Consider the following 57,671-nt stretch of genomic DNA (forward strand, 5'->3'; position numbering starts at 1 on the left):
TACCCGGGGATCCCACAATTCAGTCGGAATGATAGACGGCGGGGTGACCTTTTGTAGTCTCCATGTAGCTATACAACCAAAATAATCTATCTCTGATAAGATCCTCAGCGATATGTTTGCATCCCTACTGAGCGGCTGTTTCACCGTAGATAGTATTTGACCAATAGAATTTCCACAGAGGTATGTTTCCTAATTGGTGGTTTGTAGAAATCCAAACGCCGAATCTGTGCAACGAGGGGTAGCACAAAATATACAGTCGAATACGGTTTATAGAACGAGAAGCAGAGGGTACGGAGGTCATATCCCTTGTTATCGGACGAATTGAGTATTTCCCAATCCACTTTTGATTAGGCCAATAATCAATAGTGGAAACAAGAGGGTCGTCGCTGTCTCCGAAGCGCAACCGCTATACCTCAGAAAAATCGGCTGTACTCAGCTCTCATCAGAAGTTAGTATGAGGTCCATTTAATCTGAAGCGAGCTATAAAGATGGGAAGGTAAGCGTCGCTTAGGTAGTCTGGGAACTACTCTGCCGCTGTAGTTTCTGTGTCGACCCAGAACTCCCAACGTCCAATGCTATCTACAACGCCGTTGGCGATGTTAGCACTGATGTAGTCCCGTATCTCCGTCGTCGGCTTCCCTTTCACATTTGGATAATGTGAAGACGCATACGCCTTTACAATCTTCAAGAGACGATCTTTGTTGTCCGGAAGAACAACATAGTCGCCCTTGATATTGTATGCAGGGACGGAACTACTTTTTTCACCTTCGATCTGGCCACTTTTTGCCATTCGTTTGGCAACATGTCTCACGTGGCCGTTCGAGTAGCCGATCCCGGTCGCTATTTCGTGTACCGTTGATTTTCCATTCTGGTCCAGGAACCCCAGAATTTGCGGTTCAGCGGTTGGGTCTGTTGATTTTGAGCTCATTGATTATCACCTCCTTTAGTCGAGCTCAAGCCAAAGAGTTGATTTACACCTACTGTGTTGACCCAGTTGGAGACGATCCATCCGGGTGCGTCAACCCGTGGCTTGATGCGATTCAGCCTCGTTGCCCGCATTCCCTAGTAAAGTCCTGCGGGCGTACAGCGCTCGATTCTGGCACCCGGTTCGACGATTCTTGAGACCCCTGTATAAGAAGCCTCTCTCGCCACGCGTGCTCTATCAACTCATAAGGGATAATTGATTATATATGTTATGGCATAGATGGCATAGATAGCATACATACCATCACAATAATCGAGACATCGTAAACCATACGCGGAACTGGTTCCATTGACTGATAACGATGAATCTACAAGTTCCAGAGAGGATCCATATTGCTCCATTAGGGTATGACGATTTGCGAATATACCAATCAGCGCAGAAATTGAAGGCAGATCACGTTGTGTTAGTTCACCATGATGACCCAACTGATACCGGTCGAGAACACTATGAAAATACGAAAAAAGGTCTGGAAAAGATAGAGATTGATCCAGATATAAGAACCGGAAATATATTCGACATGTATGAAATGATGGGTATTTTTGGTAACATTGTCAACGAATTTGAAGAAGATGATGTTTTTATAAATTTATCCACAGGGAGTAAGATCACCTCTATTGCGGGGATGCTCACTACAATGGCAAATACAGGAATAACTCCTTTTTATACAAATGCGATATACGATGATGATGGGAAAGTAATTAATGTGACAGGTGTCACAGAACTCCCTGTTTACCCTATAGATCCGCCAGAACCCCAACATGTAAAGATACTTAAGTACCTCACAGAGAATGGAAAGTCAAAGAAACAAGAGCTTATTCGCTATGCAGAGGAAGAGGGGTTACCGTTTATAGGAGAATACAATATCAAAGAAGACCGGGCTAAGTATAGGCTTTTAGACACACATATTATGTCCTATTTACTTGATAACAGGTACGTTCATGTGAGGAGCGTTGGGAGAGAAAAGCAAGTCGAGATCACTAACCATGGTAAAGACACTGTTCGAGCATTTGAGTATCTCATAGAGTAGTAAGCAATTTCTACCTCCTGCCAAGCAGCAATCCTCCCAGACCGTCGCTACACGATCCTACACGATCATTATTCAGCACGCCGCCTTCGAGTAATCTGTGTTCAACAGAGTATACTCAGTTCAGAAACGTTTCCAGCATCCGAATCCACATCGTGGAATAATTATATGTATCTTGTATCTGTATACTGGATACAGATATGGTAAACGCTATACAACGGGCGACGACGTACGTCCCAAAAGGTGGCGTGGGGAAAACGACATCAACGGCGCACATCGCAGTATCGGCACACAACGACCACGGCCTCGATACACTCCTCATTGATCTCGCGGGGACCCAGAATGACCTCGCAACTCAGTTCGGGCTAGCCGACGATGTACGCGATCCTGACGCGCCTATTTCTGCAGTATTCAGCGAAAATTGGTCGTTCATCCGTGAGAACATCGACAACGTATTCGAGCGCATGGTTTTTGAAACGGATGAAGGACCAGACCTCATCCCCGCTGACAACGGTCTCGGAGCTGAGGATAACAACCTCGCAAACGTTCCACGGGAGAACCGCTATGACCGCCTCGAGAGGTTCATCACTGATGAAGTAGCACCACGGTATGATCTAGTATTACTCGACTTGCCCGGCAAGGAGGACAACATCACGATCAACGGTCTGTTTGCCGCTGAAAACGTAATCGCACCGCTAAAACCAGGCGAGTTCGAGCGGAAGCAGCTCGAAAATCTCCAGCGCGAGCTGGCGGCGATTCGAGACGACGGCGACCATGACGCACAACCGATGTTGCAGCTCGTCTTCGCGACGATGGTCGATTCAACGACGAACCTTGCAGACGAGTTTACGAACGTACTCGCCGAGGAATATCCTAAGATTTCTGGCCCGCCTATCTCAGAGTCAGCGAATATTGGAAACGAACAGGCGAACGGACGAACGCTGTTTGCCTTGTCCGACGACGAACTCTATGACACGGGACGGCGCGCACGCGAGGCGTACCGACAGCTCACGACCAGTCTACTTGAGCGATTGGAGGCCAGATAATATGAGCAACGACAAGGACAAAGCTGAAAAACTACTCCAAGAATCGAAAGGCCAGTCCCGACACAAGACCGAACCCGAGAGTGCAGGGACGCCAACGCTTGAGGACGCGGTGGCCGACGCCTACCGACGACTTGAAAACAACGAGTTGCCATCAAACATCACTCTTCGAGACGATAATCTCGCAGCACTGTTCGTCGGACTCGAGAAGTCTGACGAACTCTCTCCACTTGGGGAAGCGACTGCTGATGCACTCGGACGTGAGGCCACGATCGACACGCGGGCCGATGTCCTCCGGTTGTTACTCCGATATGCTATCTCGGAGATAGACGGCTCGATACTCGAACGTGGAAAAGCTGGGAGAACACAGTATCTGACAGAAGATGACGATTTTTAGATTCGAATATTGTATCCAGATACTAGATACAGATATCAGATACAAGAATCCAAGTAGTAGACTGACACCGCATTCGAGCCTGAAGTAGATCGGAAGAGAGTGAATTGGAGAGAAAAAGAGTCAAAATGACTTATTTCCTTGTGCAACATTTTATGGAATATCCGCCTGATGTTGCACAAGGTCAAATGGCCCCGATCCCATCGACGCTCCTACAGTACATCGTCGACGGGCTCCCAAAGCAGGACGACGAGATGGATCATCAATAAGTTAGAGCAACTCGTCGTCCTTCCGGAGCACGTTGCCGAGTGAGAGCTATTCGCCGGTGAACTCAATCATTCTGCTCAGACTCAGTATCGTTTGACATCGAGACCGTCGACATTCGCGAAATGGCTATCACGAGTGACAATCGTCCCGCTCGCCTCGCGAACGGTTCCAGCGATCAGGACGTCCCCGAGGTTGATTTTCTGACCAGACGTTTCGAGCTCACCGTCGACAAGCACGGCCTCGCGAGCAGCGGGCGGAGTGAGTGGAAGATGATCGGCCCAATCCAGTTGCTCAATCAGATCGGCGACGCCAGCCGCGCCACGGAGACGAGCGCCACCCCGGAGGACCTCAAACAAAGCGACCGAGGGGATTCGGTACGCTCGATCTGGATTCGATTCGAGGAGCGCTTTCGCGTCCTCTGATGCCTCGCGCTCTGTGTCGACATAGTCGATAAGGAAATTCGTATCAGGACAGTACACGCTCGTCCTCTCGCAGATCCTCGTCTAGCTGCTTGCGTGTCTCTTCGACAGCTGCCCCAAGGTCGGTTCCCGTCCATGACCCGTAGCCTTTCAGCAAGTCGCGGTCGAACTCGGTCGGTGGGAGCCACCACACTCGAGATCTGCCGCCGACCTTCTTCGAGACGACGTCGCCTCTCTCGGCAAGCTCGCGAAGCCTGTTGAGTGCGGTCGTTCGCGAACAGCCGAGCCGGTCGGCGATCTCGGGAGCGGTGAGCGGTTCGTTAGGATCATCCCGCGAGCGGAACTCCTCAAGGACGTCCTCGGGCGTTACCGTCGGTGATGGACCTGGCTTTGCCATATATATCTATGATATAAGGAACGCTATAACCCTTTCTACGTGAATTGAGATATAGCAGATATTGCTCTATTATGGGATATACGCCGTTATTATCTGTATCTACCTAAGTATGGATAGGGACAGCCAGTTTTCGGAGTGTATCAGAAACGCCCGCCTGGAACGATATGAGCTGGTCTGTCCTAGCACATAGACCATGTTGACGAAAACCACAAGCGGATAACAGCGTCGCCGTAACGCTCCAGAACTACACTGAAGCTGACCCCAATCGAACGCTCTCCGTCAGACAGGTATTGGTAAGTTGTCACTGGGCTTTAAGACGACCGCCTGTGAGATGATACGCAAAGCTACGGAAAACAACCGAAAGGGCGGCACCGCGCCGACCCCGACAAGGAACGGATTAGGACACCTGTTCTTTGTCGGGGTTGGTGCTTATAGTTTGCCCCTTGGTGAGCCGTGGCTTTGCTCAGCCAACCATGACCGCAACAGCCGACGCTACGGGCAGTAGCACCGTTGAAGCACTCGCTCAGACCGTTGAAGAGCTTCAAGAAACTGTGAACGAACAAGCCGAGCGCATTGAGCAGCAGGCAGAGAAGATCGAGAGATTAGAAACGGAAATTGAAGTCCAATCATCGAACGTCGGTGGGTGTCACTTGCGCGTCTCGGATTTGACCGAGCGGGTTGACGATCTCGAAGACAGCCACACGCAACCCGATCCAACGGGCACGACAGCGGGTGACGGTAGAGAAACCAGTGCCCAGAGTGATCAAACACCGCTGGAGCGAATTTGTGGACTCCCCGAACACATTGTCGATCGCGAACTCACAGCCAACCAGAAGCGCGCGCGATTCATCGCGAAGGACGTTCGTGACTACGCCGAGAAGGTTCCCGCTGGTCTCTTCATGGATAGTCAAACGATTACGAAAGTGATCGCCGCCGCAGAAAGCAAGAAGCCACACACGCAAACCGTTGCACGTGTCATGGACTTTCTTGATGAACTCGGGAAAGACGACATCAAGGTGAAGAAACGCCAAGGGAAGAAGTTCGTTGTCGTCGATCCGGAAGCGGCCAATAGATATCACAGCCGTTGTGATCGGGGGGACGGTGAAACCCCTGGCGAGAGAGTGATCGGAACAGTCTGACCGCTCACCGACGAGAATAGTCCGCGAGAGCGAACCACGTAAGCAAGGCCGTTCTAGTAACAACTACGAACAAACCTAGTTTAGTACAGTAGTAGTGTAGATAGTAGAAACGGTTTTGGCTGTTCTGGCATCGCGAGGATATCACACCACGGTGTGATTAGAGACAGACGGTTCGTCTATTGCTCTCCTTCTTGTTCTTCATCAATGCAGTCGTCTGTTAACCCACCTTCTCAATCTCGAAGAGAATCTATTAGACGCTACATGATGAACTCTCGATAATTCAGACATAGTCTAATGAAAGACTATATGCTCTGGTTGAAAGCATCTCAAACAGTACTAATGGTTCGCAAGCAAGTCGGACGGAATACCGGACACTCCGGTCGCGTCAATCTTTCCGGATCCGAACTTACCGACCTTGATCTCGACATTGGTGACACAATCGAGATCGATGTCGCTGATACCAAAGAGATCGCCCACGCACTGATCAACAGCAAAGAGTCCGATCAGTTCCTCATCGTCACTCCAGTTTGACCACCATGGAAACAGCACTCAGTTACCGAACGAATCGAGGCCTCTTCTCTAATTACTATCTCGACGAGCATCTCCCCGAAACCGAAGAATGGGACGAGATTAGCGAGGCCGAACTCCGCGAGGCATACGAGGAGATCAGCGAGCTCTGGAATCGCGAAAAAGAGCTGGCACCAGATCGCAATGAATCGCAGCTTGAACAGAAATTCATCCGGCCGATGTTCCAGAGGCTGGGTATTCCATTCGAAGTTGAAGAAACCGTTGAGCAGGGGCAACGCAGACCGGACTACGGCTTTTTTGAATCTGATAAGGCAGCAGAAAATGCGTTTAAACGCCGCAATGAAGGCGGTGATTTTTACGAGTATGCTATTGCAGTTGCGGATGCTAAACGCTGGGGACGGAAGCTTGACACCCGTGGGAAAAAGAAACGCGATTATGAGAACCCTAGTCACCAAATTGACCAATATCTGCGAAAGACATCTACTCGCTGGGGAGTTTTAACAAACGGGCAAAAGTGGAGACTCTATTACCGTCCAACGAGTCATAAACTCGATTCATATTACGAGATCGACCTTCCAACCATTCTAGAAAAGGGCGATCTTGAGGACTTCAAATACTTCTACCTGTTTTTCCACCACGAAGCGTTTCTTGAGGACGCGAGCGGCGATAGCTTCCTTGACGACGTCTTCCACGAATCCAACGTCTTTGCACAAGAATTGGGCGAGGATCTCCAAGACAACATCTACGACGCGATCAAGGTCCTCTCCGAAGGATTCCTGCAGTATCCAGAGAATGACCTCAACGAGGATGATCTCGACCTGATTCATGATAGTTCACTCATCTATCTCTATCGACTCATCTTCGTCCTCTACGCAGAGAGCGAGGGGCGTGATCTGCTCAATACAGATAACGAGTTCTACGAGCAGTTCTATAGTCTGAACTCACTCAAACAGGAAATCGCTGAGGAATTCGACAGCGGGAATTCGAAGTATCGAAACTGGCAAGACAACCTCTGGTCCCAATTGAAGGAGTTATTCGAACTCATTGATCAAGGAAGTAAGTCACATGATATTCCACCAGCGGACCTCTATATTCCGGCATATAACGGCGGTCTATTTCGAACACATCCAGATACAGGCGATAGCCGCGAAGCACGCTTTCTTGCCACATATAAAGTTGGTGATGCATACCTCGCTCGCGTGATCGAACTCCTCACTCGAAGTCAGGATAGCAATGGCGGGGGGAAGATTTTCGTTGACTACTCATCGCTTGATGTGCGCCACCTCGGAAGTATCTATGAAGGTCTGCTAGAGTATCAACTCAACGTAGCCGACGAGCCATTAGCACTCAGCGACGGTGAGTATGTGATTCCTGACGAAGGTGGTAATATCGTCGTGGAAGAGGGTGAGATCTACCTAACCACGGACTCCGGTGAGCGGAAGGCTACTGGCTCCTACTATACTCCGGAGTATGTCGTTGAGTACATCGTTGAGAACACTCTTGGTCCCCTTATTGACGACATCTATGAAGATCTCTTGGCCCGCGATCCCTTCGATAAGGAAGGAGGTGGTCAATTTGCTCAAGACTTCGCAGAACGTGTGTTTAATCTAAAAATATTAGATCCTGCAATGGGTAGTGGACATTTCCTCACAAACTCTGTGAACTATCTTGCTCGTCAGATCATTGAGGCCCAGCAACGTCAAGATGAGCAAATGGACGAGAAGACAACCGACGAACACCGGGACATCAATTGGGCACGCCGGAAGGTCGCCCAACGTTGCATCTACGGTGTGGACCTGAATCCGCTTGCAACGGAACTCGCAAAAGTATCATTGTGGCTGCGGACGCTCGCAGCCGAGCAACCGCTTGCGTTCCTCGACCATCACTTGAAGACCGGGAACTCGTTGGTCGGTAGCGACATTGAGAACGTACTCGCCAACAGCAACGACGAACCTATTGACGGGCAGTTAACGCTAGAGCAGTCATTTGCGCATACGCGACAGCAGGCCTTGGAGCATGTGATGGACCGGTTTCAGGATTTACTCTCGATTGACAATGAGACGCTTGAAGACGCCAAGAAGATGGAAGACGTCTACGACGAGGTCCGCGATGATCCCTTATACCAGCACCTCTTGGCGATGGTAAACGTTCACACGGCCAAGCAGTATGGGCTTGACGTTCCTTCTGATGCTGATAAACGGATGGCTGAGGCGCTGCGGAGCGACTCGTGGGACAACATCGAAGGCCAAGATTGGTTTAAAAGCGCGCAATCGATGGCGGCTGAGGAATCGTTCTTCCATTGGGAGCTAGAATTCCCTGTCGCGTTCTACAAGACAGATGGGACACGGATTGAAGGTAGTGGATTCGATGCGATAATCGGAAATCCTCCTTATGGAGATATACTTGATGAGACGGCAAAGAGATACTGCCGCAAACAAGGAATTGGATTTGAAAGCGAGCGTGCTGACGTATTCACTGCATTCGTTGCTCTGCCTGAACACATTCTCAGTATCGGAGGCGCATGGAGTTACATCATTCCAAATACTCCGCTAAAAGGGAAACAATATCAAGAGTTTCGGAGGTCAAATTCCCAAAGGTACACCATTCAGGAGATCGTGGACTTCGGGGATAGTTACGTCTTTGATGAGGAAGTGTTCACCATGATCGTATCAGCCCTCAATGAGGAACCGATGGACACGTATGCAGGATCTCTCGTAGAGGGAGACTCATCCAGTATATACGACCAACCACTATCCTTGTCAATAGAGCCTGCTACCGCTAACCCATGGCGTGTGATAGATAAAATTGAAGCAAAGATTACAGGATCAGAGACGACACTCGAACTTGAACCTGCGATATGTACCTGTCACGATGCGGGTATAGATTACAAAGTGAGTGGACAGGGTTGGCAGAACCGGGGTAAAGGAACCAGTATTTCGGATCTCATCATGTATGAAGGCGAAAAAGAATCCGAAATGGATCATAGATATGTTGGCGGTGGTGAAATAGAGCGATATCAGATATCGCCCGAGAATAAATGGCTACGTCATGATTACGAATCATTCGTAGAAGGTGATATCGTAATCCAAGTGTATCCTAATTATACGGAAGTTGATGAGAAGATACTCACTCGACAAACTGCAGACACACTTGTTGGAGCAATTGATACGAATGAACTCTATACGGCAAAATCTGTTCACACAACGCTTCTGAACCACGACAAATACAACCTCTGGTTTGTTCTGTCGTTAATGAACAGTAGTGTTCTCCGCTACGTCTACCGCTCACGATCAGGTGAAGAGGGACGCACCTTTGCACAGGTTCGGATTCATGAACTTCGCGACCTGCCAATTAGACGAATCGATTTCGAATTAGCTCCAGACGATCGACAGAACCAACTCTCTGAACTATATGAAAAATTCGATTCAAATATTTCTAAGGAAAATACTCTCCAGATACGAACTCAACGGATCAATCAAGTTGTACTACATGACTTCTTGAGTCTTCTCGCACGAAAGCGATCGACATATACAGACCGTCGCTACGGATACAATCTCAATCTTCTCGACTACCTCGGTAACTATGCCGACGGCCCAGCGCTTCCCGACATCGGCCTCTTCCAACCCACCGGCGAGAACGTCCTCGACGCCACTACCGAGGATTATGAGAAGTTCCAAATGTTCCAGATCGACGAGAAGCTCCAGGTCGAACGCGCCCGCGTGAAACGCGACGGGTCGACCGTCACCATCGAGGCGACAGCGCGCTACAAGCCCGTGGATGAAGACACGTTCGAGACAGGATCCTATGGCTACACAGAGACAGACTTCCTTGAGGCATTCACGCTTACAGACCTGAGTGATAAGGAGGCGGCGCTCATTGAGGCGTTCGTTCCTATTGCTGTCGACGAGGAGATTGGAGGGTTCCGGGACAACGCGACGAAGAACAATTCCCTCGTGGACCGGTTGAAGGCGATGATCCTACCGGATCCGGACGCAGTCGCAGACGACCTTGACCGCTACGTAGAGACAAAAAAACGCGCCGACGAACTCGACGCAAAGATCGAGAAGACCGACAGGCTCATCGACGAGATCGTCTACGACCTCTACGACCTGACCGACGAGGAGATTGAAATTGTCGAGTCCGCAGTCGCTGATGACTGATTACGCAGTCGGCGACCACGTCAAGTTCGCCGGCGGACAGGGCGAAATCACGAAAATCGAGGACCGCCCGAATGGAGGTCAACTCCTCCATGTCTATACCACAGAGGGACAGCTCCGAAAACTCCCGGGTGGCTTACCCCATATCGAACGAATCGACTCCATCGTTGACCGACTCGCAGCCAAGCAGGTTGACGACCCGCTCCACCACGATCTCCGAGAGCATGCGACTCGTCTCGACCTTGCCTATCGATACGACCGCTTCCTCTCCCTGACAAACAACCGTATCGAGATCGAGCCCTATCAGGTCCAAGCCGCCTACGAGATCCTGAACTCCTACGACCACCGCTATCTCGTCGGCGACGAGGTCGGCCTCGGAAAGACTATCGAGGCCGGGATCGTTATCGAGGAGCTCATCGCCCGAGGACGTGCTGAACGGGTACTTATCGTTGCCCCCGCACCGCTGGCCGTCCAGTGGCAAGAGGAACTCCGCGAGAAGTTCGACCGGAATTTCGTCCTTTATGATCGTAACACCGTTCAGGCGTATCGTCAGTCACATCCGAACCAGAACGTCTGGCAACAGGAAGACCGTATCATCACGTCGATCGACTTCGCCAAACAGGACGACGTACTTGAGGCTCTACGAAATCTCGAAGAGGAGTGGGACATCGCTGTGTTCGATGAGGCGCACCATCTGACGGCTCGCCGGTCGAGCGACGACTCAACTGAGCGCACACAACGCTATATGGTCGGCGAGGCCGTCGCGAACAATTCCGATGCACTCCTGTTGCTTACCGGGACGCCACACAAAGGAAAATCCGACCAGTTCTATCACCTTGTTAGCCTCCTCGATCCGTATCGGTTCAGCCACGAATCCCAGATCACCCCCGAAGGCTTGGAGGACCTGATGATTCGCCGACTCAAAGACGATATGTACGAGACCGATGGGACTCGGATGTTCCCTGAGAAGAACATCGAAGCACTTCCTGTCGAAATGACTCCCGAGGAGCGTGAGCTCTACAACAACGTTACAGAGTACATCCGCGAGTACTACAACCTCGCACAAAACGAGGAGAACCAGGCCGCCGGCTTCACGATGGTCATCTATCAGAAACGGCTCGTCTCGAGCATTCACGCTATCCGGAAATCACTCGAAAATCGGATGCGTGCGATTCAAAACGACGCTGTCGCCGAGGATCTGCCGGACGACGTACAGGAACTCATCCCGCGCTACAGTACGGAGCCCGAGACGCTCACCGACGCCGAACGTGCTCGCGTTGAGGAGGCCCTTGAACACGTTACGATCACGCTCAATCGATCACAGATAGATGCGGAACTCGGACGCGTCAAGCAGCTCTGGCGGCAGGCAAAGGCGATCGAGACCGATTCCAAGGCGGAACTTCTCCGGGAATTTGTCGAGCGTATCCTCGCCGAGGACCCCGACGAGAAGATCCTGATCTTCACTGAGTACACGGATACGCTCAAATATCTGCGTGATACCGTCTTCCCAGAGCACGATATCGCGCAGGTGTACGGCGATCTCGAACAAGAGCGTCGGCGTCGAGAGATGGAGAAGTTCGAGAACGAAGCGAACCTAATGTTAGCAACCGACGCCGCACAGGAGGGTCTCAACCTCCAGTTCGCCCACATCATGGTGAACTACGACCTACCATGGAATCCGATTCGGATCGATCAGCGAATGGGTCGACTCCATCGCTATGGGCAGGATCGGACCGTTGAGATACGCAACCTCTTCTTCGATAACACGCGAGAAAGCGATATTCTCGAACTCCTCCTCGAGAAGACCGATCAGATTGAGGCCGATCTCGGGATGCGATCGGACGTGCTTGGCCGGATTCTCGAGAATGTCGACCTCGACGAGACGATCATGGCCGCTATCGCCGAAGGCCGACCGACTGAAGAGGTAGTTGCCGACATCGAAGCAACGATCGAAGAGCGAAAGGAAGCGCTCGAAACGGTCGAAAACGACTTTCTCATCCGCGATCGGTTCGATCTCTCTGATGAAGATCGAGAAATCTTAGAAATCATCGAGCGAAGTCGCCACGGCGAGGTAGGTGAAGCTGATATTGAAGCGCTCGTCCGGGAATTCTTCGACGAGTTCGGTGGGACGATCAAAGGAGTACGTCCAGGACCTGCTCGATCGAGTGGTGATATCTTCCGACTTGAGGTCCCAAACGTCCTCACCGGAGACCAAATCAAGAGCCACTACGACACGGCAACGTTCACGAAAGACGTCGCGATGGAAGAAGACGAGGTCGACTTCATCGCACTCGATCATCCGCTAGTCCAGTCACTCATCGACTACTGTCTCGATTCGAACCGTGTCCAGGGCCAAATCGCCGTGAAAGTAGCGTCGAACCCCGAGGTGACATCGGGGATTCTGTTCAACTATCGGCTTGGATACGTTTCGGGTACAGGTGATGCGATCACTGAAAAGTTCGTTAGGCTGTATGCGACGCGTGAAGGGACGATCACAGCAGAGATACCAGAATTCGTAGAAACGCTGTCGCCGAACGATAGCGTCGTTAATTCGTGCACAACCCTTGATCAACTTGCATCGAAAGCATCTCAACTCCACGATGTAGCCGAAGCGAGAGCGTGGGACGAGGTCGAATCGTTTGCGGATGAAGCTCGAACCGAGCGGGAACGAGAGATCGGTATCAAACGCGAGCACGCCGAGCGTTACTTTACTGATCAGATTGAGGAGTGGGAAGAGCGCCTTGAGACATATCAGCAGCGTGCTGAGCAGGGAACCGATATGAGTGCGCCGATCGGGAACGCCCAGCGTGAACTCGAACAGCTCCGACGACAACGAGACAAGGAATTGAGCCAGCTCGAAGAGGAGCAGCACGTCACACCAGAAGAGCCAGAGTTAGTCACCGCTGCGTTTGTAATTTCTCCAGAAATGAGATGGTAAGGAGGAGACGACCCTAGGCCAGACGTAGGCCCGAATCAAAATATCGCGACAAGAAGCCTATTAGTCAGTCACTCCGCTTTGCCTCGTTGTTACACTCCCGACAGTCCGAGTTAGTTAACGCCATTAAAGAGGAGTGTTTGTTCATTGTGTTTCTCTTCCTCTTTCCCTTCTAAATGGGGAGAAATATTAAGTATAACGAGCGTATGTGTCCACGTGGAACGATGACACCGACGATCAACCTGGATGAGGAATTGCACAGAGAGCTCGCTAGTTATGGGAATAGAGATGAATCGTACAACACTATCCTAGCACGCATTCTCAATCATGTTGACGAAGAAGAAGCGCAAAGAGACAGAATGAATCGAAATACTACGTTTGAAACCGACGAGGAAGAGGAGAGTTCGAGTAACCCTGCTGTTGAACAATTAGACGACGGGACGGAAGTCCGATTCAAGATTGAGCGCGGAGAGTACGCAGGAGAAGAAAGAACGGGGATCGTAAGAGGAGGGCGGATTGAATATAATGGGAGTACGTGGAGCCCTACAGGCATGGCCCGCGAAGCGGATCACGATATTCGCGGTTCTGACGCTCGTAATAGTGGGTCGTATAGCGGCCCACGAGAGGTTAAGTATCAGGACGCGAACGGACAATGGGTGCCCATCCAAACAGCGTTGGAGTAACTTCAACGTCAGCGCTTGACGATTCGGCGAATCGTCGAGTAGAGAACGCTGGTCTGGTTCTCGATCGTCCGATACGAGTGGCCCGCGTCGCGTAGGTCGATCCCCTCTAAAACTGTTGAGAACTCCTCGCCGGGGACTCAGTATTGACCAGTGCTGTATCGCTCCTTTATAATCAAGAACGAGTATAGAGTTAGGACTCAACCTCTACTGGATACCAAAGTTGGGTAGCATTGTCCACGTAGCCGAGTTCTTTGAGGTCCCACATCTTTGATCGAATGTCGACCCGCTCGTCGTTCCACCCATCAGGTTGCTGAAAATTATCGTACGGGGTTTCATTGTCTTCCGCTAGCGTCTCATGATAGACTCGAAGAGCGTGACGAGGATTCGCTTTTACCGCCTCGTACACCATTCTGTGTTCCTCTGAGGGCATTGGGGGACGCCCCTCGTCTCCGTGATCTTCCTCACGTTGTTCCTCATGGTCTAGCTCGGATATGGTTCGCATGAACGCTTCACGGTCTGATTCTACCTCCAGATCGTACGTTACTGTTACTTCCATTATCGTCTATTACCTACTGTAGTCTATTGTAGAGTCTATAGACATTAATACTTTCCTAGTATCTACTGTAGCTTCCTATGTGATCTAGAAGCTGCTTCTGTAGACGCTGTGGTGGGAAATAATAGTTGTAGCTTGGCAATTGTCGGCTGTATCTGCTTCTCATCGATAAAATATCCCCCGACGCTTTGCTGCGTTGCTCAAGAACGATACTCGCTACTCTATCGAAGGATGATCTTCATCGGAGCGCGCACCCCTCGGCGTGGAACTCCGAGCGCTCTACGTCTCCACGGCGGAGCGACTCCCGGCCACAGTCCTCGCACCTGTAGTACGTTGCGCCACCCTGTTCCGGCGGCTCGAGGTGCGGGCCGGTGATTCGAGCCTCCTCACCAGCGTCGTCTTGTGTGGCGCTCTCGATCGCAACACCGCCGTCGGTCACGACCACGGCATCGTCGGCCGGTCGGTGCTCAACCGTCGAATCACCCAGCCCACGATACTGCTCGCGAGCGGCGATCATCAGCTCGACGTCCGTCTCCTCGTCGAGCTCGGGCACGTCGCGCTGGCCGAGTGCCATTTCGACGCGGCGCTGGTGCTTGCACGCGCCGTCCTGATACGTGTCGCTGGGACAGTCGCACGTCTCGGTGATTAGGCACACGCGGTACACTGAGCCGCTCTCGCTGTAGACGTCATACTCGCCGGGCTCGCCGGCGTGGCGGTCGATGCTCATGCTCTCGGTGGCGGCGCGGATCGTTCGCTTGTCGATACCTTCTTTCGTTGGCGTCGTGTTCGTGTTCATGGGTTTCCTGATCCAGAGAAACCCGGCCTCGGTGCTGATGACACCGGGGCGACTTTTCGCCCGATAGCACCGGGTTTCTCTATCTATACTTACTATCTATAAACCCATAAACCTATGCATTAATGTTTGAGTGCTTGTATGTATACATAGATTTATGTAGATGAGAATAGTATAGAAGTATATGGCACAGAGCCAAACGGCCAGTATGGCCCGGACCAGTATCAGCGTCTCCGAAAAGCTCGCCGACGAACTCTATGACCGCAAGAAGCGTGGCGAGAGCTACGAAGACGTAATTTGGCGACTCATCGAGGAGAGCGAAGAATGACCCCCGAGACCGACGGCCAGAACGGGCACGTTGTGCGTTCCATCCACGATGTTGTGAATGTAGATGTTCACAGGCTCGACGAGATGACCGGGGAGATGGAGCTTGGTGAGGATGCGTTACCGCGACGTCTCCGTACTGGACAATGGCTGGGTTCGGTGTGCTGGCGACGTAGACGATCCGGCAGATGGTGGGGCCGCCGTTGATTACTACCCCCAGATTGGGTTGGAGCCGTGTACGCTGTAGAACCGGAAAACGAAGGGTGAGCTACTCGGACGCCCCGAGTATCGCCTCAGCATATTCTTCGCGAGAGATAAACCCCGCCGAGCGGAGTTGGTCTAACTCATCGTCCGAGAGCGTCATTAGGTCCTGCTCGGCGAGCTCCTCCAGGGGATCGCCACGGTCGACAACGACCGAGAGATCCGTCCAACTCTCGCCGAGCATCTCGAGTGCGTTCATGATCCCGGCGCGGACCATCAACTCAGCACGTCGTTCGGGGCGGCCTTGCTGGCTTTTGGCACCCGTTTCGAGGTATGGTAACTGCGATTCGATCACGAACGCGAGAGTCACAAGATCGGAGAGACTGAGCGACTGCGTGTCCTCTTGGGCTGCAAATGAAGAGTCGTATTCGACGGCCTCTTTCAAGTCCTCGATCGGCAGCTCCTCAAGGATCAACGAAATGTCGGGGAGCCCGACATGCAACCGTTTGAGGATGTTACGCTTGTGGTACGACCTGAGCTGTTTCGTGAACTCCTCTTCGCGTTCGGCCTCAGACATACGTAGGAACTCGCGTTGAGTATCTGTCAAGAGCGAGTTCTGATCCGCGGATACGTCCATCGTAAAAGAAAATACTTGACCCACATACAAAACATTAATGGTGGTGGCTGTATAACAATATCATGTATAGTGGAGATTACTACAATCGCAGTCTCGCCCGAAAACGCCGACGGGCTCCGAGCGGTTCGCGACGAGCGCAACCTCCGATCAATGGACGCCGCGCTTGAACAGCTGCTCGAGAAGGCATACGGTGAGACCCCGACCGCGGAGAGTACCAACTGATGGCTCTCGCGGAAAAGGAACTGTGGCACGCACGAACGCGCTTTCCCTGGCAGGACCGCGTTCGTACGTCGAAGTTCGGCCCCGGAGCGAGGGCGATGAGTATTGAATGTGCTCCTACACTCTCCATGGTGATGAAGAGTAAAAGGTTTTCCTGTACTCATTTCCCGGGTCGTCAGATCGCCCTCTATCTGTATGAGTACACACGACACGACCCCAACAACGACTGAACTCAGTAACGCCAGCGACAACGACACCGACGGCAACGAGGCCGCCGAGACCGTTACGAAACGGCGCGTCGGCAAACTGCTCGGCGAGCAGCGCCGGCGGCTCTCGGACGATGTTATCCGCGATTACGATAAGATCAATTCCGACGGCCACAAGGTCAAGACGGTAAAGAAGCGCGACGCCGATGGGAAAAAATACGAGGCTGAGATCAACCTCTCACAGTTGTACAACCCGACACCGAGCACGACCTCGGACATCGACATTCTCGTGATTGAGGCGCGGATCAACGACGAAGCCGACGAGGGTGAGGTGCCGATCGAGAACCCGCACATCCCCGTGCATGACGGTGTCCTCGAGCGGGCCGAGAAGCGGCTCGACGACGAGGGCCTTACCCCGGCCTGGGGGGTGGTCACCGAATGATCTCCGCTCCCGAAGACTACACCGAGCGCCGCGAGTGCGTGCTCGCACGAATCGGCCACCCGCTGGCCGACGGGGACGGGGTGATCGCCCGATGAACGAGACTAGCGACGAGGAAATGAATATCCCCGACACAGAGGAGCGAATGGTCCAAGTCGCCGTCGAAGTCCCCGAGTCCGTTCGCGACGGGGCAAAGGCCAAACTCCCTTATGGGGGAATGAGTCAAGTAATTCGAGAGGAATTGAACCGTGTGGCCTTCGGCGAAGAAATGGGACAGCGTTCGCGGCTTGAATCCCGGCTCGAGGACGTTCGGGAAGAACGGGATAAGCTACAGCGAGAACGCCGGGAGTTGAACGCGAAGCTAGAGAATCTCGAGGACCAAGCCAAAGACATCGAGCGGAAGTTAGACGACCTCACGACCCAAGAGGACCGGTATGAGGCCAAACTCGAGAGTCTCGAATACAACATCCGTATCGAAGGGAGGAATCTCTTCGCCGACCACGGCCAAGTTGAGAGTATCGCAGCAGAAGCCGGGAAAAGCCCCGAAGGCGTTATTAAGGACTTGAAACACCGCAACCCAGACGTCCCCGACGAAGCCTTTCTTAGTGGCTTGGACGGTGGCGGTGGATTCTCGCCACCGGACAAAAACCCCAAGAGCTCACTGAAGAGTGCTAAGAACATCGGCTACGGCAAGGACGGCGAGATGCGACCACTCGAGGAGAGGGAAGAGAAGTACCGTCCACGAGACCCCGACGCGGACAACTAACACGACCGGGCGGTTCGTCCTTTTACTATTTGATTGACACGGATGGGAGAGAGGTCAGCACGACTTCTTCTACTTCTAGATCTAGATTTGAGATCTAGATCTAGATCTACTCTACTACTACTACTACTACTACTAGACTACAACAACAACAACAACGCAACAGCAACGCACCGCGTGGGTTGTTGGGGCCGCTCCCGCGTGGTTTCACCGGTTCTGTCGTGGTTGGGTGGTTCTTTCCCGCCCCCGTCCTGTCGTGGTTCATTCGGTTCTGTCGACACGTCTTGTTTCTGTGGCGGGCCGTTTTCATATTCATATTCTTCAATTCGTGTTTTTCATTCCAAATTCGCCCACCGAATCGCAAGGCTGCGGTCGAACGGCGATGTGAGTAGTCCCGCATCGAGGGTCAGGACGAGCGGACACCGCGAAATAGAGCCCACCGACGGGTGGGTTTGCATGGGTTTGTTTTGTTCCACCGCCATCGTCCTTTGGCATGATGAGGGTCGAGCGCACGCGCGCCTGAACTGACAGCGCGAAGGGGGAGAATGAGGGACGGCGTCGGGGTGGCGCTGTCAGTAACGGGTCAGTCGTCCGCTTCGTGTCTCGATTCCAAGAGTCGATTTCTTTGGTGGCTCATCCCTTCGGCAGGCGGTCCTCTCGTACTTGCGGTTGGTGTAAGCGTCCGCCGGCCGGGAGGATGGTCGCAGCCGCCGACTGAGCGCAGCGAAGGAGGCGGTGAGGACAGGCGCGCAGCGCAGCGAGCACCGCCTCGTTCCGGACAGGCCGGCGGTTCCGATAACGGTGGTTTCACCACGTCTCAGAACCGACTGTTTGTAGTGCCTGATTGCGGTGGCCAAGATTTGAGCGAACACAGTCGAATGAACAGAGAACGATGAAACGGAGAGGCATGACCGCTGGAATAGCGACGACAGTTGGCGTGGCCGTAACGGGTGCAACGACATGGGTACTCATGGGCGAGGACGGCAACAATGAGAAGGGATCTGAGTCCACTCCTAAGAGCGATCACAATACGACGGGGAATGATATCGACGAGGACGGGGAGGCACCGGAGGCCAGCAAGGAGGACGTGCAGAATCAAAGCGAACAGTCGAAGGCAGCGAACCCAGAACCGGACCCGCAGGGACCGGAGACAAACGAATCAGCGATCAACGAGAGTGCGGCGACCGAAGAACCAACGAGCGACGACGTGGCGATCTCGGGAACGGAGCTTACAACGGAAACGAACGCAGCGACAGTGACCGGAACAGCGACGAATGAGGCCGACGAGCCGCTCACGCTAGACCTTGAGGTTCAGTTCCTCCAGGAGGGCGAGCAACTCGGGAGGCCCGCACTTGGTGGGACGACAGGATTAGCGCCGGGCGACGAATGGGATTTCTCGATTACGGCGAGGGGGAGCGGGGCTGGCGAGGCCACGGATTACGAGATCGCGACGTATGTCCGAACTCAGGGCTGACCGACAGGGAAGTTCGCGGTAAGTCCGAACTGATTGTTCTTGCTCTCCCAGCGGGCGAGTCCGAACTGATTAGTCTCGGCGTGGCGTGGGAGGAGTCCCTGCGAGAACGCACTGTCCGGCGAATCATGGACGAATCGACAGCCGGCGACTTGCACGCCTTGAGCCGGCAGCCCGCCGATTGAGATCGCGGAGGTCTGCTCTCCGGCGAACGGATTCCCTCCCGCTGACAGCGAGCCACTTTCCGTACTGGCGATGTCGATTACATGGGAGAACGCGACCGTGCAGTTGAGTACCCGCATGAGACCGCCTGAGCGGTAGCGATACTCGTAGTCGTCGGGGTTAGTTGTCCCGCCGATATTCTCGGCGAGATTGTGCATATCGATGGGAAAGAGCGAGCCTGCGGGCCCGAAAAAGCAGCCTGAGAGGGTATATCCACAATCCGGATACCCCTCGCCAGCGACCATATGTCGGCAGCCGTTGAAGTAACTCCGTTCACAAACGGGATGGCCTGTGTTGACTTCAAGTCCGTAGCCGTAGCCACTGAGACCACAGTCATGGATTGAAGAGTTCTGGATTCGAGGATGGGATTGGTCCCGCTCTCGACCCCAGCTGCGGGGGCAGTTGACTGAGATCGCTTGCGTGCTCCAGCCGAAGATCTCGCAGTTGTCGATCCGAACGTTCCCCGAGGTGATACTGATCCCGCGAGAGTGGCGTTGTGAGCGATACTCCTCACGATCCGGGGCCGGTCCGCTCCCGAACGGGATGTAGCCCGGATAGAGTGGGTGCTCCCATGTCGCGCTTGTGGGACCGCGATAGCGTACGCCAGTCATGCGACTGTTCGCGCCGAGCTCGAGGACGCCGTCGACGGGACCGCCACGGTAGGCTTCTGAGGTCCCGCCCATCGTGTTACTGTAGATGAGGCCGCCGGGATGGTTGACTGATCGACTGGATGCTATCACGGCATTAGTGACGACCCGAGACCGGCCAGAGTAGTTGATAGCAGCGTCTGCGGGGATCCACACGATCGAGGGGTTCTCGTGGGTGGCCTCGTCGAGAGCAGCATCGAATTGGTCGGGTGAGCGTACGACATGAGTGGCGTCTTCGCGGGAGACGTCCGGTTGCTCGTAGGCGAAGCCCGACCCGACGCCACCGGAGCTAACGTTTCCGCTGTCTGATCCACTCGTCGAGTAGTAACACCCGGCGAGTGAGCCGGCGACGGCGAGCCCGGCGGTACCGCGAAGAAAGCCACGTCTCGAAAGGGTAGATAAATCGGTCATGAATAGAGGTGTGCTTATTTGATCGCGGCGATGATTCCAAGGGTCGCGAGTACCCACGCGCCGAAGATAGCAGTGAATGTCCCGCTGCTGGAGGCGGCAATGATGGGGCCGCGGAGACCCATCAGGATCGCCATGCTCACAACGTAGATGATCAGCCCCACAACGACAAACCGCGCGAGGTTGAACAGTCGCCGGAGCAGGCCGGGGTTGCTCTCAGTGCTCATCTGACTCCTCCCGCGGATCTGAGACGAATTTGTAGAATCCCCGTGTGACCTTCTTGAGCCAACCAGCGGACGTCAGTTGTCGGAGATAATACTCAATATTGCCCTTCTTAGTTTCTGTCACCTCTCGGAGGTGGCGTGGGGTTGCGTACCCCCATGGACTGCCCTCATCCCGTCCCTCCTTGAACACATCAAGGATCCGGTCTTCCTCTTCTGAGGGTGTGTAATTTTCATTTACCATTGCGCTTTTTGTTTGCATCCGGACTAACATATAAGATTCTTCTGCTATTGTGTTATGAGATTCACTATTGTATCGCATGTCTATTCCGACTGCTATTCAACATACGTATTTACTATTCAATACAAAGTAGTTAAGTGCTTGGGTTTAATTGATGTAATCATGGTACCACGCCAGCGAAATGACGGTGAAAATCGACTGTACGATACCATCCGCGAGAACGTCTTACCATCCTCTGAGACCCCCATTCGGTCGGCACTCGAGGAGACGTCAATAGTCCTCTCGACGACCGCCGTGGTGATGACGATGCTTGCGAGCCCTGCCGCGGCACAGACCCAAGAACTCGGAAACGCCCTCTGTGGGTCCGGCGCGGGCTGGGTCGTAACGGCGGCTGGGATCCTCGCAGCGGTGTATCTCACCGGCAAAGGGATGATCCGCGGGATTGGGGCGATCGACGACGCGGGTTCGATCGACGACAGCAAGCGCGATATGGCTCGTCAGGAGGCGAAGGGGGCAGGCGCGTCGATGTTCGGCGGCCTCGTCGGCGTCCCATTCGTCGGGGCAATGCTTGGTCAACTGCTTCCCGAGAGCTTCGGTTGCATCGGCTTCGAGCTGAACCTTCTGATCGTCACGCTCCCGTTCTAAGCCTCACGAGGGTCTGATTCGTGAGAAATTGGGTTCGGGTTGCTATTGTCGCCGTTCTCGTCCTTTCGAGTGTTGGGGCTCCAGCACTCGGCCAGCCGATCATCGGCAATGAGACGGATAATAGCACGAGTGAGACGCCGAATAGTACAGACATTAACGGCTCAGTCGGTAATAGTACCACCGGCAACGGTACGACCGCGAGCGACGGATCCGGTGGCGGCATACTCGGTGGTGGCGGGCTCATGCCGTCGGTCCCCGGTCCGGGTGATTGGCTTGAGGGGGCAATTGAATGGATTTGGGCGGATATCCAAGATGGCGTCGCGGGCTACGCTGACGAACTCAACGCCGCTTTCGTCGGGATCGCGGCGCCTGGAGAACCGACCTCGCCGAGCTCGTGGATCATGCCGACGGGCATGTGGAACGTCCCGGCGGCGTTCTACGTAGCCGCCACGTCCATGTCCGCCCCGTTGTGGGCCGCTGGCCTGATCTACATGTTCGACATCAAGAGTCGGCAGAAGCAGCGGGAGATCCTTCGGACGCTCATTTACTCCGCGTTCGCGACGCTGACCGGGATGGTCCTACTCGGCCTGTACTTCAATGGGATCAACACCATCTCGACGGCGATCGCGCCGGGTGGTAACGAGTTCGTCCAGAATGGGAGCGGGATCGTCCAGCTGGGGCTCGGTCACATCGTCGTTCTCGTCCTTATGGCGATCAACGCGGGTGTGGTGATCGTCGGCGGGCTCATCATGTACGGGATCTACATGCTCCCGCTCGTCTTGTTCGCGTTCTTCCCCTTTATCGTAGCGAGCAAGGCCGTCCCGGTCAAACCCCTGCAGTCGACGGCGAACCTTGGACTGACAGCGCTGGGTATGCTTCCGCTGCTCAGGATCATTCAGTCGCTTCTCCTGCGGCTCGCGGACATGATGATATGGGACGCAGTGGGACTTGGCACCCAGATTGCGAGCCTCCTGGGAACGGCGATCATTCTCGCGTTCGCGTTGCTCGGCCTTCCGTGGATCTTTTTTAAAAATATTGAGACGGCGTCGGGGCTCGCTCTCTCAACGATCACGGTCAAGAAGGCCAACCGTGGGGCGTCGACAGCGAACAATGCGGCCACGTCCGCCGGTTCGCGCGCAAAGAGTCGCCTCAAGTCGGCCGCTGCTCCCTACGCGACCAAGGCGCGGTCGACGGCGAACCAGACGGCAGCGAACGCGAAGCAACGAGCAGGGAGCCGGATGGGCGGGGCAATGCTAACGGCGAAGTTCGGCCGCCCCGGCTCCTCTTGTTCCAAGCGGTCTACGGGCACATCTCCGTCGTCCACATCTCAGGGTTCGGCGTCGAAGACGACCAATAGTGAGGCGAACTCCTCGAGGACGGCCCGGAATCGAGCGATCAATCGGCAGCGCAGAGATGCGGTCAAACGACGACGCAGATCGCGGAGTGATGACTAACAATGGCTGACACGAACGACATTCGAGGCGAACAGACTCGAGAGAAAGACCCGACGCAACTGTCCTTGCCGGACATCGACGCGAGCATCCCGATCGTGAGCCGGTTCACGCTCGACGATATTCTCTTCCTCGCCCCGGCGTTCGGCGTGACCGCCTTCGGTGGCGTTCTCGTCGCGCTCGGCGCACCACTAGCGGTCATGATCCCGACGACTATTATTGGCCTCGTTGCTGGGCTCGGCGGGGCTGGCGTGGTCCTGCTCACCCACGAATACACATCGCCATCAGAGCGCCTCACCGAGTGGCGGCGATACCTCGGTATGCGCCGCCAGATGCCTGTTAGCGACACCGTGGCCGAGCGGTTCGACCACCACGGTGTCCGCCGTATCTTCGACGACGGGACCGCTGAAATGGATGATGGGACACTTGTCGGCCTCGTTCGCGTCGACCCGCGGACCACGGCGAACATGACCTACGGCGAGCTCGATTCGCTCGTCGCGACCCTCTCGCGGAACATCGACCAGCGGGTCAAAGACTTCGACTTTAGCTACTACTCGACGACGCGAGACCACGATCTGGAGGAGACGATCGGCACATACAACGAGCGGGCCTACAGTGGCGTTCTCGACCGGGCGGCGGGCTACATGGGTGAGTTCATGCGCGGAGTTGTCGAGTGGTTCGAGGAGGTTGATGAGCCGGCAGAGGACCCCCGAGAGATGCATCACTACGTCACGACGTGCGTTGCTCCCGACGACGTTCACGTTCGCGATTCGGACGACGATTCGGGCTTCCAGCGTCGGAAGGCCCAGCAGCGCGAGATGTACGACCGGCTCGACACGCTCGAATCCAAGATGTTCGCGGGCGTGACAGGCGTCGCGACGGAGTGTGTGAGCGCCGAAGAACACGCGGAGGTTCTCCTCGCGTACTGGACCGGCGAGCAGCACGAGCCGGATGAACGCCTTGAGCGGAAGTTCAACCGCAGTGAGGACGGCCCGAGTGTGTGGCCCGATGCCCGGTTGTTCAAGGCCGGCGACGAGGAGAGTGGGACCGTCGACGACCTCGGAAGCGAGGCGGCCCGTGACCGACTCCAGACGGGTCTCTCTCAGGATCGCGAGGAGTTCGTCGGATCGGATATGGCACTCGCCGGGTCGCACTTCGACGCGAAGAAAAGCTACGTTGAGGTCGGCGAGCAGTACGCGGCGACCCTCTGGATCGCGGACTACCCGACGGACATCGAGAGCAACTTTCTGAAGCCGCTGTACGCGATGGACCGCGTCGACGGCGTGGATCTCGACATTACGATCGACGCGACAGCAGTCGACAAGAAGCAAGCACAAGAGGAACTCCAGGACGGCGAGGCGAACATCAACGCTAAGTCGGGCGAGCAGTCCCGGATCGAATCGCGGGGGACCCGAGAAGGTGGGAACGTCTACGAGGATGCCGGAGAGTTGCTTCGCAACACGAACGCACAAGCGTGGGACATCTCGATGTACGTCACGGTTCGTGCCGGTCCACGGGCCGCTCTCGGCCTCGCAGAGAGTGAGCATCGAGACTTCGACAGTTGGGACGCAGCGAAGATGGGCGCGCTCCAAGAGGGGATCGCCGACGTGAAAGAGATCCTCGAATCCTCGCCGGTCGAGGCGACTGTCCTTCGCCCGTCGCGGATGCAACGCGAGTTGTTCGCTTCGTGCTCGCCGAACAAGGGCAACGTGTTCAACGACGTCCTGAGCGACGATTCGGATCCCGGCATGGTCGAGAGGCGACTCTCGACGCTCCTCGGGGACGCGGGAACCAGTGGACCGAAGCAAAAGCGCGTTCTCGGTGGGTTCCTCGGTGCGGCGTTCCCGCCGTGTACGGCGACGATCAACGAGGACGGCGGGCTCAACTGGGGCCGGGACGTTGAGACGGGGCTCCCGTTCCGAACGAATCCGGCGGAGCGTGGCTCCTCGCCGCACATGATCACGCTTGGGATCACCCGGTCGGGCAAAACCTACGGTGCAAGCTCGGCAGCGAGCGCGTGGTACGCTGAGAGCGACGACCGGACGCTGATAGTCTGTGATACGCAGGGTGGCTTTACGGGGCTCACACAGATGCTCGGCGGCGAGCACATCGTGATTGAGGGCGACAAGACGATCAATCCGCTCGACGTCCAAGCCCCGCCGGAAGGGAATCAAGACATCGACGCCTACCGGATGAGTGTCGACCTCGCGACGAACTTCTTTAAGAGTATCCTCGAATCTCAGGGCGTCGACGCCTCGGAGTATCACACGATCATCGAGGACGGCATCGAGCGGACGTATCGCGACCACGGAATTTCACCGGGCAACGTCGAAAGCGACGAGAATCCAACCGTGAGCGACCTCTTGACGACGTGGGAAGACATGGGGGAGAACCCCGGTGACTACACTGTTAGTAGTGCGGACTCCGAGAGCGATGTTCGGGAAGACCGTGCGGCGGAACTCCTCGCGAAACTCTCGGGATTTTCCGAGAACGGAAAGTACCACAACTTGCTTGGCGAGACGTCGCTCGGGTTGATTGATACTGACGTGAGCATGGCCTATCTCGACCTCTCGCAGTTCAATAGCGACACCGACGCCGAGGAGTCGGCAATGATGAGTCTCGCCCAGTCGCAGGTCACGCAAAAGATCCGTCGGACGGAGGGGGAGGTCATGTTCCTCATCGACGAGGCTCACCAACTCCTCCACAATGACGCTCAGGTGTCATGGCTGCAAAAACAGTTCCGCGAGGTCGCTCGCTACGATGCGATAATGTGGCTGATGAGCCAGCACCCGTCGGAGTTCGTCTCGAGCAACTCGTCGGATAGTAACGCCGACAAGAAACAGGCGCTCCTCGATCAGACGAGCTTCAAGCAGATCTACAACATGCCGATGTCCACTACGGAGACTGAGGAGGCGATCCGGGAGATGGTCCCGAACGAGGCGATCGTCGATACGATCAAAAACGACCTCACTCCTGCTCGTGCGAACGCAGGGTATACGGAGTTCGTCTGTGGGGTCACGGACAACGATATCCCCGGCTGGCACCGGGTCCGTGCCGAGGCGTCGCCGCTTGAGGACTACGTGCTCAACTACGACGCCGACGACCACGGCGAGTTCGATCGCTACATGAGCCGGTTCCTCAACGGGAGCGCGCTCGCGCCCGTTGAACAGCAATTCCACGAGGAGGATGAACAGTCCGGCGAGCTCGAGGACGAGGACACGGCCGACGCGATCGCCGCTTCGCCCCTCACTGAAATGTACGCGAACGCGGAGGCTGACGACTGATGCCCACACATACGGTCTTTTTCGCCTCTGCCCTTGGGCACCCCTCTTAAGGGGATATTGACACCCCGTGTCGAAACCGGGCCACCCCCTCACTATGAGGCGGTGGGGTTCATCCCGCTGTGGTGGGGGAAGCGGGGCTGGTATCTTATCCCGCCAGCGCGCCGGAGGCGCGACGGCAGGGGCGGTGCGGTGGCCGGGACGGTGTAAAGGTAATATGGCTCTCTGAGTTTTCGACACAAGGAATATGCAGTCCTCATCGAATGAGTGGAATTCGGCCAGGCGAACAACCCCGACATTTCACCCAGGGGCTATGTCGAGGCAGCACTTCCCCTACTTCAGAGCGTTCAGGGAAGGGTCCTCCCGCCTGCTGCGACCGTTAGGGATCAGCTGACAGTCCGCTTCGCGAGCAGCCACCCGACCGCACCCAACGGAAGCACCATAAGCCCCGTTGTGGTCTTTTTCACGAGATATCTCGCGTTCACATTGCGGAGGGTACCTATCCCCAGGCCAAAGGTTTGACCCTAGGGCCCTTCGTCAAGGTCTTCCCTCCACAATCAAAATAAATGTCTACTGTGATAAGTATTACTGTATTTCCATTTATCCAATACGAATGCAGCTGCTGGACCGCGAGATATGCACATCCGGAAGTGAAACCCAGACCAAATTCTACTGATTCCCCTACGACTTCGAAACTTATCGGTGACTAGGTGCCGAGAAGACTCTCTATATGTGATACTGATTTCGCATCGAAAACCTCTCCGAATCGGAGAGGTTCAACATGATCGACGGGGTGTATCCGTCGTGGCAGCTATTGTGAGCCTGCCAACAAGTCAAACAATGTCAATATACTTAAAATTTGGGTAGCTGTCACTATCGAATTATGTGGTCTTGGGCTGGGGATTTTCCCCAGTCGGGAAAGCGGCGGCACTCAGTACTACGCTCCCGCTAGAAACGAGGCATCGGTGGCTACGCCTCAAAGTGTGTCCGAAGGATACACTTGGAACAAAGCGTCGCCCGCACGGCGGTGGTGACGGGCTCGACTTCGCGCCCGCACCGGTCGCACACGGTCATGTCGTTCATATCACACCCCCGACAAGGTAGGCACCCGCAATAACTCCCCCGACGAGCGCGACTGCGAGCGACAGGACGTGCCGACGGATCACCCCTCTCGAGCTTGGCGGTATGACGACTGTCCCGAGCGAGCGAGGAATCCCCGTCTCGGAACGGAGCGAAGAGACGTGAGAATACGGCGTTACTTGCTCGTGAGTGAGGGTTCTGGTAGCCAGCTGCGCCAGAGACATGGATAGTTCACATCTGTTGATCGTACTTGGAGAACCGATTTACACAGGAAATACACACAGTGATTAGCCTATAAACCCATCCAGAAATTGTCAATGATTGCGTGTAAGATATAGAGCGTGAATCACGCAAATCGGGAGGATATAGGTTAACCTCAAATTCTAAGGGACTGTGAAGGATCTCATCGCTCAATGAGGCCTGAGATTCGGAGACGGGATACGTGGTCGTTCAACGAGGGTAGAGAAATCGTCGAGAAAAAGGGTTTGAAAGAGGAGTTACCAGCAATTGCAGAGGCATATATCGACTATGGTGGGGGGAATCAGTATTTGAGTGACCGGCGTGAACTACTTGATCCGCTGGGATGGGAGCAGGAGGTCTCAGTGAAGTTTGAGACGACCACCGATTACGACGTAGTCTCTCGTCGAGCGAGTTTTGATGCCTATAATGATGGAGTTGTAGTCGAACACGAGAGCGGTGAGCAAATGCGTGTGAACTGGCATTTGATGAAAATGGAGATCGCTCATCGCGATCCCAACGTGTTCTCGATGGGTCGCACCGCTGATGCGGGTGTACTGTTGATTCCTTCGTACGTTAATTTCCCTACTCTCGGAAGAACTGAGAACGATGTTCAAGCAGTGTTAGAGCAGTATTTTGATTTCTCTATACCGCTGTTTGTCTGGGAGTACCCTACAGAGTGAGATACGCGCTGTCTATTCAGCAGACCAGCGAAAACACTATCGATAAATAGCAATATCTCTAGCGGCCAGTTCGCTTCATTCAGATCATTCTCTGACACCTTCCCTTGTGCAACAATCACCTTCGTGAGAAGGAGGATGTGTTACACAAGGTAAGACGAATCAAAAATATCAGAATCTAAGACACGATTGGTAGGCCCGCGTTCTCAGACTGGCCGGGTATACCCACGTTTTTATCGCGCTCAATGGGTAAAATACTAGGATATTGACCACAGTGCTATTACTGTGTACCACAGTAGACGAAATCGGCAGATGGCAGCGGTATGTGGGCTTGCCCACATCAGGTCTTTAACCTGCCTTTCTCTCAAATTGCCCACCAAACAGCGCAGTTCCGCCCCGCCAGCATACCCCACGGACGAAAATACATGACTGGTGATAATGACAGCGGACGGACCAAGCGGGTCACATTCTACGTCTCGGAAAACGAACAAAACGCACTCAAACGAGAAGCCCAAGAACAGGACAAATCTCTGAGTGCCTACTGCCTCCAGCTCATTCGACGCCAACGCCAACTCGATGCTGAAGAACAACTCGCCGAGGACCTCAACGTCGAACAACGCCTCGAGGAAATTACCCAGCAAGCCATTGACCGGATCAACGACTCTGTCGGGGACGTCGAAGAAACGGCCGAGGACCTCCGCGATATTCACGCCAGATCCGCGAACTACCCCCTCGTGAACTTCCGCCTGCTCATGCGCCAGCACAGCCCTCCCGAAACGTGGATCGACGACCAATTCACATGGTCACGCAACCGGCTTCGCGAACCACTCGCCGAACACGACCCCCTCGACGGCCTCATGACTGACGATAGCAGCGACGACAGTAGTGACGAAAGTGAGGACAGAGACGATGGTAAAGTGACCGACATTGACGACCTGATCTAACTATGCACGGAGACGATCGGGACACGATCTACAAGACGAATTATAGGGACGATGAAGGCACTGAGAAGCTCACGAACTACCTCCAGCATGACAATCAGAAGGTCCGCGACCGGACGGGACGAGCCATGTCCGATCGCGAGATCGAACAGTTCAACGACAAGGCTGCCGGCCGGCGAAACCGACACATCATCATTTCACCCCGAGATCACGAGGACCTCTCAGATCGCGAATTAGATCGGGCGACTCGCGAGTACATGAGCGAGATGATCGAGGACCGCCCAACCGCGGACTACGCCTACGCCGTCCACGACGACAAAGAGCACGGCAAGGACGTTCATATCGCCATGACAGCAGGCGACAAGCAGGACTTAGAGATGTACCCAGACGACATCCGACGCGAGCGAAAGCAAGCGCACGAGGCGTATCTCGAGTACGGACGCGACCGAACTCAGGAGCAAGAACAAGAGCAGGAACAGGAACAACAGAACGACCGTGGGCGCGATCTCGGAGGCGGGAGGGGCCGATAATGGTGGTCGAGACCCTTCTTCCGGTGGCCGCTGTTGGTAGCACGGCTGGGCTCGCATACGCCGCAAAGCGGAAAGTGTACCCGGCCATGCCGACGCCCGATGAAGACACATTCGTCCTCCCGATCAAGGTCACATCTGCCGACGCCGAGGATATCAACAGCTGGTTTGTCAGAGGCATGCGGATCCCCAGGCGGTCACTCCTCACACTCGGTGCCAGTGGGGCAGGGAAGAGCGAGACGCTGAAACACTTCGTCGATCAGCTCCAGAACGAGCCAAACGAGCCCGTCGTCGTCTACGATCACAAAACGGACTATCAGGAGTTCCTTGAGGAGCGAGGGGTGGACATGATCCGACTCTCATCCGGGGGTTCGACCGGGGGAGATGGGTCCGAAATCGCGTGGAATATCTTTGAGGAAATCGAGCACGAGGAGGATGCCGATGAACTCGCGCGAGCACTGTTCCCCGAGCAGAACGGGGACTTCTGGAATGCCGCTGGTCGGCAACTGTTCGCGGCGACTCTCAAGTACATCCGCCGGGAGGTGGTGGGTCCGGATAACGCCGACCTCGTTCGCTACTGGGAACGCACGGTCCCCGAGAAAATGCACGAGAAGCTGACGAGAGACGGCCACGAGGACCTCGCGGCTGCCGCAAGCGCGATTAACCCCGAGACGGAACGCCAGGCCGGCTCCGTGTTCGCGACCGCCCAGCAGCAGGTCACGGACCTCTTCGTCGGTGACTTCGCCAAGAGCGGCGAGTTCTCGATCCGCGAGTACATGCAGAACCCGGACGGCCGGGTCTTAGTACTCGACTACCCGACACGACAGTCCGGCACGATCGCGCCCGTGTTCCGCTACCTGATTGACCAGGCCATCATGCACGGGATGGACGATCCTGGTCGATCGGCGTACTACCTACTCGACGAGATCGAACACCTGGACGCGACGATCAAGCGCCTCGGTGAGCTGATCAACGTCGGTCGAGGCGTCAACTGCCAAGCGATCCTCTCGCTCCAGTCGATCGCCCAGCTCGAGGACACCTACGGAAAGGAACGAGCGCATGCGCTGCTGTCGGGCATGGTCACGGTAATTGGTCTTCGGACGGCCGACGAGGAAAGCGTGGACTTTCTCCGCGAGACAATTGGGACGTCCTTTGAGCAGTATACTCGCAACGCGGGGAGTGATCGGACGCCACGCGAAAACGAGGAGAAAGAAGAGTATCAGTTCGCGAAGGGCGACCTCCGGAACTTCGACCCTGGTGAAGCGGTGATCTGCCGGCAGGGTAGTGGATGGGTTCACGGCCAGATCCAGTTGCTCGAGGAGTGATCTAACTCCAGTCGTGGGTATCAATCCCCTCATAGTGTTTTAATCGCGTGTCGATGATGTAGGGCTCCCACTCACATTCATAGTACAGCACATCAGCGAGCTCGCCGAAATGGCTGTTATCGAGTCCAATACGATCCCCGTAGTTGTTGATGTAGTTCTCGCTTCGTAATTCATCGACGCACTCTCGCGCCTTGGGATATTCCTGGTTATCCAGTGGTGAAAGTCGTAAGAGTTCATCTACCCCGATCGGAGTCCCCCACCGGTGTTTGGCAATCATCGTAGACAGAAGGCTGCATTTCACAGTCGGCTTTCGCATGGATGTCCACCTACACATCTCTTTCACAGCCATTTAACGTTAACGGGAATTAACATAGATGGGAACAGTTAAGAACATCCATGTATACCAGTAAAGCAGAGGATGTCCAAAACACAGTATGAAGAGCCAAACGGTGATTCCAAGAAGGAACTCCGATTCAATCACCCCAGCGGATGGCTTTATCTGACGCAGCATGAAAGCGTTCCAGTGCTCATCGACGCATTGCTTGATCTCCCGCCACACCGGGAGTTCAATCAGAAAGAGTTCGCCGATCACGCGGGGGTCACGCGGCAGACCGTCGCGAACTATCTCCCACTGCTCCTTGAAGTGGAAATTATCGAGGAGGTTTCGAACACTAGCCCCACTCGATACCAGTTGGCCGATAGTGCCGTAGTCGAAGAACTCTTCGCTTTGAATGGTGCGCTCAACAATGTTGAGCCGCGATAGCTTCGGCTTCTTTTCTTGCCTTGTGCAACACTCGCCTTTGTGAGAAAGGATGATGTTGCACAAGGTTTGGGCCATTATCGAAAGCCTTCGATAAACAGACTCCGTTTCCTATGCTCGTCAGTGTGTGTAAATCACGCCGATTGAGCTCGTCGGCCCGCCGATCACGCCGCCCACCGGGACGATACTGAGGACTATCGTCATTAATCGGTTCTCAAGTGAGGCCAGAAACAGTACGTTTTGAGACCGATGTGTAAAATGGAGCGACCTCGAGACCGCTGATTGACTACCCGATCTCGATTTCTAGCATGAGAAGGACTACTCGTCTTTACGGTCGACAGGGACGCCAGTGAGCTTCCATTTCCACCGCCGAAGAATATTTGCCTCATCAAGCAGCCGCTGTCGGCGTTCCTGATACTGTGTGAGTTCACGCTGTTCCTCAACATATTCGACAAGCTCGGTATTCTCCTCGCGTTGCTCAAGGATGAGCCGCTTCTCATTGTGGATCCGTTCGTTTTCCGTTTCTAGATCCGTGATCCGTTCCTCGTAGTCACGAATTTGCTCTTCGTAGTCGCGGATCTTCTCTTCGTAGTCAGTGATCTGGCGTTCGTAGTCAGCACGTAGTCGATCATGTAGTCGGTCGTCTTCATGGCGCTCACGAATAATTTCACGAATGTACTCAGATCGTGACAATCCTCTCTCATCGGCTTCATCTGCGAGAGTATCGAGTGTACTCTCTGAGAGCCGGAGTGTAGTCGGATTCATTACCACCGTAGTCAGACCGTAGTCGCTTAGTAACTAGTCAGCCACGCGTCTGACAATTGAGGGTCTATTGTCACTGGGCGTGCTCACGTGGGGGAAGTGGTGGCTTGTAGAGATGGCCAACGACACATTCTTCGCGTCCTTTTAAGGCTACAAATGAGACTGGAAATACTGGGAGCTGGTGAGTCCACAATCGGCGCGAACACAGAACAGGATCGACTTAGCGAGTGACTATCACTTGAACTACTGACAGATACCGTGAAAATGAGCGGAAATGGACAGAGCAGCCGCTATCGAATCGGAGAACCCGGAGTGAGAAAAGTGTTACCCGAACTCCCGGAGAAAGTCGCCTAACGCCCGCACGAACGTCTTCGCCGTAATCACTGGCGGCGACCGAATCGGCTTATCGAGCGCGACCTTGATCAGATAGTCTGTGAGCCGCCACAGGTTATAGATCAGCGTCGACAGCGCGAAGTTACACAACCGAAGCCGGTAGTCCGTCGACGACGTCTTCGGCAGAAAGTCCTTGATTGACTTGTACTGGTTTTCGATGTCCCACCGCCGACTGTAGCCGTTCACCACGCTCGCAATCTCCTCCGGCTCAACGTGGTCCTGGTTCGTCACGAACACCGCATACTTCCCGTCAGCATCATCGCTCGTACTCGGCGTGTAGAGGAACTCCGCCTTGTGATGGACGTCGCCATCAATTCCGAACGGGACGTCGTGCTTGACAGCTGCGTCCGCCGTCGGATGCTTCTGAATGTCCTGAATTGCTGCCAAGTCATCCTCGTACGTCGGTACTGGAGAGAGATACGTGAGCCCACGCTCGTCGACATCTGCGTACACGCGATTGGCGTAGAACCCACGGTCGAACATCACCATGTCCAGGTCGACGAACTGCTCCGCTCGGTCGAGCAATCGACTCACCAGGTCAGCTTTCGAGTACGACGGCGAACAGTCGCGCTCCCACGTAGAGTCTTCTTTGACCGGTTCAATACCGAGGACGATTGGTGCGTGATCCCCCACTAGCGTGATCGTCGCGTACTTGTAGCCGCGTTCGTACTCGCCGTCCTTTTTGTAGCCACTCACCATCTTCGGGTAGTCCGGCTTCGCAACTCCCGCTTCTTTGTCTTCCCACGGCCAGACGTGGAACTGCTCGTGGGTGATGTCGATGGCTGCAACGGTCTCCCGTGAGTCGAAGGGATCGTCGCCACGAATTGAGTTGATGATGTTCTCCGTGGCGGCGTTGAATGCCGTCATAACCGCGTCTCGAATCTGGTCGATCTCGGGCATCGAATCATCATCCTCGAAATCCTCGAACGTGAGCTGGTCGTCCGAGTCTTCGGGTGTCGCGATTTTCTTGATTGCCCGCAGGAACGTTGAGTCGTCGCAGGTGAGGTCGTCGTCAGTGAGCCAGCCGTACTCGGCTTCCGAATGAGCACTCCCGTTGTTCGCACAAATACTCGCGAACATATCCAGCATTACCTCGTCGGAGTACGTCTTGTGGGCTGCTCGGTGCGTGTCGAATTCGGGGATAACGTGTTTGCGAGCGAGCGTCAGCGTCTTCTGGGCTTTCTCCTTCTTGTACTCGCTCGTGCTCTGTGACACCTCTTCCTCGGTTTCAGTTGGGACGGACGGCACAAGAGCTTCTGTGACGACATCATTGTCGAGCGCAACTTGCCGGACGCCAGCTACAGTCCGGTTGAGGACTTCTTGGGTGTCCTCGCTGAATTGTGCGTGCGTGTACGAGAGTTGCTGTTGGGTCGGCGTCTTCTTGAGGTCAGTAATATCGAAGTGGAAGCTCTTGACGAGGGTTGGCTTCCGACCGAGCTGTTGCGCTAATTCATTCTGTGAAATCCCGCGAATTCCTTTGAACAGGAGCGTGCGAAACATTTCGTCGGTCTCGAAGTCGACGCGGTTCTGGTCGCGGGCATCCTCGAGATCGTCAACTGGGATCGAAAGCTGGCAAATGACATCCCAGAGGTGGTCTTCACGCTCACAGAGCGTCTCCGCGTGAACGACGATTGACTGGGCGACCGCCGACGGGTCACTCGTCATTATCTCGCCTCCAAGCCGCGCTACTGCACTGGTGGCGTGACGCTAGCCAGATTGTGGAGTGATTCAGCGGTAGTGTGGTTCCGCTGGGATGGCGAATATCGGTATAGAATAGAGTAAAGTTAGAGTCAGTCATCAGCGTTGGTTGTCTGCCTGAGGCTTGTTACTGCGGATGTATGAAGGGGTATGCGTGCTGTAGTTGGAGAATTGGTTGTGGCTGAAATACGGTATAGTCCAAAAATCGGTATGGGTTATCTATTGGTTGGATTTATAGTGCGTGGTGGCGAATGCGTGGATACGATGGGATTAGACGACCTAGAGGGTTTTCTCCGGCAGAAGGGCGCACCGGAACTCGTCACGGAGATCGGGACGGGAACAGCGACGTTTAACGCACTCGTCGACGCGGTTGCGGTGAGTTCCTCGACGGTGTCTTCACGGTTATCCGAGGGTGTTGAACGTGATATTTTTACTGTAAGCCATAGGCCGACTGAGCATGGGACAGAAAAGCGGTATGAGCTGACGCTGCTTGGACGGCGGATCTATGATTGGGCAGAAAAGACGGAGTTCGAGCGGCAGGTTCGAGAACTGCGTCGGCTGCGTCACGAGCGTGATACGTCGTTCGAGCAGCTGATCGGGAAGCTCAACCGAGATATGGAGATCCGCAAGATGGTCGCGGATTCAGACCCCCTGGAAGGCAAGGATGTTGACCTACCAGAGGACGCATCGCTCGTACCGAAAGCTCCGTCAGAGGAAGAGCTTCGTGAAGCCAAATTCGAACGCATGGAAGAATCACTCGAGCCAATTGCTGACGATCAAGCCGAGGGAAGTAGTGAGTGAAGACGAACTCCTGAACGCTAAGTACAGGTGAATGAAGTAGCACTCAATAATGGAGGTGTTGCCTGCCAAGTGCATTATTTCCCAAATTCATTCAGTTGCTCCGTCTCACCGGTACAGATTGAGTCGCTGGAAAATCGAGCCAAGCAGTACCGCAACTGGAATGATTTCGAGCCGCCCGACCCACATGTTGATTATCAACATCGCCTTGGCAGTGTCGGGCATTGTCGGGCCTGTAATCCCGGAGTCTAGACCGACGTTACTCTGTGCACTCATCACGTCGAAGATAACGTACTCCAGCGGATGACCCGGTGACAGCACGCGCAAGAGCACGGCAACACCGATTATGAGGAACAAGATCCAGAGGATGAACACGACCGTCGCTTCGGTGTACTCGCGCTGAGCCTGCTCTTCGCTGAGCCGTCGGTCACCGATCTTGAGATACCGGATTGCGCTCGACGGTTCGAAGACATCTCGTATCTGCCAGGCCGTCCCCTTGAACAGCGTAACCATCCGGATGATTTTGAGCCCACTGGTCGTCGATCCAGCCGCTCCACCGGTGAGCATTCCGAGACACATGAAGAGTGTTGCACCAGTATCCCATACTCGATCGGTCCCACCGCCGATCGTCTCGGTACCGAACCCGGTATTCGAGACCGCCGAAACGAACTGGAAGACGCTCGCTCGGAACGTATGTTCGAGCGTGTCGTACTGGCCGTTCGCATACAGGATCGCCGCCAGCGCGAGTGAGCCGGCCGTGAACCAGATGAACACCCATCGTGTTTGCAGGTCAGCGTAGAAGTTCCGCAATTCACCCTTGAAGATCAGGTAGTGGATCGGGAATGCGATACTACCAGCAAACATGACGGGCACAACAGCGTACTCGATCAGCGGGCTGTCGTAGTGCCCGATTGAAGCACCGTGGACAGAGAATCCCCCGGTCGCAATCCCCGTCATGCCGTGGTTAATCGCGTCCCACAACGGCATTCCGACCAGCAAAAACAGGATGATCGACCCGATCGTGAGTCCGACGAAGATTTTCCAGATTTCCTGGACCGTCGTCACGATACTTGGGTGGATCTTCTCCGAGCGGGCTTCACTTTCGTAGAGTGTGTACGAGCCACTGCTTCCGCCACCGCGGTGGAGAATCGCTACGGTGAGAACGATCACGCCGACGCCGCCGACCCATTCGATGAACGACCGCCACCAGTGGATCGACCGCGGCAGCTTGTCTTCGACAGCGGCCATCGTCAGTCCGGTCCCGGTGAATCCACTCATACTTTCGAAGACCGCGTCCAGCGGATTGAGGAAGATGACCGTCGTGTCGTCCATCGGCGGCGTGTTCATCCAGACGGGAAACGGGTCGATCTGGATCGTCCAGGCGACGAGTAAGAACGGTAGTCCACCGAGAAAACCGATCACAGCCCATGCAGTGGCCGCGGTAACCATCGCGTCGCGTTTCTCCGGCGGGTCAGCATCCCGGTACCACCGGACGAGTCCAGTTCCGAATCCGCCCAAGGTGACCGCAGTGACAGCAAACGCAGGCGTCGCGTAGAACTCACCATTAACGACTGCCACGATGATCGAAACCGCCGACATCAGGGCAACGGCCTGTACAATGCGACCGGTGTCGTGTCCGACAGCCCTCGTATTTACGTTCAGCATGAAAGTCGTTTAGTTAATCAAATACCCGCTCTCAGTTTTTATCGTTATCATCATCCTCTATAGCTTCGATGCCTCGTTTCCAACGGTAGTACAGCGAACGCGCAGTTCGGTCACTGTCACGTGACATAAGAACGGTCGCCTCATTAAGCTCTGAAACGGTTTCTTGTACCGATTCATAGACGATCTTCTTCAACCGAGATTTCTGTTCCGGAGCCCCGATCGATACAAAATCGTGGTCCTTCGCTTGCTGCACGATAACATCGGCTGTATCAGAAGCTGTTTTCAGTTCCGTTTCGGTCGTCACATCGGAACCGAGGACGTAGTCGGCGAACTTCAGCAGGTCTTCACCTTCACCTGTCGCTTCTGCAGATGCATCAGGTGAGATAACGTGAAGAACGGTAACTGATGCATTAGCATGGCGTGCTACTGCGCGCGCTGCTTCTGCAGCAAGAGCAGCGTGTGGTCCTGCCCCAACAGGTAACAGTATTGAATCTATTGTCTCTGCCTCAGATTCGGCGAGAGAGGCGACAGTGTGTCCTTCGATATCCGGAACGTATAGCGTATTCTCTCCACTTTTAACGCCCATGTTTTCGACGAACACGTCACACTCGGCCTCAGCCAAGATCGTATCGACCGTGCTCCGATTGAGTAACCAGCCCTCGTCAAGTCCGGTCCCACGTAGCAACAAGACAGCCGTCTCGTTCCCGCCGTTGACGACGCTGAGGATTCCGCTCGTGATGTCCGATACAGCACGAACGCTTGCAGTAACCGAAACGCCCGGATCAAGTTCTTGCGCCACGTCGGCCATCTCAGCTAACTGTGTTTGCCGGTCCTCGATGGCCTCAACCACCTTCGGTTTATCAGATGCCGCCGGGTCTTCTGATTGAACGTACTCTCGAACGGGTTCGAGTGCAGACTCGTCCTGAACAGCCTCCATCCCGACCAAGAGTACCCGGCCGTCGTTGTCCGCCGCGAGCGCAACCGCTGTTCGGAGAAACCGCCGGACGTTGATCCCCGTGTACGTATCGAGCAGCGTCCCGGTGACTGGAACAACGACGAGATAATCGGGTGTCTGAATCCGCGGGCCACTGCGGAGATACGAGTTATCATCCGAGTCGGACGTGTCGCGTGGAACGGTGATTCGAACGTCTGGAGGCTCAGAGTCGTCTGACATGGCTAGGTCCTCGTGAAGATGTCTGTTATCTGTCTGTCTGCACCGTTCCCGGCGAAAATCGTCACGACATCGCCCGGCTCGATCTCAGTCTCGCCCTTTGGGATGTGTAGTTCATCGTCTCGAACGATAGCGACGATAATCGTCTCCTCTGGCAACAGATCTTCCCTGTCAGCGTCGATCAGGCTGAGACCCGCGATCGGAGCGCCATCTTCGACCGTGGCCTCGAAGATTTCGGCTTCACCGGCGATCGGCATGAAGTCCTGAATCGCAGGGTGTTGGACGGCCCGATAGAGGTACTGACCGTTGAGTTGGTGCGGGCTTTCGACGATGTTCACACCGAGGTCCTCGAATAATTCCATGTGGGCAGGGTCGTTGATCGAACTCACGAGCGTCTCGACCTCGTACTGCTTCCCGAACATGGTAACCATGAGGTTCACCGAATCGCTCTCCGTCGTCGAGATGAGCGCATCCGCTTCCTCGACACCGGCTTCGAGCATGATGTCTTTCGACGCTGCATCCGCATTGATGACCATACAGTCGTAGGTTGCACTCACCTCCTCTGCGATCTCCGTGTCGCGTTCGATGACGACCACCTCGTGGTCGTCTTGGGTTGCGAGGTCGATGACTGTGCGTCCGGTACGGCCTGCGCCGATGATGATTACGTACATTGGTGGGTGGATCGGGACGGTGGTAGTCGGTTAGCGATGCAATCGAATGGGAACGACGCGGGATGGTGGGCCGGGGACGTCGAGTATGGGATTCGTGGATTTCGTCTGGTGAATCATACTGGTCACCTCCTGAAGAGACTAGTAATCAGGACGAGTACGGGGATTATTTCGAGCCGTCCCATCCACATCTGGATGATGAACAGTATCTCCGCGATGACCGGCATACCTGGACCGGTAATCCCTGACGACAGTCCGACAGTCCCCTGTGCGGTCGCTACCTCGAAGATCGCGTCCGCGAGCGTGAACTCCGATGGGAGGACAGCCAACAGCACGAACAGTGACAGTGCCAGCACGATGAGGTAGGCAGCCGCCATCGTCCCCGCGGCGCGAATTTCGTCGTTGGCCTCATCGGCCTTGAATATCCGCTGTCCGATCCGCAGGTCGTCGATGGCATGGTCGGGGAGAAACACCCGTGAGACCTCCCAACTGATCCCGCGAGCGACGATGTAGCCACGCAGGATCTTGATCCCCCCGACCGTCGCTCCTGCAGACCCGCCGAGCAACATCGCCCCAAAGACGATGAACATGACCGCGCCGTTGTTCCAGTCGCCGATCGCAGACGTCTGCCAGCCGGTGGTTGTCTGCGCACTGATGAACTGGAAGAGCCCCTCGCGGAACGCCTGACTGGTCGCCACCCTGCCGACGTACCCAAGCGGGTCGCCGTTGTACGGGACGCCGACCCACCGTGCGAGAAACGCCGTCAGACCGACCACACCGACGATGAACAGGCCGAACAGCGCTCTGACCTGCGGATCACGCGTGAACTCCCGGATGTCACGCTCGGAGGCCGCAGCGTAGTATACCGGGATCGAGATCGCTCCGGTGATCATCGCGGGGATATGGACGATATCCATCGCATAGGAGTTGTAGCCCGCGATGGAGTTGTCGAGCGTGCTGAACCCGCCGGTGGACTGGCCGGTCATCGCGTGGTTGAGCGCGTCGAAGATCGTCTGTTCGATACCGTAGCCGGGAAGGACAATGAACGTCGCTACAGCGAGGTAGACGGCCACCAATGCGGTGATACCGACGTATATCTTCCAGATCGCACGCGCAGTGCCCGCGATACTCGGTCGTAGCTTCTCGCTCCGCCCTTCCGACTGGTAAAGCGAGATGCCTGCGATCCCGTGTGGTTGTCGAAGAATCGCAAGCGAGAGTACGATCATCCCCGCGCCACCGACCCACTGCATCTGTGAGCGATACCAGAGGAATCCGTGGCCTACTGACGGTTCGTGGACGCTCATCGTCAGGCCCGTGGTCGTGTACCCGCTCATACTCTCGAAGAACGCATGGAGTGGGTTCTGGAAGTTGAGAAGGCTCGATTGATAGCTCGCCCCCGCCGGCACGAAGGATTCGAGCACGGCCGATGGTGTGATGTACGCCGCGATGACAAACGGGATGGCACCGAACGCAGCCGTAGCGAGCCACCCGAGTGCCGCGACGATCATCGCGTGGTGGCGTTGCGGCTCGGGGGCGTCTTCACAGAGCTTGTACATGGCCCCACCAGCGATCGCAGTGACTCCTGCAGCAATCAGGAAAGCTAACGCACTGTACCACTCCTGGTACAGCAGCGAGACAATTAGCGGGACTAGCATCAATCCACCGATGAGGACTTGCAGGGCACCGATGTCTCTGATCACGGTCTTCGAAGCAGTCACGAAACCAGGGCGGCCTACAGGTGAGTTAGACATGTTTGTGAATCCTCCTTTGAAAACCGATCAGATCGTTCGATCTTCGTAATGGCCGAAGATGTCCGTGATCTCTGGATCTGCTCCAGAACCAGAATAGACCGTCAATAGATCGTTCGCCTTGATTCGGGTATTCCCTCGTGGAGTCAGTGGCTTTTCTTCGCTCTCACGTCCGACAGCCACGATCAAGATATCGTCCGAAAGCAGACCCTCTTCACCTGCTTCGGTGAGTGTCTTTCCAGCGATCGGTGCGTCCTCTGTGACCGTTATTTCGAAGACTTCAGCCTCCTCGCCGATACGCATGTAATCGACGATAGCTGGCCTGGCAACTGCCCGGTAGAGGTGCCCGGCGATGAGCTGTTGCGGATTTTCGATCGTGTTGACCCCAATCTGCCGAAACAGGTTCATATGCTCGGGGTTGTGGACGACTGAAACGATGGCGGGAATTTCGAGTTCCTGTGCGAGCAACGCGACCATCACGTTCGTCGCGTCCTGGTCGGTCGTCGAAATGATGCCGTCTGCCCGTTCAGCCCCGGCATCGTTGAGCGTATCTTTCAGGGTTGCATCCGCATTGAGTACTAAACAGTCGTACTCGCTGGCGACCGCGTCAGCTCTTTGTTTGTCTCTCTCGATGACCACGACTTCGTTTCCGGACCGAGTTGCGATGTCGATCAGTGGCGTTCCGATGTCGCCTGCTCCAACGATGATGATGTACATAGGTAGCGTATTCTATTCGCTTGTTGTCTGTGCGTACGATCGATATCCGGTCACACTCATTGTTCGTTCACCTCACCGTCGCTGAGAACCAGAATCGGCACGTCGGTCTTGTTGACGAGATTGTGGGTCACGTCACCAGTCAACAATTTCCGCCAGCGACTCCCGCCACGGGGAGTGAACGCGATGGCACTTGCATCAAGCTCGTGAGCCGCATCGATGACCGTTGAGGCGATATCAGTTCCGTAGAGGATCTTTGTTTCGAGGGCAATCCCGGTATCGGAGAGGCCATCGGAAATAGCGGCGAACATGTCCTGCGCCCACTGTTCACGCTGCTCCACAGAGGCTTTATCAGGCGCTCCACCCGCTTTCTCGATGACGTGGACCGCAATCACTGTGGAGTCCGTCCCCTCGACGTACGGGACGAGCGTGGCAGCTGTCGCTTCGGCGTCATCGGGGTTTGCGACGGGAACGACCACTTGTCTGAAGAATGACTCCGTCATCTCAGTCGCCCCCCGGTGTCACCGTGGACCTTTCCGAGGTAATGCCATTTGTACTGACCGTCCCCGTCATCGATATCGGGTTCCCATTTGACCCTGTAGGCGAATGGCCCGCGTGCCTCGCCTGTTTCATCCGGGCGCTCTACGATGACGACCGTGTATGCGCCGTGGTCTTCCATGCGAACGAGTTCTTCCCCCTCTCGTGCTTCGATCGCATCGGTGAGTGGCGGATGGTCCCGAAGGAGTTGCTGCGCGTAATGGATGATCTCCCTGAGTTGACTGTCACTGCTGCCTTCGAGTGCAGTCGTAACTTCCTCGGAGACATCTTCGGGAGAGTCGATTTTGGATGGAGTCATGAGTTGTAATTGCTCACTGCCGTTTCCAGTCTGACTACACGGACCAGGAGGCCCGGCGAGCCAACGTTTCGAACGGCGTGATTGCTGTCACGGAATCTCTCTACCCACCCTAGAATTTCCGGGTAGCAATAAATCTTAGCCTTTGATTTTTGATAGAGAGAATATATGGCGATCAAATTTTCCGGACCGAAAATCCATCAACCTGGCGTACAGAAGTAAGTGTTAAATGGGTGGATCGACCGAACCCGACGAGTTCGATGGACCTACTCAAACACTACGCGGGCGAGCCGCAGAAACCATCGAACGGGTCTGTGTAATTACTGCTCGATGGTCACTACCGCTGATTCTGCCCGTTGGCTGTTTGTTCTGCGTGTACCTGATCGGAGGATACGTAGCCGTCTCCTTCGGTCTGTGGTCACCATCGTATGCCTTCCTGTCGCTGTCAGAAGACGTGTACTTTGCGTGGCTTGGGTTTCTCTCGGGAACCGTTATCTGCCTTGGAACAGGCTCCTTGATTGGGCTCGCATTCCTGACGGAAGGGGACAGTCGGATTCACAACGAGCTCTCGATTCTATTTTCTTTCATCGGGTTCGGATTTGGTGCAGGACTGCTTCGGATGACCTATCCGACCGTTCTTTCATCGTTACTCTGAGCGTTGTGTGAGACGTTGTCATGATGGGTTTGTGTGATTCTGCCGAGGGCGTTGAGCAGAGAAGGACCCATTGCAAAATGCCGTACTACGTCAGTTAAACGAATCTGAATACATAGCACAGATCACGTACAGATTCAGGAACTGGCATCGGTGGGGCACTGCTGGACGACAGGGAAGACCCTTTATCGGCCCTGATCGTAGTTTCTGTATGGGCTACCACATTGATGAGATCGACAAACGCATCCTCTATTATTTAGCACTGGACGCACGGAACACCTCCACATCAGATATCGCTGACGAAATGGAAGTGACTGCGGCGACCATCCGAAACCGGATCAACCAGCTCGAAGAAGAGGGGATCCTTCGAGGGTACCTTGCCGACATTCATTATAAGGCTATCAACGGACTTGTCACCTATCAGCTCCGGTGTACAGCGTCCATCCCGGATCGGTCCCGACTCGCTCAGGCGGCCCGGGAAATTTCCGGAGTCATAACAGTTCGAGAGTTAATGGCGGGGTCTGCGAATCTGGTAGTTACGGTTGTCGGGTCAGACACCGCGCACATCAACCAAGCTGCGGGAGAACTCGCCGATCTGGGGTTAGAAATTGAGGAAGAAAACGTTATCGAAGGCGAGTACCACACTCCATACAATCCGTTTGGTCCGGAAAACGTGCCGAAGGGGCCGTCATTAACGGATTTCATGAGTCTTGCCGGGGACGCGGAAGTCGTGGAGTTTACTGTCTCGGAGGGAGCCGAAGTCGCCGGGCTGACCATCGAGCAAGCAGTTGAGGAAGGGTTGTTGGCTGACGAGATGTTAGTCGTTGGTATTGAGCGGGAGGGTGACGTGCTTACGCCAAAGGGGGAAACAACTATTCAGAAGGGAGATGTCATTTCCCTGTTCTCAAAAACAGGGTTAGAGAAAGACGCATTACAAGTGTTTGGTACACAATGAGGGCGGAAGAATTGAACATAGCAGGGACACTACGGAAGTCAGAGGGGTAAGTTGATGAAATGTGATCGGTGTGGAGCGGATGCATCTGTTGAGCGGTATGATGTAGACGAATTCACGGGCCTCCTCTGTGAGGACTGTGTTGAAGTGTGGGACCGAATTCAGTCGGAATGATAGACGGCGGGGTGACCTTTTGTAGTCTCCATGTAGCTATACAACCAAAATAATCTATCTCTGATAAGATCCTCAGCGATATGTTTGCATCCCTACTGAGCGGCTGTTTCACCGTAGATAGTATTTGACCAATAGAATTTCCACAGAGGTATGTTTCCTAATTGGTGGTTTGTAGAAATCCAAACGCCGAATCTGTGGACTGCACAGATTCGGATTTTTATGTAGCATCATAAAGTTTATAAAATACTATTATCGAGATAGCAGGTTCGTATCTGCTCAATTCAGCCGATACGGCAGTATTCTAAGTCACTTTTGATTAACTCACAAGTCACAAGTAAATTTACCACCCCCCGCGCCCTCCATACATCCATCTTCATACCAAATCCCAAAACCCAGGGTTCAACCACTACAGCAGGCCCTCCAACAGTCCAGGAAGGGGTCACGCAGTTTCTCGAGGCGAAAGGCAAGGGCGACGACTCAGGTAGATGCCGATAGCACCACATTCGAACTCTCGGGCTTGCCGTTGGCAAACGAGACCGTGGCCGAGCTGGCTGGTCTGCAGCTAACGGATGACTCTCCTCGCTCTGGATACGTTGCCATCAACCTCTACTAAGGATTTAGGCGAGCAGCTGTTTACGTATAAAGTTCTTATACTAGTGGTCCGTATCACGGCATATGAACCACGAGACGGAGACTAGGAGTTATTCCGGATCTTCTATTTCGCTCTCTATACCGACTCACGACCCAGATCTATTCAAGCACAAAGCAACCAGCGATGTGCTCCTCTTTTTAACCAACCACCGATTTGGCGGCTTTTCACTTCGAGAGATCGCAAGCCAGACTGGTCATTCACACCAGTCTGTGCGACGAGCGGTGAATGTCCTCGGCTCGAATGGACTAGTCGTTGAATCACTGGAGAGCAACCAGCGACTCGTTCAGATCAACCGCGATCGGCTCTGTGTCCCAGACGATCCGATTCTCCGAATCCCGCAACCAGAATACCACCGACCCGTAAAAGCGGCGGTAGAAGAGCTTCGCGAGAAGATCAGTGACGTAGTCGGTGTTATCCTCTACGGGAGTGTGGCTCGGGGAGAGGCTGACCGACGGAGCGATATCGATCTCTGGGTGCTTACTCGGTCTGGACGGGCTGAAGGTCAACGGGAGGCGAACGCTGTTGCTCGTGATCTTGAGGAGGTGTCATTCGATGGGGATCGGTATGCATATGATATTGACGTCGAGGCTGTCCAAGCAATTCCAACTTACACTGAGGATATCCGGGAGATTGTCGTCTCGGGAATCCCGATCTACAAAACGAGTGACTTCGAAACCGTCGAAAACCTCCTGTTGGAGGAAGGAGGCAACGATGAGTAGTGGTTCAGATCCGAACGCTATCCTCACAGCACTTGAACGTGCTCAGGATGCCTTCGAGATGGTTGGACGAGGTCGGACAGAGTTCGAGGAAGGGATTAGTGCCGATACGGACTGGAAGACACAGTTGACAAAAGCATGCCGGCTCCTCGAAGTCGTCGAAATAATCCAACTACAGGACGGGTATTATATTGCCGTCATCGAGCTCTGTTTTGGGGCTATCGAACGCTCGATCGAGGCGTATGCGCTCTCGATGACGGATGATACACTCCAAGACTTCCAGGATCATCAGTTCAGTTACGACCGCGCACACCAGATCGGACTGTTCGAGAGAGATACCGCAGAAGCGATGAAAGCACTCTATAGCGACAATCGGACTGAGAGTTACTACGGAGGGAGCCGACCGACAGCAGAGCAAGCGGAGGCAATGACCGAATTAGCGATCGCTGTCCACGAGTTCTCGGTGAGTCAAATCCGGGAAGGTGGCGTCTGTCTCTGTGACTGACGATCGAATTCCGTATAGAACGCGCAAATGAGGTAGATATTTGGCACGATAGAGTGTCTCTATAGTCATTCTGACTGGGTTTGATTCTTAATCGAAATAGCCGTACCCAATGTGTCGCATCTCGTTCAGGAAGCTGTCGTCACTGAGGTCGGAACGGAACGCTGCCAAGTACACGTCCAGTCGGTGGACGGTTTCCTCAAACTCGGTTTCGGCCAGTGACTGCAGCTCTCGGAGCCGAGATAGATCCTCGTCCGTATCAAGGTAGAATGTTTTCGCCTTCCGCCCATCCTTGGGACTATCATACCGAACTCGATGGGGGATAGTGGCAGGTCGTTCTGGTTCGTGTTGCGGCTCGGTGGTTGCAGGATTAGACGGTGTATCAGTCTCTGATTCAGTGTCTGGTTCGGAGCCGTCTGGTCGCGTGTCGGCAGCAGAAGCGGACGTATCGGTGTCGAACGAGTCGTCAGCACCGTCGAAATTGTATCGGTCCTGTTTGCCCATCAGGCGTTCACCTCCTGTTCACGGTCGCCCAGCAGCTTCTCTGGCGTGGCATCACCCATTTCCATGTCCTTGACAGCATCCCACTGTGCCACCGCTTCATCGTACGTGTAGTCGCCAGTCATCCACCGGCCGATCACCTTGAATGCGAGCGGAACGTGCTCCTCGTAGCTGCGAAGGTCACGCGTCTTATTGGACTCGATAAAGGAGAAGAGATCCATCTGTTGATCCCATGTGTACCGCAGTAGGGAGTGCTCTGGGATGGAGAACGGACTAAGTGGGACGCCACGGTCAGACATGGAATCGCGGTACTGTTCGAAGATTTTGGCGTTCCCGACGCGACTGGGGACGGTGCCTTTGATCACAATGTCGACGCCCATCTTGGAAAATCCGGAATCCATAGCACCGACTGTGGATTCCAGCCCTTGTTGAGAGGCATCACCTTTCGGTGTGAGTTCGATGGGGACCATGATGTTACGGGCGGCGATAATGGCATTGTCTACGAGGTCGTTCAATGTGGCCTGAACGTCAAGGATGAACACGTCGTACTGGTCGCTGAGTTGCTCGAGCTGTTCGCGGATTACCCAGTATTCGTCGACGCCACGGCGGTCTGAGCTGTTGAGTGCGGATTCGAAGTTTGAGAGGTCTTCGTGGCCGGGCACGAGGTCAAAGTGTGGTGTGGAGACGATGATATCCTCGAGATCGGTGTTGCCGAAGAAGGTGTCCATGACGGTCGGTTCAACCGTCTTGTCGGGTGTGTCGTGGTCAAGGTGATCGTAGCCGGCGTAATGGGTGAGTGCGCCGCGTTGTGGGTCAAGGTCCAGTGCGAGCACGTCATAGCCGTCGCGGCCGATGGCAGCGGCGGTTTGCATTGTGTTTGTGGTTTTGCCGGGGCCGCCTGATTCTGACCACCAGACAAATGCTTGGGTCATCTACTGAGTGTCCACGGAGTAGGCTGTCTTGAAGGTTTGTCAGACATGTGGCTGACTAGCTGTCTTGTGGGCTTACCAGCGAGTTTACTGGACGGTTTGCTAGCTGGTTTACTGGCTGATTTGCTGGTAAACTGAATAGATTGCTAGATAGTAGACTGTCCAGCAAACAAGGATGTGAACCGAAATCAAAGAAGAGGCTGCGGGAAACTGATCATAGGTGCGGGGAGGGACACAGGGGTGACTTCACATGTTTCATCTGTTCTGTGCACCGCAGAGAGTGGAGCTACTTGTCGAATAGGTCGCCGATCCGATGCTGCTTTTCCAACGCATCCCGGATGATCGCGGTATCTACGTTGAAATCGTACAGGTAGTAGTTCCCACCCTTGATACCTTCATTGCGTTCGGCGACATCGAGAATCCCTTTCAATGTGAGTTGAGAAAGCTGGTCGTGGATGGTACGTGCCGTTTTCACATCAGCGTCGATCTGGTCTGCGAGTAGTTTGTACCGTTGATAGATCTGTTTACGCCGGACTGGTGTTTCGTCTTCAAGCGCGTAGGAGAGAATGGCGTACAGGGTGATATGGTTTTGAACCGGGAGGCTTTCCAATTCGGCCTTAGTTTTGCCTTCTTCAACAACACGGTCGGCTTCACGGACGTCGGCCTCGGTAATAGTGGACCGGTCGGTTTGCCGGGCGAGATCGCCAGCCTTGTACAGGATGCGGAGTGCACGACGAGCGCTTCCGGATTCTTGGGCAGCAAAGGCAGCGCATAAAGGGATGATGTCAGAGGTGAGCACATCGTTGCGGAACGCCGGCTGGGCGCGTGTTTCGAGGATATGCCGGAGCTGTTCAGCGTCGTAAGGCGGGAAGTGAATTTCTTCATCGCAGAGGCTATCCTTGACGCGCGCCGAAAGGTTGTCCCGGAATTGAAAATTATTTGAGATGCCGATAACACCGATATAGGTGTCGTCGACGTTGCCATTAGCGTTGCAACGTGGAAGTTCATAGAGGATATCGTCGTCAGTACCTATGGAGTCGATCTCGTCAAGCACAAAGAGGACATGGGTGGCATCAAGCTGGTTGAGCTCGGTCCAGAGCATATCGTAGACGTCACCGCTGCCGTGTCCACGGAGCGCAATCTGGTCATCTGGAGCGCGGAGTTCGTTGACGAGACGGATGGAGACTTGGTAAGAGGAGGAGAGGCTTTTGCAGATGACATTGACGATCTCAATGGAGAGGTCGTCGTACGTGTTGGCGTCTTGAGTGAGTTTTTCGAGAACGAGATCAGTGGAGAGGGTTTTGCCGACACCGGTCTGGCCGTAGACGAAGATATTTTTCGGAGGTGCGTTGTTGATAACAGGGCGGAGGGCGTTCTGATAATCGGCGAGTTGGGGGTCGCGTTCGATGAGGGTGTCTGGCTGGTAGGTGTCGCGGAGGACAGACTCGTCGGTGAAGATGGGGTCCTCGCGTGTGAAGTCCTTCAGTCCCATCAATATGTGATATGTTGGGGATAGACAGTATAAAACCACCGCTTCACGTGTTTCATCTGTTTAGAGTATTTAAAACAGAGGGGGACCCGTGATTTCATGTGTTCTCCGGTAATGATTCGGGTGGAGATTGCGGAAGTCTCTATGACTAGCGGTAGTTTTAATACCTCATATAATGAAATGGTCCGTAGCGTCGCAGTGCTATATTAGTTAAAGTAGGAGTTAGTAACTAGGGTAGTTGTAGTCGGCGGTCTCTTGCAAGAATAGAACACATGAAATCTGGTGTGTCCCTCTTGGTTTCCCTCCCTCTTTGATGTTGACAGCATCTTCTCTTGACTGGGCCGTCTATTTGCGAAGAACACATGAAATCTGGTGTGTCCCTACCTGGATTGTTGCGCTATCCTCAATCTCGAAGTCGATGAGGAGAGCTTAGCTCCCGGTTCATTCCCATTGACGTGTTCGATGTCTCGTTGGACCATTCTGCCAAATGATTTGGTCCAGAAACTCGCGGTGACTATTGGTGTCGACTGGAAACGTCACTGTCTCGACGATCCATTAGGCAGCTACTGGTCGCTGCTAGATCTCTGAGACACGCTGATACTTGTTATCGAGTGCATCGGCGTCTTCCGGCAGAAGGGCGACCACGATATAGGAGGCATACTCTTCAAGATACTCGACCAACTGTGCGATGCGCGCGGAATCAATTGCCTCCAATGAGTCCAGCAGAATGAAGGGCATTTCCTCGTGCACATCGTGAACGAGATAGCCCGCCAATGCCAGCACTAAACCAGTGACTTCACGTTCGCTCTCACTAAGGTGTGTGACTGAATCTTCGTAGGTCGCATCGTCGTCCGTTTTGCGCGTCACGTGCAGTTCGAAGGTCGCGTCCTTGCTTGTATTCGGATTCCGGTATTCGAGCCAAATTCGTGCGAGATTCCCGTACTCAAGCAGTTCGACGACAGTCTCCATATGCCCGTTGAACGCTTCAATCGCTTCGCGCTCGATCCGTTCAATGCGCGTCCGGAGCTCCTCAAGTTCTGTGTTGATCTCCTCACGCCGGGCTTCGAGTTGCTCTTGCTCGTCGAGTTGTGATTCGAGACTTTCGATATCCTCTGCGAGAGCGTTTTGTTTGCGCTCGAGACGATCGCGCTTGAGTTCGAGCTGGGTGACCTCCTTTTGAGCCGCGAGGAGATCTTCGTCATCCTCGTCAGCTTCGACGGCCGATTCGAGATCCTCGGTTTCTGCGAGGAGTTCTTCACGCCGTGCTTCGAGTTCACTAATTCGGTCAGTCCGATCCGCAAGCTCTGTTTCGGCCGTTTCAAGCGCTCGTTCGAGCTCGGCACGCTCGTCTCTCGTACTGGTGTACTCCTTCCGTTGGGCGGTGAGCTCTTCGAGTTTTCGAGAGAGTTCATTACGTCGTTCGACTTTCTCTTGGCGGAGGTCTTGGAGGCGAGAGACCGTCGACTCGATCTGTTCGGTACCTACTTGCGAGCCACACGTCCAGCACGTGACGTCGTCCGATTGGTCCGCGAGCAGTTGATCCGTGATCGCACCCCCGTCTGCTTCCGTCTCGGATGGACCCTCTTTACCAAGCAGATTGGTGACACCGTCTTCAGTGATCTGCTCGTTGAACTGGATGACCGTCTGTAGTTGGGCGATGATCTCGTCGAGTTCTCGCTTTTGGCCACGAATCTGCTCGATTTGACTCGCGAGATCATCCAATTCGTCCTCATCGATAGCCGAGAGCTCCTCAAGTTCGGCTTCGAGTTCAGACTGTTCGGCTTCGAGCGAGGCGACGCTTTCCTGCTCGGTCTCGAGATCGTAGGTAGTGTCCTCAAGCTGGGATTGTGCGTCACGGAGCGAATCGAGTTGGTCAGACCCCGTACTTTCGGAGTCGGACGTAGATTGTTGGGCCGTCTCCAAGGAGTTGCGAGCCTCCTCAAGGTCTGCCTCGGCGGTCTCGAGTTGGTTGGTAACGCGTGCGTATTCTTCTTCGAAGGAATCACGCTCACGGCTAGCTTCCGAGAGTTCGCTGAGTTGAGTGTCAATCCCGCGTTTTTCGGCTTGCAATTGGCTGATTCGGGCTTCGATCTCTTCGACGTCGACTGGTCGAAGGATGAGCTCCCGAAGGTCTTCGTTGCGAACGACAGCACGTCGAGCGGGGTTTGATTCAAGCAGGAATGCGAATAGATCGGCTAATTGTGGCTCTTCGAGATAGGGATCGCCAGCGAATGCGACGCCGTCGGGAGACCGTGTGAGTTCGCGCGTATAGGTCTCATCGTCGAGGGAAAGGGTAACGCTCCCCTGGTCGGCATCGCCCTTGAGTGATGCTCGGTCGCTGCCGAGAGCAGCCATCAGCGCTTGCAGGAAGGAGGTTCGATTTGTTGCGTTCCTGCCGGCGAGGATGGTCACGCCAGGTGTGAATTCGACTGAGGTCGAGTCAATGCCGCCGATATGTTCGACGTCGACGGCGGCAGGTGTGTTCTGAAGCGAGGGCATTCTGTGGTCTGTCTTACGACGGGGTCTTCAATAAGCATTCAGATATACTCTCGTCACCGATGAGGGGCTGATTAGACCTCTGATGGATCTGTCTCAGTACTCCAGCGTCCGTGAGAGGAGGGGTACCAATCGTCTGGAACGACGCGATCGGAATTCTCCGGGCACATCGCTCGATGTCCGTTGGCGGCGTCTGTGGTGAGAAACTGTTTTCCACACTGAGGACAGTCGTTCATTACTCTATACTGCTGGTTCTACAATTGTAATCCTTCTGTAACTAATCGCAACCTGAATATTGTTTCAATTACTGAGATTCAGCGCGGTCTTTAGAATCTCAGCACAGTCACGGATCTCGCCAGAGGACAGCTTGGCATGTATTGCAAGGCTTCGAGAACCCAGAGCGATCGCTCTCATGGGCAGCCTGCAGTTCGTCGTCAGTACGCAGCTTTTCAATACATTAGTATTAGGACTAGTCTGGTAAAATAATAGTATTACGGTCCAACGTAACCTTTCTGTTGAGTAGTTTCAAATTCCGTTATCACCATGTTACTAGGCAAAACACGACCCAGTTATAGCCGCAGAACGAGTTCGTCTTCGACTCGACGACATGCTGTTGTGCAGTGCTCAAGTACTGTCGTTGCATCCACTAATACAGGATAGGTAACATCCAGTGAACAGTACAAGTATTCTTGCAGATCCACAATCCCATCCGTGCGTGCTTCAGCCGTATACCCGTCTGTTCGCTGCGTTTGACGCTCTTCGATGAGCTGTTCACACGTCTTGAGACACGTAGTGAGTTCCTGATGAGTTTCTTGGAGGTCCTCAATTGATTGTTGATGGCGGGGGCGTTCAGTAACCTGTTTAAACCGTTTAATAGTGGTTGTCAGGGTCTGCTCTACGTCAGTGAGTGTCGCTATTTCGTCGTCCAATCGGTTGCTGAATCTTGCTCGGCGGATGCTGGCTGCTGTGGCTGACTGTATGACGGCCTGTTGTAGCGAGGGATTGAGTTGAGAGTGTGTCGTGATCGCGGTAGTGAGATTTTCTCCAAACTCTATTGTCATATTCTGCACGAGTGATTCATTATATTCTTCCTCGTAATGGGTAGTATTCAGAACAGTGTCTCGATAGGCCTGCTGAATAACATCGATCTCGTTCGTTGTCGATGGTGACGAGGGGTGTGGATCAAGAGAACGGGTGAGTTCGTAATCAGAAGGGAGAGTAGTCGAGGATGGGGATGGTGGCTCAAGTGCACTAACCCGGTTGCCAAAGTGTTCGAAGGCATCCCGCTCAGCGCGTGTGCGCTTTTGTTCTGTCTGCACGATGTCTTTGGCGCGAGGAATCCAGGTAATAAGCGTGGACGTAAGTCCACTGGTTGCAACGCTCCTTGAATGGAGTAGTTCGATTGGCCGTATCATGTAAAGATCAGTAGGTGCACCCACAAAAACACCAACTTTAGAGAGGTCTGATGGCAAAATCCATCCTATTAGCACTGACTCACCGATATAGCTAGCTGATCCAACAGCAAGGATACCAATGAAACTAGCACTCAGTATAGTAGTCGGATACGATACAGAGACTATTCTCATGCAAGACCATATGCGACACGAGAAAATAACTCTCCTGCCGAAATTAGGGAACCTGTGGAGGCCGATACGAATCACCGATCGAATTCATTAATTGTATCTGAGTGATTCCGGCAACTACAAATTGCAGATGAAAGCTGCATGAGTAGAAGCCTTGTGCAACATTAGATTCATTCTATCGGTTGATGTTGTACAAGGTGATAATCCATCACCCTCTGGTATCGCGTAGGTACTGTTGTTCTCAGTCTTACGCGCCTCAAACTCTTGTGGCTACATGTAGTGAGTATGTGTATATTCATTTGTTGATTTATTTATGATATATTGACAAGCGTATTGAGACTAGGATACAGCCACTATGGTTAATTTCGCTACTATAGTACGCTTCCAAATCATATTGATACCAATTAACAATAGTCTGATTATGTTTACTGTCTAGTTCGGCACGCTTTACGTTGTTTCGACCCATAGTGCTCGGTCAAGATTTCAACTCTGACAGATTAGTTTGACATGTGCGACAATATACTGAATTATTTCACTTTGTCTCAACAGCCTCGATCAGCAGCTCGGCCACGTCGACGACCTCGATATCGTCCTCGTAGCCACCGGTCTTCCGGCCGTCTTCGTACATCGTCATGCACATCGGGCAGGCAACGACGAACTTCTCGACCCCTCCGCCGGCCGCCGTGTCCTCGAGCGCCTCCCGCAGGCGCTCCTCACTAGGTTTTGGCTCCTCGTCGAACTCCATCCAGATCCCACCCCCGCCGCCGCCACAGCAAAAGGAATCTGCGCGGTTGCGCGGCATCTCCGACAGCTCACAGCCCGTCGCCCGCACCAGCTCGCGCGGGGCCTCGTACTCGTCGTTGTACCGCCCCAGATGGCAGGGGTCGTGATACGTGACCGTGTAGTCGAGTTCGTCCCCTGAGAGCCCCAGTCGCCCCTCCCGGACGAGGTTTTCCACCGCTTGGGTCCAGTGGAGCACCTCGATCTCACCCTCGGTGTTCCACCGCTCGTCGTACTCGAAGGGCATCATCGGATCGTCGGCGAACTCCGCGAAGTCGACCTCGGGATACTCGTTCTTCATCGTGTTATAGGAGTGAGGATCGGTGCAGACGATCCGCTCGAACACACAGTCCTCGAACGTCTCGACGTGGTGGCCCGCGAGTTCGAGATAGAGGAACTCCTCGCCGACCCGCCGGACGTCGTTGCCATCGTAGCGCTCGTCGTCGAAGAGGATCCCAAAGGAGACGCCGGCTTGATCGAACAGCCTCGCGAGCGAGCGCGCGACCCGCTTGTTGCGGTCATCGAAGCTCGGGTAGTCCCCGACGTACCAGAGGTACTCGACGCCCTCCTCGCGAGCGTCGGTGAGCTCGAACTCGAGATCGTCGGCCCAGTCGGCCCGCTTTCGCTGGGGCTCCCCAAACGTGTTGCCCTTCTGCATCACGTTCTGGAAGACGTCCTGGACGTTCGCGTCGACGTCGCCCTGGTCGGTGAGCTGGCGGTTCATTCTGGTGAACGAGCTGAGATGCTCGATCTCGACGGGACAGGCGTCCATGCAGGCCATGCAAGCCATACACGACTCCATGGTCTCGCTGTCGATCACCGACGCGCCGCCGTCGGCGATGATCGGCTTGTTTCCTGCTCCGGCGTCGACCTCCGCCCGATAGCCCTTGAGATCGAGAATCACGTCGCGGGGATCGAGCGGCCTGCCCGAGGCTTTCGCCGGACAGACCGCAGAACACCGCCCGCACTTGGTGCAGGCGTCTTGGTCGAGCAGTTCCTTCCAGGTGAAATCGTCGATGGACTCGGCGTTGGTCGCGTCCAGATCCGCCGGGACGTTCGGCAGGACTCTACCCGCCTTCTCGTCGCGGGCCGCGACGTTCGCAAAGGACGAGAGCATGTGAAACGGTTTCGCATAGGGGATCCAGGCGACGAAGACCAGCGCGAGGATCGAGTGGTGCCACCAGACGATGGGGTAGATCACCGCCGCACCCGCGGGGGTCAGCCCGCCCGCTTCGAGCAGCGTGGCGGTGAAGACGCCGACGAAGCTCACGGTCTCGGCGGCGCGGGCCTCCTGGCCGACCATCCCGATTCCCTGGACGAGAAAGCCGCCGACGCCCAGTAGGAAGAGCACCCAGACGAACGCGTCGTCCTCGATGCTCGTGTGGGGGCCAAAGAGGCGCTCGTTGCGCACGACGTATCTCCTGTACATCGCCATTCCGAGGCCGACGACGAAGAGCAGGCCGAAGGCGTCGAGGACGAGCGCGTAGGCCAGATAGAAGTCGCCCACCCAGAACGACTCGCCAGTGAGGGGACGGTAGAAGTCCATGTCGACGAAGAGGATCGTCGTCCCGATCAGAAGCACGAGAAATCCCCACATGACGAAGGTGTGCATCAGTCCGCCGTACAGATCACGATTGAACTGCTTCTCGTTCGAGCCGACGATCCGTACCGCATTCACGACCCGGGAGGCGAAGCCATCGAGCCGGTTGCGGGGATCGGGCTCGCCCTCGGTATAGCGCGCGAGGCGTTCGTAGACGCCGTAGATAAACACGAGGAGGGCGACGACCGAGAGGAAGTAGAACATCCCTTTTGCGAGGGGACCGATCTGCCAGAACGTCTCGCGGGTGATCTCCCCGCCGGTCTGAACGATCATTATAAGCGACTCATTCATTCGAACTCGGCGATCAGCGCCGGAACGACGTCGAAGAGATCATCGACGATGCCGTAGTCGGCGATGTCGAAGATCGGCGCGTTCGGGTCGGTGTTGATTGCGACGATGGTCTCCGAGCCTTTCATCCCGGCGACGTGCTGGACCGCCCCGGAGATGCCGATGGCGATGTAGACCTCGGGCGTGACAGTCTTTCCCGACTGGCCGACCTGCCTGTTTTTGGGCAGCCAGCCGTTATCAACGATGGGCCGCGAGGACGACAGGGTTGCGTCTAGCGCGTCGGCCAACTCCTCGATCAGTTCGATGTTTGCCTCCTCCTCGATACCCCGCCCGACCGAGACGAGCACCTCAGCGTCGCTAATGTCGACGTCGCCCCCGCCGACCTCCTCGAAGCCGGTGACGGTCGTGTGGACCGCCGACTCGTCGATCTCGATCTCCGTTTCGCGGATTTCGGTGTCGCCGTTACCGCTCGCACCGGGCCACTCGCCCCCGCGGATCATCACTGTGACCCGCTCGGCATCGACCTCGACGGTCGTCTCGACTTTCGAACCGTACATCTCGCGGGTCGCGACGAATCCGTCCTCGAAGGAGGCTCCCACCACGTCGGTCACCAGTGGGCGATCCAATCGGTTTGCGACCGCGGGCCCGTAATCCAGCCCGTTGACGGAGTTAGGCATGAGTACGACCGACGGATCGAGCTCAGCGGTAAGCCTCTCGACGGCCTGCACGTAGATGTCATGGTTGAACTCCGAGCCGGCGGCTACGGTATGGACGACGTCGACGCCCTCCCTCGAGAGCGTGCGAGCGAACTCCTCGACCTGCCCGCTAATAACTGCAATGTGGAGCTCTCCGCTGAGGTCGTCGGCCAGCTCCCGACCCGCGCTGATTAGCTCGTCGCTCACATCCCGCAGTTCGCCCCGTCGGTGTTCGGCAATCGCCAGAACACTGGTCATTAGCTCTCACCGTCCGTGAAAACGCAGACCTTGTGTGCCGAGCGTACACTGGTGGTCATTGTGCGCCCACCCCCTTCTCGCGGAGGACGCCCGCAAGCTGGACGGCGGTGTCCTCGGCGCTCCCCTCGAAGACCGTCGCGTCGCTTTCGACCTCCGGCTCGTACATCTCTGTCAGCCGAAGCTTACTGTCGAGCCCGTCAAGGGCGAGGTCGGCGAGGTCCTCCACTGCGATCTCCTTGCTTTGGGCCTGTCGGATCCCTCTGAGGCTCGCGTAGCGCGGCTCATTGATCCCGGTCTGGATGGTCAGGACGGCGGGCGTCTCGACGTCGGTCAGCTCTTCGACGCCGCCTTCAAGTTCACGGTGGACGCTCGTGGTCTCGCCGTCGAACTCTAGATCGTTGACGACGGCGGCCCACGAGTAGTCGACCGCCGCGGCGAGCGAGACGCCGGTCGCGCCGAACATCGCGTCGCCGGTCTGGACGCCCGTGAGGATTAGATCGGGTTTCTCCTCAGCGACGACTGCCCGCAGTATTTCCGTTTTGGCGGCCACGTCGAGCAACTCTTCGAGGGAGCTGTCCCAGACGCGGATCGCACGGTCGGCACCCTTCGCGAGCGCCATGCGGATCGTTTCCTCGACGCGCTCGGGGCCGATTGTCACCGTGACGACTTCGTCTGCGAGTCCCTCCTCTGT

52 protein-coding genes (1 of these 52 running past the window's edge) are annotated in these 57,671 nt (G+C 54.9%); 25 read left to right on the forward strand and 27 right to left on the reverse strand.

The genetic code is table 11. From position 1 onward, the window contains the following. Positions 1 to 523: 523 nt before the first annotated feature. Positions 524 to 928: a winged helix-turn-helix domain-containing protein gene (locus tag HACJB3_RS16415; RefSeq protein WP_008413619.1), complete on the reverse strand. Its 405-nt coding sequence runs from the start codon at positions 926 to 928 to the stop codon at positions 524 to 526. Between the two features lie 358 nt (positions 929 to 1,286). Here HACJB3_RS16415 and HACJB3_RS16420 point away from each other — a divergent pair, with 358 nt between their 5' ends. The 3 genes from HACJB3_RS16420 to HACJB3_RS16430 all read left to right on the forward strand — a co-directional run bounded on the left by HACJB3_RS16420 (position 1,287) and on the right by HACJB3_RS16430 (position 3,449). Then, complete coding sequence (locus tag HACJB3_RS16420) at positions 1,287 to 2,012, forward strand: HFX_2341 family transcriptional regulator domain-containing protein (RefSeq protein WP_148258271.1); 726 nt, start codon at positions 1,287 to 1,289, stop codon at positions 2,010 to 2,012. Between the two features lie 197 nt (positions 2,013 to 2,209). After that, a complete protein-coding gene (locus tag HACJB3_RS16425; RefSeq protein WP_008413617.1) occupies positions 2,210 to 3,055 on the forward strand; it encodes a ParA family protein in 846 nt (281 codons plus the stop codon). 1 nt (position 3,056) lies between these two features. Further along, positions 3,057 to 3,449, forward strand: a complete 393-nt coding sequence (locus tag HACJB3_RS16430; protein ID WP_008413616.1) for a hypothetical protein — start codon at positions 3,057 to 3,059, stop codon at positions 3,447 to 3,449. 347 nt (positions 3,450 to 3,796) lie between these two features. On the opposite strand, the gene HACJB3_RS19155 is transcribed toward HACJB3_RS16430, so the two are convergent. Further along, positions 3,797 to 4,192, reverse strand: a complete 396-nt coding sequence (locus HACJB3_RS19155; protein ID WP_008413614.1) for a PIN domain-containing protein — start codon at positions 4,190 to 4,192, stop codon at positions 3,797 to 3,799. Continuing rightward, positions 4,179 to 4,529, reverse strand: coding sequence for a helix-turn-helix domain-containing protein (locus tag HACJB3_RS16440; protein ID WP_008413613.1), 351 nt, complete (start codon positions 4,527 to 4,529; stop codon positions 4,179 to 4,181). Before HACJB3_RS16440 ends, HACJB3_RS19155 begins: the two co-directional genes overlap by 14 nt. 473 nt (positions 4,530 to 5,002) lie before the next feature. Between HACJB3_RS16440 and HACJB3_RS16445 the strand changes: the two genes are divergently transcribed. From HACJB3_RS16445 to HACJB3_RS16465, 5 genes are all read left to right on the forward strand, one after another. Beyond that, complete coding sequence (locus tag HACJB3_RS16445; RefSeq protein WP_008413612.1) at positions 5,003 to 5,668, forward strand: hypothetical protein; 666 nt, start codon at positions 5,003 to 5,005, stop codon at positions 5,666 to 5,668. Positions 5,669 to 5,962: 294 nt separating this feature from the next. Beyond that, complete coding sequence (locus HACJB3_RS16450; protein ID WP_008413610.1) at positions 5,963 to 6,199, forward strand: hypothetical protein; 237 nt, start codon at positions 5,963 to 5,965, stop codon at positions 6,197 to 6,199. 5 nt (positions 6,200 to 6,204) lie between these two features. Continuing rightward, on the forward strand, positions 6,205 to 10,356 hold the full coding sequence (locus HACJB3_RS16455) for an Eco57I restriction-modification methylase domain-containing protein (RefSeq protein WP_008413608.1): 4,152 nt from the start codon (positions 6,205 to 6,207) through the stop codon (positions 10,354 to 10,356). Then, positions 10,349 to 13,291, forward strand: a complete 2,943-nt coding sequence (locus HACJB3_RS16460; RefSeq protein ID WP_013199614.1) for a helicase-related protein — start codon at positions 10,349 to 10,351, stop codon at positions 13,289 to 13,291. The genes HACJB3_RS16455 and HACJB3_RS16460 overlap by 8 nt, the downstream gene beginning before the upstream one ends. 221 nt (positions 13,292 to 13,512) lie before the next feature. After that, a complete protein-coding gene (locus HACJB3_RS16465; protein ID WP_008413605.1) occupies positions 13,513 to 13,971 on the forward strand; it encodes a DUF7557 family protein in 459 nt (152 codons plus the stop codon). Positions 13,972 to 14,161: 190 nt separating this feature from the next. Here the strand turns inward: HACJB3_RS16465 and HACJB3_RS16470 are convergent, their stop codons facing one another. Together HACJB3_RS16470 and HACJB3_RS16475 are read right to left on the reverse strand one after the other, a co-directional pair. After that, positions 14,162 to 14,527 (reverse strand): hypothetical protein, encoded by a 366-nt coding sequence (locus tag HACJB3_RS16470; RefSeq protein ID WP_008413603.1) that lies wholly within the window; start codon positions 14,525 to 14,527, stop codon positions 14,162 to 14,164. A gap of 235 nt (positions 14,528 to 14,762) precedes the next feature. Continuing rightward, positions 14,763 to 15,320: a hypothetical protein gene (locus tag HACJB3_RS16475; protein ID WP_013199615.1), complete on the reverse strand. Its 558-nt coding sequence runs from the start codon at positions 15,318 to 15,320 to the stop codon at positions 14,763 to 14,765. Between the two features lie 181 nt (positions 15,321 to 15,501). Between HACJB3_RS16475 and HACJB3_RS20370 the strand changes: the two genes are divergently transcribed. Next, positions 15,502 to 15,645 (forward strand): hypothetical protein, encoded by a 144-nt coding sequence (locus tag HACJB3_RS20370; protein WP_169312211.1) that lies wholly within the window; start codon positions 15,502 to 15,504, stop codon positions 15,643 to 15,645. A gap of 264 nt (positions 15,646 to 15,909) precedes the next feature. Here HACJB3_RS20370 and HACJB3_RS16480 read toward each other — a convergent pair whose 3' ends face one another. After that, positions 15,910 to 16,419 carry a hypothetical protein gene (locus tag HACJB3_RS16480; RefSeq protein ID WP_238532943.1) on the reverse strand — a complete coding sequence of 170 codons (510 nt, stop codon included), beginning with the start codon at positions 16,417 to 16,419 and terminating at the stop codon, positions 15,910 to 15,912. Between the two features lie 129 nt (positions 16,420 to 16,548). Between HACJB3_RS16480 and HACJB3_RS20375 the strand changes: the two genes are divergently transcribed. From HACJB3_RS20375 to HACJB3_RS16495, 4 genes are all read left to right on the forward strand, one after another. Beyond that, entirely contained in the window at positions 16,549 to 16,701 is a 153-nt protein-coding gene (locus tag HACJB3_RS20375; RefSeq protein WP_008413596.1) for a hypothetical protein, read from the forward strand. Between the two features lie 192 nt (positions 16,702 to 16,893). Further along, a complete protein-coding gene (locus HACJB3_RS16485; protein WP_008413594.1) occupies positions 16,894 to 17,346 on the forward strand; it encodes a hypothetical protein in 453 nt (150 codons plus the stop codon). A 91-nt stretch (positions 17,347 to 17,437) separates the two neighbouring features. Continuing rightward, entirely contained in the window at positions 17,438 to 18,109 is a 672-nt protein-coding gene (locus tag HACJB3_RS16490; protein WP_013199618.1) for a hypothetical protein, read from the forward strand. A 904-nt stretch (positions 18,110 to 19,013) separates the two neighbouring features. Further along, positions 19,014 to 19,580 (forward strand): FxLYD domain-containing protein, encoded by a 567-nt coding sequence (locus HACJB3_RS16495; protein WP_008413588.1) that lies wholly within the window; start codon positions 19,014 to 19,016, stop codon positions 19,578 to 19,580. Here HACJB3_RS16495 and HACJB3_RS16500 read toward each other — a convergent pair. From HACJB3_RS16500 to HACJB3_RS19160, 3 genes are read right to left on the reverse strand one after another with little or no spacing between them, the layout of a single operon-like run. Further along, complete coding sequence (locus HACJB3_RS16500) at positions 19,571 to 20,857, reverse strand: twin-arginine translocation signal domain-containing protein (protein WP_013199620.1); 1,287 nt, start codon at positions 20,855 to 20,857, stop codon at positions 19,571 to 19,573. The two genes, HACJB3_RS16495 and HACJB3_RS16500, sit on opposite strands and share 10 nt — an antisense overlap. Before the next feature lie 14 nt (positions 20,858 to 20,871). Then, positions 20,872 to 21,081 carry a hypothetical protein gene (locus tag HACJB3_RS16505; protein ID WP_008413586.1) on the reverse strand — a complete coding sequence of 70 codons (210 nt, stop codon included), beginning with the start codon at positions 21,079 to 21,081 and terminating at the stop codon, positions 20,872 to 20,874. Further along, positions 21,071 to 21,319, reverse strand: coding sequence for a hypothetical protein (locus HACJB3_RS19160; RefSeq protein ID WP_049946422.1), 249 nt, complete (start codon positions 21,317 to 21,319; stop codon positions 21,071 to 21,073). The genes HACJB3_RS16505 and HACJB3_RS19160 overlap by 11 nt, the downstream gene beginning before the upstream one ends. Positions 21,320 to 21,478: 159 nt before the next feature. On the opposite strand from HACJB3_RS19160, the gene HACJB3_RS16510 reads away from it, so the two are divergent. The 7 genes from HACJB3_RS16510 (at position 21,479) to HACJB3_RS16540 (ending at position 31,483) form a co-directional block, all read left to right on the forward strand. After that, positions 21,479 to 21,961: a hypothetical protein gene (locus HACJB3_RS16510; protein ID WP_008413583.1), complete on the forward strand. Its 483-nt coding sequence runs from the start codon at positions 21,479 to 21,481 to the stop codon at positions 21,959 to 21,961. Between the two features lie 20 nt (positions 21,962 to 21,981). After that, complete coding sequence (locus HACJB3_RS16515; protein ID WP_238532944.1) at positions 21,982 to 23,415, forward strand: hypothetical protein; 1,434 nt, start codon at positions 21,982 to 21,984, stop codon at positions 23,413 to 23,415. Between the two features lie 2 nt (positions 23,416 to 23,417). After that, positions 23,418 to 26,696 (forward strand): VirB4 family type IV secretion system protein, encoded by a 3,279-nt coding sequence (locus tag HACJB3_RS16520; RefSeq protein ID WP_008413579.1) that lies wholly within the window; start codon positions 23,418 to 23,420, stop codon positions 26,694 to 26,696. A gap of 1,490 nt (positions 26,697 to 28,186) precedes the next feature. Continuing rightward, entirely contained in the window at positions 28,187 to 28,693 is a 507-nt protein-coding gene (locus HACJB3_RS16525) for a hypothetical protein (RefSeq protein WP_008413578.1), read from the forward strand. A 422-nt stretch (positions 28,694 to 29,115) separates the two neighbouring features. Further along, positions 29,116 to 29,634 (forward strand): hypothetical protein, encoded by a 519-nt coding sequence (locus HACJB3_RS16530; protein ID WP_008413576.1) that lies wholly within the window; start codon positions 29,116 to 29,118, stop codon positions 29,632 to 29,634. A 2-nt stretch (positions 29,635 to 29,636) separates the two neighbouring features. After that, positions 29,637 to 30,161, forward strand: a complete 525-nt coding sequence (locus HACJB3_RS16535; protein WP_008413575.1) for a relaxase/mobilization nuclease domain-containing protein — start codon at positions 29,637 to 29,639, stop codon at positions 30,159 to 30,161. After that, positions 30,161 to 31,483: a type IV secretory system conjugative DNA transfer family protein gene (locus HACJB3_RS16540; RefSeq protein ID WP_238532945.1), complete on the forward strand. Its 1,323-nt coding sequence runs from the start codon at positions 30,161 to 30,163 to the stop codon at positions 31,481 to 31,483. Before HACJB3_RS16535 ends, HACJB3_RS16540 begins: the two co-directional genes overlap by 1 nt. Position 31,484: 1 nt before the next feature. On the opposite strand, the gene HACJB3_RS20850 is transcribed toward HACJB3_RS16540, so the two are convergent. Next, positions 31,485 to 31,832, reverse strand: a complete 348-nt coding sequence (locus HACJB3_RS20850) for a hypothetical protein (RefSeq protein WP_013199622.1) — start codon at positions 31,830 to 31,832, stop codon at positions 31,485 to 31,487. Between the two features lie 69 nt (positions 31,833 to 31,901). Between HACJB3_RS20850 and HACJB3_RS19165 the strand changes: the two genes are divergently transcribed. After that, the gene (locus HACJB3_RS19165; protein ID WP_081461366.1) at positions 31,902 to 32,246 is read left to right on the forward strand and encodes a hypothetical protein; all 345 of its coding nucleotides are present in this window, start codon (positions 31,902 to 31,904) and stop codon (positions 32,244 to 32,246) included. A 315-nt stretch (positions 32,247 to 32,561) separates the two neighbouring features. On the opposite strand, the gene HACJB3_RS16555 is transcribed toward HACJB3_RS19165, so the two are convergent. Together HACJB3_RS16555 and HACJB3_RS16560 are read right to left on the reverse strand one after the other, a co-directional pair. Beyond that, complete coding sequence (locus HACJB3_RS16555) at positions 32,562 to 33,008, reverse strand: ribbon-helix-helix protein, CopG family (RefSeq protein WP_008413571.1); 447 nt, start codon at positions 33,006 to 33,008, stop codon at positions 32,562 to 32,564. A gap of 321 nt (positions 33,009 to 33,329) precedes the next feature. After that, complete coding sequence (locus HACJB3_RS16560) at positions 33,330 to 35,063, reverse strand: transposase (RefSeq protein ID WP_008413630.1); 1,734 nt, start codon at positions 35,061 to 35,063, stop codon at positions 33,330 to 33,332. A 297-nt stretch (positions 35,064 to 35,360) separates the two neighbouring features. Between HACJB3_RS16560 and HACJB3_RS16565 the strand changes: the two genes are divergently transcribed. Continuing rightward, a complete protein-coding gene (locus tag HACJB3_RS16565) occupies positions 35,361 to 35,897 on the forward strand; it encodes a hypothetical protein (RefSeq protein ID WP_049934797.1) in 537 nt (178 codons plus the stop codon). Positions 35,898 to 36,002: 105 nt separating this feature from the next. Here the strand turns inward: HACJB3_RS16565 and HACJB3_RS16570 are convergent, their stop codons facing one another. From HACJB3_RS16570 to HACJB3_RS19170, 7 genes are all read right to left on the reverse strand, one after another. Beyond that, complete coding sequence (locus HACJB3_RS16570) at positions 36,003 to 37,559, reverse strand: TrkH family potassium uptake protein (RefSeq protein ID WP_049934708.1); 1,557 nt, start codon at positions 37,557 to 37,559, stop codon at positions 36,003 to 36,005. A gap of 31 nt (positions 37,560 to 37,590) precedes the next feature. Continuing rightward, the gene (locus tag HACJB3_RS16575) at positions 37,591 to 38,733 is read right to left on the reverse strand and encodes a universal stress protein (RefSeq protein WP_008413627.1); all 1,143 of its coding nucleotides are present in this window, start codon (positions 38,731 to 38,733) and stop codon (positions 37,591 to 37,593) included. Positions 38,734 to 38,735: 2 nt separating this feature from the next. Further along, entirely contained in the window at positions 38,736 to 39,401 is a 666-nt protein-coding gene (locus tag HACJB3_RS16580) for a potassium channel family protein (RefSeq protein ID WP_013199623.1), read from the reverse strand. 122 nt (positions 39,402 to 39,523) lie between these two features. Next, positions 39,524 to 41,053: a TrkH family potassium uptake protein gene (locus HACJB3_RS16585; RefSeq protein WP_174264876.1), complete on the reverse strand. Its 1,530-nt coding sequence runs from the start codon at positions 41,051 to 41,053 to the stop codon at positions 39,524 to 39,526. 123 nt (positions 41,054 to 41,176) lie between these two features. Continuing rightward, positions 41,177 to 41,863 carry a potassium channel family protein gene (locus HACJB3_RS16590; RefSeq protein WP_008413624.1) on the reverse strand — a complete coding sequence of 229 codons (687 nt, stop codon included), beginning with the start codon at positions 41,861 to 41,863 and terminating at the stop codon, positions 41,177 to 41,179. Between the two features lie 56 nt (positions 41,864 to 41,919). Continuing rightward, on the reverse strand, positions 41,920 to 42,363 hold the full coding sequence (locus HACJB3_RS16595; RefSeq protein WP_008413623.1) for a universal stress protein: 444 nt from the start codon (positions 42,361 to 42,363) through the stop codon (positions 41,920 to 41,922). Beyond that, positions 42,360 to 42,716, reverse strand: coding sequence for a hypothetical protein (locus HACJB3_RS19170; RefSeq protein ID WP_008413622.1), 357 nt, complete (start codon positions 42,714 to 42,716; stop codon positions 42,360 to 42,362). Before HACJB3_RS19170 ends, HACJB3_RS16595 begins: the two co-directional genes overlap by 4 nt. A gap of 860 nt (positions 42,717 to 43,576) precedes the next feature. Between HACJB3_RS19170 and HACJB3_RS16605 the strand changes: the two genes are divergently transcribed. The 3 genes from HACJB3_RS16605 to HACJB3_RS16615 all read left to right on the forward strand — a co-directional run bounded on the left by HACJB3_RS16605 (position 43,577) and on the right by HACJB3_RS16615 (position 46,364). Further along, positions 43,577 to 44,320, forward strand: coding sequence for a winged helix-turn-helix transcriptional regulator (locus HACJB3_RS16605; protein WP_013199625.1), 744 nt, complete (start codon positions 43,577 to 43,579; stop codon positions 44,318 to 44,320). A gap of 846 nt (positions 44,321 to 45,166) precedes the next feature. Continuing rightward, complete coding sequence (locus HACJB3_RS16610) at positions 45,167 to 45,862, forward strand: nucleotidyltransferase domain-containing protein (RefSeq protein WP_174264870.1); 696 nt, start codon at positions 45,167 to 45,169, stop codon at positions 45,860 to 45,862. Next, positions 45,855 to 46,364, forward strand: coding sequence for a DNA-binding protein (locus HACJB3_RS16615; protein WP_174264871.1), 510 nt, complete (start codon positions 45,855 to 45,857; stop codon positions 46,362 to 46,364). The genes HACJB3_RS16610 and HACJB3_RS16615 overlap by 8 nt, the downstream gene beginning before the upstream one ends. A gap of 87 nt (positions 46,365 to 46,451) precedes the next feature. On the opposite strand, the gene HACJB3_RS16620 is transcribed toward HACJB3_RS16615, so the two are convergent. The 8 genes from HACJB3_RS16620 to HACJB3_RS16650 form a co-directional block, all read right to left on the reverse strand. Continuing rightward, the gene (locus tag HACJB3_RS16620; RefSeq protein ID WP_008415623.1) at positions 46,452 to 46,865 is read right to left on the reverse strand and encodes a hypothetical protein; all 414 of its coding nucleotides are present in this window, start codon (positions 46,863 to 46,865) and stop codon (positions 46,452 to 46,454) included. After that, the gene (locus HACJB3_RS16625) at positions 46,865 to 47,794 is read right to left on the reverse strand and encodes a ParA family protein (protein ID WP_081461367.1); all 930 of its coding nucleotides are present in this window, start codon (positions 47,792 to 47,794) and stop codon (positions 46,865 to 46,867) included. The genes HACJB3_RS16620 and HACJB3_RS16625 overlap by 1 nt, the downstream gene beginning before the upstream one ends. Positions 47,795 to 48,077: 283 nt before the next feature. Continuing rightward, positions 48,078 to 49,283 carry a Cdc6/Cdc18 family protein gene (locus tag HACJB3_RS16630; RefSeq protein WP_008415621.1) on the reverse strand — a complete coding sequence of 402 codons (1,206 nt, stop codon included), beginning with the start codon at positions 49,281 to 49,283 and terminating at the stop codon, positions 48,078 to 48,080. A gap of 573 nt (positions 49,284 to 49,856) precedes the next feature. After that, positions 49,857 to 51,779 (reverse strand): archaea-specific SMC-related protein, encoded by a 1,923-nt coding sequence (locus HACJB3_RS16635; RefSeq protein ID WP_008415620.1) that lies wholly within the window; start codon positions 51,777 to 51,779, stop codon positions 49,857 to 49,859. Between the two features lie 566 nt (positions 51,780 to 52,345). After that, positions 52,346 to 53,362: a DUF7260 family protein gene (locus HACJB3_RS19800; RefSeq protein ID WP_449267225.1), complete on the reverse strand. Its 1,017-nt coding sequence runs from the start codon at positions 53,360 to 53,362 to the stop codon at positions 52,346 to 52,348. A 529-nt stretch (positions 53,363 to 53,891) separates the two neighbouring features. Then, positions 53,892 to 56,012 carry a heterodisulfide reductase-related iron-sulfur binding cluster gene (locus tag HACJB3_RS16640; protein WP_008415617.1) on the reverse strand — a complete coding sequence of 707 codons (2,121 nt, stop codon included), beginning with the start codon at positions 56,010 to 56,012 and terminating at the stop codon, positions 53,892 to 53,894. A 14-nt stretch (positions 56,013 to 56,026) separates the two neighbouring features. Further along, a complete protein-coding gene (locus HACJB3_RS16645; RefSeq protein WP_008415616.1) occupies positions 56,027 to 56,980 on the reverse strand; it encodes an electron transfer flavoprotein subunit alpha/FixB family protein in 954 nt (317 codons plus the stop codon). Between the two features lie 55 nt (positions 56,981 to 57,035). Next, positions 57,036 to 57,671 carry the 3' portion of an electron transfer flavoprotein subunit beta/FixA family protein gene (locus tag HACJB3_RS16650; RefSeq protein WP_008415615.1) on the reverse strand. The gene runs 141 nt beyond the window's last position, so only the last 636 of its 777 coding nucleotides appear in the window; the start codon falls outside the window, past its right edge — the gene reads right to left on this strand; its stop codon occupies positions 57,036 to 57,038.

The organism is Halalkalicoccus jeotgali B3 (assembly GCF_000196895.1).
GTDB classification, from domain to species: Archaea; Halobacteriota; Halobacteria; order Halobacteriales; family Halalkalicoccaceae; genus Halalkalicoccus; species Halalkalicoccus jeotgali.

Bases quoted from the DNA above. Each gene is read 5' to 3' on its own strand.
- HACJB3_RS16415 (WP_008413619.1), bottom strand. From the start codon at position 928: ATGAGCTCAAAATCAACAGACCCAACCGCTGAACCGCAAATTCTGGGG.
- HACJB3_RS16420 (WP_148258271.1), top strand. From the start codon at position 1,287: ATGAATCTACAAGTTCCAGAGAGGATCCATATTGCTCCATTAGGGTAT.
- HACJB3_RS16425 (WP_008413617.1), top strand. From the start codon at position 2,210: ATGGTAAACGCTATACAACGGGCGACGACGTACGTCCCAAAAGGTGGC.
- HACJB3_RS16430 (WP_008413616.1), top strand. From the start codon at position 3,057: ATGAGCAACGACAAGGACAAAGCTGAAAAACTACTCCAAGAATCGAAA.
- HACJB3_RS16440 (WP_008413613.1), bottom strand. From the start codon at position 4,529: ATGGCAAAGCCAGGTCCATCACCGACGGTAACGCCCGAGGACGTCCTT.
- HACJB3_RS16445 (WP_008413612.1), top strand. From the start codon at position 5,003: ATGACCGCAACAGCCGACGCTACGGGCAGTAGCACCGTTGAAGCACTC.
- HACJB3_RS16450 (WP_008413610.1), top strand. From the start codon at position 5,963: ATGAAAGACTATATGCTCTGGTTGAAAGCATCTCAAACAGTACTAATG.
- HACJB3_RS16455 (WP_008413608.1), top strand. From the start codon at position 6,205: ATGGAAACAGCACTCAGTTACCGAACGAATCGAGGCCTCTTCTCTAAT.
- HACJB3_RS16460 (WP_013199614.1), top strand. From the start codon at position 10,349: ATGACTGATTACGCAGTCGGCGACCACGTCAAGTTCGCCGGCGGACAG.
- HACJB3_RS16465 (WP_008413605.1), top strand. From the start codon at position 13,513: ATGACACCGACGATCAACCTGGATGAGGAATTGCACAGAGAGCTCGCT.
- HACJB3_RS16470 (WP_008413603.1), bottom strand. From the start codon at position 14,527: ATGGAAGTAACAGTAACGTACGATCTGGAGGTAGAATCAGACCGTGAA.
- HACJB3_RS16475 (WP_013199615.1), bottom strand. From the start codon at position 15,320: ATGAACACGAACACGACGCCAACGAAAGAAGGTATCGACAAGCGAACG.
- HACJB3_RS20370 (WP_169312211.1), top strand. From the start codon at position 15,502: ATGGCACAGAGCCAAACGGCCAGTATGGCCCGGACCAGTATCAGCGTC.
- HACJB3_RS16480 (WP_238532943.1), bottom strand. From the start codon at position 16,419: ATGTCTGAGGCCGAACGCGAAGAGGAGTTCACGAAACAGCTCAGGTCG.
- HACJB3_RS16485 (WP_008413594.1), top strand. From the start codon at position 16,894: ATGAGTACACACGACACGACCCCAACAACGACTGAACTCAGTAACGCC.
- HACJB3_RS16490 (WP_013199618.1), top strand. From the start codon at position 17,438: ATGAACGAGACTAGCGACGAGGAAATGAATATCCCCGACACAGAGGAG.
- HACJB3_RS16495 (WP_008413588.1), top strand. From the start codon at position 19,014: ATGACCGCTGGAATAGCGACGACAGTTGGCGTGGCCGTAACGGGTGCA.
- HACJB3_RS16500 (WP_013199620.1), bottom strand. From the start codon at position 20,857: ATGACCGATTTATCTACCCTTTCGAGACGTGGCTTTCTTCGCGGTACC.
- HACJB3_RS16505 (WP_008413586.1), bottom strand. From the start codon at position 21,081: ATGAGCACTGAGAGCAACCCCGGCCTGCTCCGGCGACTGTTCAACCTC.
- HACJB3_RS19160 (WP_049946422.1), bottom strand. From the start codon at position 21,319: ATGGTAAATGAAAATTACACACCCTCAGAAGAGGAAGACCGGATCCTT.
- HACJB3_RS16510 (WP_008413583.1), top strand. From the start codon at position 21,479: ATGGTACCACGCCAGCGAAATGACGGTGAAAATCGACTGTACGATACC.
- HACJB3_RS16520 (WP_008413579.1), top strand. From the start codon at position 23,418: ATGGCTGACACGAACGACATTCGAGGCGAACAGACTCGAGAGAAAGAC.
- HACJB3_RS16525 (WP_008413578.1), top strand. From the start codon at position 28,187: ATGAGGCCTGAGATTCGGAGACGGGATACGTGGTCGTTCAACGAGGGT.
- HACJB3_RS16530 (WP_008413576.1), top strand. From the start codon at position 29,116: ATGACTGGTGATAATGACAGCGGACGGACCAAGCGGGTCACATTCTAC.
- HACJB3_RS16535 (WP_008413575.1), top strand. From the start codon at position 29,637: ATGCACGGAGACGATCGGGACACGATCTACAAGACGAATTATAGGGAC.
- HACJB3_RS16540 (WP_238532945.1), top strand. From the start codon at position 30,161: ATGGTGGTCGAGACCCTTCTTCCGGTGGCCGCTGTTGGTAGCACGGCT.
- HACJB3_RS20850 (WP_013199622.1), bottom strand. From the start codon at position 31,832: ATGGCTGTGAAAGAGATGTGTAGGTGGACATCCATGCGAAAGCCGACT.
- HACJB3_RS19165 (WP_081461366.1), top strand. From the start codon at position 31,902: ATGTCCAAAACACAGTATGAAGAGCCAAACGGTGATTCCAAGAAGGAA.
- HACJB3_RS16555 (WP_008413571.1), bottom strand. From the start codon at position 33,008: ATGAATCCGACTACACTCCGGCTCTCAGAGAGTACACTCGATACTCTC.
- HACJB3_RS16560 (WP_008413630.1), bottom strand. From the start codon at position 35,063: ATGACGAGTGACCCGTCGGCGGTCGCCCAGTCAATCGTCGTTCACGCG.
- HACJB3_RS16565 (WP_049934797.1), top strand. From the start codon at position 35,361: ATGGGATTAGACGACCTAGAGGGTTTTCTCCGGCAGAAGGGCGCACCG.
- HACJB3_RS16570 (WP_049934708.1), bottom strand. From the start codon at position 37,559: ATGCTGAACGTAAATACGAGGGCTGTCGGACACGACACCGGTCGCATT.
- HACJB3_RS16575 (WP_008413627.1), bottom strand. From the start codon at position 38,733: ATGTCAGACGACTCTGAGCCTCCAGACGTTCGAATCACCGTTCCACGC.
- HACJB3_RS16580 (WP_013199623.1), bottom strand. From the start codon at position 39,401: ATGTACGTAATCATCATCGGCGCAGGCCGTACCGGACGCACAGTCATC.
- HACJB3_RS16585 (WP_174264876.1), bottom strand. From the start codon at position 41,053: ATGCTAGTCCCGCTAATTGTCTCGCTGCTGTACCAGGAGTGGTACAGT.
- HACJB3_RS16590 (WP_008413624.1), bottom strand. From the start codon at position 41,863: ATGTACATCATCATCGTTGGAGCAGGCGACATCGGAACGCCACTGATC.
- HACJB3_RS16595 (WP_008413623.1), bottom strand. From the start codon at position 42,363: ATGACGGAGTCATTCTTCAGACAAGTGGTCGTTCCCGTCGCAAACCCC.
- HACJB3_RS19170 (WP_008413622.1), bottom strand. From the start codon at position 42,716: ATGACTCCATCCAAAATCGACTCTCCCGAAGATGTCTCCGAGGAAGTT.
- HACJB3_RS16605 (WP_013199625.1), top strand. From the start codon at position 43,577: ATGGGCTACCACATTGATGAGATCGACAAACGCATCCTCTATTATTTA.
- HACJB3_RS16610 (WP_174264870.1), top strand. From the start codon at position 45,167: ATGAACCACGAGACGGAGACTAGGAGTTATTCCGGATCTTCTATTTCG.
- HACJB3_RS16615 (WP_174264871.1), top strand. From the start codon at position 45,855: ATGAGTAGTGGTTCAGATCCGAACGCTATCCTCACAGCACTTGAACGT.
- HACJB3_RS16620 (WP_008415623.1), bottom strand. From the start codon at position 46,865: ATGGGCAAACAGGACCGATACAATTTCGACGGTGCTGACGACTCGTTC.
- HACJB3_RS16625 (WP_081461367.1), bottom strand. From the start codon at position 47,794: ATGACCCAAGCATTTGTCTGGTGGTCAGAATCAGGCGGCCCCGGCAAA.
- HACJB3_RS16630 (WP_008415621.1), bottom strand. From the start codon at position 49,283: ATGGGACTGAAGGACTTCACACGCGAGGACCCCATCTTCACCGACGAG.
- HACJB3_RS16635 (WP_008415620.1), bottom strand. From the start codon at position 51,779: ATGCCCTCGCTTCAGAACACACCTGCCGCCGTCGACGTCGAACATATC.
- HACJB3_RS19800 (WP_449267225.1), bottom strand. From the start codon at position 53,362: ATGAGAATAGTCTCTGTATCGTATCCGACTACTATACTGAGTGCTAGT.
- HACJB3_RS16640 (WP_008415617.1), bottom strand. From the start codon at position 56,012: ATGATCGTTCAGACCGGCGGGGAGATCACCCGCGAGACGTTCTGGCAG.
- HACJB3_RS16645 (WP_008415616.1), bottom strand. From the start codon at position 56,980: ATGACCAGTGTTCTGGCGATTGCCGAACACCGACGGGGCGAACTGCGG.